Raw genomic sequence first — 40,556 nt, forward strand, 5'->3', positions numbered from 1 at the left:
ATAGCTTCCTTTTTAAAGGATTCAAAATCAAAATCGTATTGTGTTGCCATATTTATGTCGATAGTTTAAAGTTACACTATTGACACAGTTCGTGAAACACCCTCCAATTTTGAGACTTTGAGACATACTCTTTGTAATAAATCCTGAAAACATCCTTATTGAGGAAGATTTTCCGATTCTTTTTTCTCTTTAGTAATTTCTTTTACCAGTATGTAACGTACAGAAGAAGCATCTGCTGGTGGATTCTCGATTTTTTCTTTCTTAATTTCTAAAGCATACTCATAACCCGGCTCATAATTAAAACCCTCAATACCTTGATAAAAGAAAGTCCATTGATCGTCTTTATTTTCTTTTATCAGTAAGCATTTCTGTGGACCAACACCAGTACAATCAACTTCCTTAGAAGCTACATATAAATTGGGTTGTGAAGTTTTACAGGAGCTAAATACCAGTGCTATTATAGTAATAGCAAATAAATGGAGTGTTATTCTTTTCATAGATTTAAAAATTAAATGATTAAACAGTTGTTTAATAAACAAATTTCCTGCCTAAAAGTTCAATATTGCCAGTTTTTATTTTGATTGGCTTTTTATCTGGTGTTTATACAATAAATAAAGCGGAATATTTCAATTGCAGAGAATAAAGCAATTGGAATATTCCGCTTTATATAGTTTTAGCAGACGGTTACTGAACTAAAAACCGTTGTTTTATCTGTAATCAGAAGACATCATAATGTCCAGCATTTTCATAGAAACGGTGTTCATATCTTTGTCTGCATCATAAAGAGGCTCTGTAGATTTTATAGCTAGATTCTCTGGTGAAATTTTTTCGTTACTGATGTTTACAAACTCATACCTGATTAATGGCTGAGTGGTATTAGGTAGAAAAATATCTATCAACGCAATCCCGCTATTTTCTTCGATATAATAAGGATGCAGGAAATTAAGAGATTTAGGTAGCTGTTTGCTGGTCCATACCTCAAGTTTATTTAAAGATAAATCAGATTTATCTTTAGGTGTATAAATAGCTTTAGTACATTCAACACCTGCTACATTTTTAGTCTCTCCGGTGCTTTTTATATCGTATTTTGTGTTGTCTATTTTAGTTTTTAGGTTGTTTACATCAAAACTTGTTTCAGTAAACCTGAAGTTTAGCTTTTGGATATCTTTTGTGCGGTTCTCTACATACATAATCCCGGATTTTGTAGCCAGATCAATACTGTTTTCAAGATGGTAGGTAAGTCCATCACATTTAGCAGTAGCTTTTCCCTGATTAAAAAACAGATCGTTTTTGAGCATAGGTAAAAACATAATGCCTAACGCTCCGGTAGGATTGTTGCTTAGATATGTTTCTATTTTTTTTCTGTCGTTTTCATTCAGTTTCTCGATAGTCTTTTGCATTTGAAGATGGATATCTCCTTTTGAAGGATCTACTGCCGAAAAAACTTTATCCAAAGGCAAGGATGGAAATGAAATCCGGGCTGATATTTTTCCTTCTGTAAGGGGTTTTTGAAAATTTGCAGTTTGTGCAGCAGTTTGTTCCGTTTTTACAGATTCTGTATTCTTTACGGTGTTTGACTGGCAGGATATGCTTATCATCAACATCGAAGACAGGAGGCTAAGCATGTTAAAAACTCTTTTTTTCATGATAAATATTGTTGTTGCCGGCAAAGTTGAAAAAACATTTTAAATGAGAAATAACTAAATCCTTAATTTAAAACGAATTTATCATGAAGTTTATTTAGTAATGAAGCATAAAAGCCGGTATTGCTAGACAATTATTAAATTTCAATTGCTTAAACACCAGCTATTTTAAAATGGAAAAGATAGTTTAATTACTTTCGCTTCTTTCTTCTCTACGACTTGCTTCTGAATCCTGTTCGCTTTGTCCGGCTTTCCAATAAGAGTAAGCATAAATCTGCTCCTTAGGCCAGTTAAGTTGTTTGCGTAAATGCATTCTCAGTTCTTTAATAGTTCTGTATTCAGATGCGGCATAAATGAAAGTGTTTTCCTGAACTTTATCTAAAAAGTTAATCACCATTTTACTTAAAGGACTGCCACTTACAGGATCCTCGTTCACAATCCACTCTATTTGTGCATTGGCTTTAGTGTCTATATGTATTTTATCCTGTTCAGAAGGAACTTCAAAAAAAGCTTTCACCTGTTTGCCTTCAGGTAAAGTTTCTAAAATAACGCTTAGTACAGGTATGGCAGTAATATCTCCAACCAAAATGTAGTTATCACTTTCAGGGTAAAGAGCACCTTTCCCCAGTTTCATAGCTACACCTAGTTTATCACCTTTTTGTGCATTGGCAGCCCAGGCACTTGCCGGTCCTACGTCTCCATGGTAAGCAAAGTCTATAATCATTTCCCTATTTTGTAAATCAAGACCGCGGTGTGTGTAGGTTCTTATATAGGGCTTGTTGTAATCATTAGCAAAGTCCCAACGCTTTTTGTCGTTATCAAAAACAGGAAACTGCACATCTTTATAATCTACTGAAGGAATGAAAAGTTTGTTGTTCTCGCCAAGAGTGGCATGTTCAAATTTTTCAATATCTTCTCCCGTAAGGTAAATTCTTATGAGGTTGGGGCTAACAAACTCCCTTCTTTTTAGCTCAAAAACAGATTGTTGTATAGTCATCTCCAAATCTAGTTATTTGTAATTAATCTAAATAAGGGTGTGTGTGGAAATAATGTCAATTTTCTTTATACCTGATATGTGGTTGGTTTTAAGATGGGGTGGGATTTATAAAAGGTAAATAACCGGATCCAGATTAGGGTATATTTTTAGATGCGTACTGTTTTCTAAAGTTTATTTTTTGTTCCAGTCGGTCTATAATTAACCAGCTAATTTTTTCGGCATCTGTGCGTGTATCAGTGCTATCAGCAAGGCTGGTTTTAACTTTATCTTCTGCAACGTCTATTCTATAGAGAAGCTGTAGCAATTTGCCAAACTCAAAATCAAGCAGGTGCTTTATATAATCCGTTAGCCTTTCCCTAAAAATAGCTTCAGGTGTTTCCAGGTTTACCTCTTCCGGTAAATCAATGTTTGCTAAAGCAAGTGTAATAACATCTCTGTCCATAAAAATAAAATCAAAAGTAAGAGTGTAATTATGTACAGATAGTTACAAAATCATTTGATTAATAACTCATCTTCCGCCTGTCGCTATCTGTAGTTTTTCTAAACTTTGTTTATTTAGGTTGTATATTAATGGTTTTCCAGTTGGTATTTCTCTTTCAACAATTTCCTGGACATTAAGTTCTTCTAAAAACATAATTAATGCCCTAAGGCTGTTACCGTGGGCAACAATCAGTACATTTTTGTTCTGTAGTAGATAAGGTAAAATCTCTTTTTTAAAATAGGGGATTACCCGATTATAAGTATCTTTAAGGCTTTCGCCATCAGGCGGTGCCACATCAAAAGACCTACGCCAGATATGTACCTGTTCTTCTCCAAATTTTTTAGCAGTTTCTGCTTTGTTTAAACCTTCCAAGCTTCCGTAAGACCTTTCGTTTAGCTGCGAGGCAGTTATTACCGGCAGGTTTTGAAGCTTACATTGTGCAATAATAATATCTAAAGTATGCTGTGCCCTAATCAATGTTGACGTAAAAGCAATATCTATGGTTTGTCCGCTTAATTCTTTTCCGGCATGTTCTGCCTCTTTAATCCCTTCTGCTGTAATATCTATATTCTGCCAACCTGTAAAACGGTTTTCCAAGTTCCATAAAGATTGACCGTGTCTTACCAATATTAATGTACTCATCTTAATTTGTAAGTTTTAACCGATATATCGGTTGTGTGAATTTTAATCTGGTTACACAATTAGTTATAAATGAACTAAATGCTTTTTATTGGAAATTGTTTTGCTCCTTATTCAAAATCTTTTGTTTTGCTGCGTTGTTTAAGAATTTTGATTGCCTTTTTTATTTCTGTGATTTTGGACAATTCCGCTGTAACAGCTTTCATATTCTTCTGCATCAGGTTTTCATCATAAATTCTTCTGTTGATACGATTTTTCTCCTGCTCAAGTATGCTGATGATGTAGTCCATAAACTTCTCCTTTTTGTAAAGATATAAAACTTAGATTAGCCTAATAAATGTGTTTTGTTTGTTTTTGGTTTTGAAATCAATATAAATTAGGTTCTGCTAGTGAAACTTTGATTATGAAAAATTAACTTTGTGTCAATGAAGAAATTGTTGGTCATTCTTTCTATAGCAGTATACTTGACATCAACAACTGAAATAAACCAGTTGTTGAAGTTGCCTATATTGGTAGAGCATTATATAGACCACAGCCAGCAAAACCCGAAAATGAGTTTTTGGGACTTTCTGGTTCTTCACTATAATAATCATGAACCCGATGCTGATTATGATACAGATATGAGGTTGCCTTTTATGGCACATCATGAGGTACTTAGCTTACTGGCTTATGTAGATATCAGTCTATATCAATTGAACGCAGATCATACCGTCCCTCAGGATAAAAAAAATCATACTTTTTATAAAGAATTATACCTTAAGTCGAGATACCTCTCTGGAATCTGGCAACCACCTAAAGTTTCCTGATTAACTAGCTTATTTATTAGTTTATGCATTCTCTCTTTTAGAGAGAGGTGTTTTTTAGTGGAAAATTTAACAGGTTAACTTATGTTAAATAAGATTATTGAGTTTTCTGTAAAGAATAAACTCATTATTGGACTATTTACAATAGCGCTGATTGCATTTGGTATTTATGAAAGTACGAAACTACCCATAGATGCACAGCCAGATATTACTAACAATCAGGTACAGGTTATTACAGTAGCACCTTCTTTTGGCGCCGCAGATATCGAGCGTTTGGTTACTTTTCCTATAGAGCAGGCAAACAGCAATATTAACGGGATAGAAGAAATCAGAAGCTTTTCCAGATTTGGACTGTCTTTGGTAACCATCGTATTTGATGATAAAACAGATGTTTATTGGGCAAGACAACAAGTTTCTGAAAGATTACAGCAAATAAAATCAGAGATTCCGGAATCGATAGGGATTCCAGAATTAGGCCCTATAACTACCGGACTTGGAGAAATTTACCAATATGTGGTGCGACCTGAAAAAGGTTACGAAACCAGGTACGATGCTACAGAACTAAGGACTATCCAGGATTGGATTGTCAGAAGGCAACTTTTAGGCGTAAAGGGCGTAGCAGAAGTAAGCAGTTTTGGCGGGAAATTAAAACAGTACGAAATTGCTATAAAGCCCCAGAAACTACAGGCCCTGGGTTTAAGTATTGAGGATGTTTTTAACGCCTTGCAAAATAATAACCAAAACACGGGAGGAGCTTATATAGAAAAAGGTCCAACGGTACTGTTTATCAGGAGTGAAGGTTTAATTGGCAATGAAAATGACATAGAGCAAATTGCCATTCGCCGAAACAGTGATAGTACTCCGGTTTTTATAAGGGATGTGGCCGAAGTAAAAATTGGTTTTGCAACCCGATATGGTGCCATGACCTATAATGATGAGGGAGAGGTTGCCGGAGCGGTTGTGATGATGCTGAAAGGAGCAAATAGCAATGAAGTGATTAAAAATGTAAAAGAGAGAATTGCCGTTATTCAAAAAACCTTACCCAAAGGTGTTATTATAGAGCCATTTTTAGACAGAACTAAAATGGTAAACAATGCCATCCATACGGTTGAGACTAATTTGGTAGAAGGAGCCTTAATTGTAGTTTTTATTCTGGTATTGTTTTTAGGAAACCTAAGAGCAGGATTTTTAGTCGCATCAGTAATTCCGTTATCATTACTTTTTGCCATCATTATGATGAACTTATTTGGGGTAACCGGAAACCTGATGAGTTTAGGTGCATTGGATTTTGGGCTAATAGTTGATGGAGCGGTCATTATTGTAGAAGCGGTAATGCATCAGTTGGGCAGTAGCAAGCGGTTTAGCGGGTTAAGTTACTTAAGTCGTTCGCAAATGGACAAAGAAGTCAGTTCTGCTGCTACAAGAATGGTAAATAGTGCGGTTTTTGGTCAGATTATTATCCTGATTGTTTACCTCCCTATTTTATCATTAAAAGGAATAGAAGGTAAAATGTTTATTCCTATGGCGCAAACGGTAGCTTTTGCACTTATGGGCGCTTTTATATTATCACTAACCTATATCCCTATGATGAGTTCGTTGTTGCTGAGCCGTAAATTACAGCACCAACCTAACTTTTCTGACAGGATTATGGAAAAGCTGGCAATGTTTCATAAAAGAAAACTGGTAAAGGCGCTATCTAATGTTAAAGTAATTTTAATAGGAGTGGTATTATTGTTTGGTACATCGGTTGTTTTATTGATGAATCTGGGGGGCGAGTTTATACCAGCCTTAGAAGAGGGAGATTTTGCAGTAGATACTAAAGTACTAACCGGTAGTAATATTAATACAACTATAGAATATACCCAACAAGCGGCTAAGATATTAAAGTCAGAATATCCAGAGGTAGAAAAAATTGTGACAAAGATAGGCAGTGGCGAAGTACCTACAGACCCTATGCCTATGGAAGCTTCTGATATGATGATTATCCTGAAAGATAAAAAGGAGTGGGTATCTGCAAAAAGCTTTGATGAGCTGGCAGAAAAAATGACCCAGTCTTTGCAGGCCGTTCCGGGGATAACCGTTGGCTTTCAGTTTCCGGTACAAATGCGTTTTAACGAACTGATGACGGGAGCAAGGCAAGACGTAGTTTGTAAGATATTTGGAGAAGATCTGGATTCGCTGGCACTTTATGCATCCAGATTTGGTAAGTTAATTAACCGGGTAGAAGGTACACAAAACCTGTATATAGAACCCGTTACCGGGATGCCCCAAATTGTAATTAGCTATAACAGGGCGGCTATAGCCAGGTATAACCTTAATATAGCAGATATTGATAAAGTGGTGAATACAGCTTTTGCCGGAAAAAGCAGCGGCTATGTATACGAGGGAGAAAAAAAGTTTGATCTGGTAGTTCGGCTGGATGAGGCCGAAAGGAAAAAAATGGAAAATATAGATAATCTGTTAATTCCAACTCCCGGAGGTTTACAGGTTCCGTTAAACGAAGTAGCCCGTGTAGAGATTAAAAATGGTCCTTACCAAATACAGCGTGAAGATGCCAAAAGAAGAATTACAGTTGGTTTTAATGTGAGAGGTAGAGATGTACAAAGTGTGGTGCAGGAGCTACAAGAGCTGGAAAGGGGAAAGTTGAAACTGGGAACAGGTTACTATGTTACTTACGGAGGAGCCTTCGAAAACCTGAATCAGGCAAAGCAAAGGTTAATGGTAGCAGTTCCCGTAGCGCTTATTCTCATATTTATTCTGCTTTATTTTGCTTTCAAATCTATCAGAGAAAGCTTGTTGATTTATACTGCAATTCCGCTTTCGGCAATAGGCGGTATATTTCTGCTGGCTTTACGGGGTATGCCGTTCAGCATAAGTGCAGGAGTTGGTTTTATAGCCTTGTTTGGGGTGGCCGTATTAAACGGCATTGTACTGGTTGCCGAGTTTAACAGGCTAAAAAAATCGGGTATTAAAAACATATACAGAATTGTGGTTTCTGGTACCCAAACCAGACTACGACCGGTGTTAATGACGGCTTTTGTAGCGTCTTTAGGTTTTTTGCCTATGGCATTAAGTAACGGAGCCGGGGCAGAAGTACAAAGGCCGCTGGCAACCGTAGTTATTGGAGGCTTATTATTAGCAACCTTGCTTACCCTGTTTGTGTTACCCATCCTGTTCGTGATTTTTGAATCTTACGGAAAGAAAAAGATGCGCATCCCTAAAACTTTAATGTTATTGATGTTTTTCTTATTTGCCGCAACGGCATCCAGGGCACAGTCTATTGGTTTAGATGCAGCTATAGACTCGGCATTAAAGAATAACAGAGCACAAAAAGACAAAGATTTGCTGGTAAAGTATAACCAATATAAGAAAGCTACAGCCTATAATATTTCCAAAACGGATGTAAATGCCGAGATAGGACAGATGAATAGTAGTGAAATAGATAATAAAATTGGAGTATCGCAATCTTTTAGCTTTCCCACTGTTTATGCCAAACAACAAAAGTATTATCAGGAGCTTTATCATACGGCAGTTTTAGCAAGTGGTTTAAATGCCGCAGAGCTTAAAAAGAATGTTTCTTTGTTATTTTATCATATTCTGGTGCAGCAGAAAAAGATAAATCTGTTAATGAAAACAGATAGCTTGCTGGCACAGTTTGAGAAAAAATCCGAAGAAAGGTTTGCAAAGGGCGCCTCTAATATTATCGAAAAATCGTCAGCAAACTTACAAAGAGAGCAGGTGCTTTACCAGCTTAACGAAGCCAGAAATAGTCTGGAACTGGCAAGGTTGCAATTTCAACTGATCTTAAATTCCAGGATAAACTATATGCCGGATGCTGCAGAAGTAAAAGCAAAATCAGGGAAAGCGGAGATAGCGGCAAAAATGCATCCCCTGGTTCGTTTAGCCGAACAGTATCAAAAAAATGCTACCTCGGCCCTGGCTTTAGAGCGATCTAAATACCTGCCCGATATTCAGGTAGGATATTTTAATCAGAGTATGAAAAACGAAGGGATTAACAATAACTCCAGATTTAACAGTGTGTCTTTTGGATTGGGATTGCCTTTGTTTTTTGGAGCTCAAAGAAGCAATATCAAAGCTGCCCAAACAGAAATAAGGATGGCAGAGAATAACCTGCAGGACCAAAAGGCAAAATATATGCTTGCTTTGGAGGCTGCAAGAATAGAGCATCAAAAAAACGAACAACAGCTAGCCGGTTTCGAGAACGCTCGCTTACCGCATGCCAATGCTATTATACAAGCAGCCTTAAAGCAGCTTAACAGTGGCGAAATCAATTATTTGGAGTGGGTAACTATTTTGCAACAGGCATTTCTGGTGCAGCAGGAGTATTGGGATGTTTTAGACGCTACCAATAACAGTATCATTACATTAAATTATTTACAGGAAAACTAATAAGCGATGAAAAACATAATCGTTGTCACTATAACTTTATTGAGCTTGTTTGCCTGCAAAAGTCAGGTTAAACAACAACAGGAAATAGCAACAGCAAATAATATACTGGAAATTAGCGAGAAGCAAAAACAAGCTATCAGGTTAAGCGTAGACTCTATTTCTAAACAGAATATTGCCGGCACCATTAAAGCTACCGGTAAGGTTGATGTGCCACCGCAAAACCAAATCTCTATAAGTACAGCGTTTGGTGGCTATGTAAAGTTTACCAAATTAATTCCCGGAATGTTTTTTAAGAAAGGGGAGGTTATAGCTATACTGGAAGATAACCAGTACATTCAGTTACAGCAGGATTATCTGGTTACCAAAGCAAATTTAAAAGCTGCGGAAGACGAGTATTTAAGACAAAAAGACCTGAATGCTACTAAGGCTTCCAGTGATAAAAACATGGAGCAGGCATTGGCGGTTTATACCTCGCAAAAAGTAAACTTAAAAGCATTGGAAGAGAAGTTAAAGCTTATCAATATTAATACTGCGCAGTTATCAGATAAAAACATCAGCAGAAATATTAATATCTATGCCCCTTTTGATGGAGTGGTTTCAACCGTAAATGTTAATATCGGGAAATACGTAGCTCCCTCTGATGTGTTGTTTGAGTTGCTTAACCTTGGAGATTTACACCTGAAAGTAAAGGTTTTTGAAAAAGACCTGCCCAATTTGTATACAGGACAAACGCTGTATACTTTTGCTAACGGAAATCCATCAAAAAAATATAAATGCGAAGTTATATTAGTAGGTAAGCATATTGATGATGATGGTACAACAGAAGTACATGCCCACTTTACAGATAGCGATAAAAATTTGTTGCCCGGTATGTATATGAATGTAGAAATTAAAGATGCAGAGCAAAAAAGCTGGTCTGTTAAGAACGAAGCCGTTTTAAATTTTGAAGGTAAAAACTATGTATTTGTGATGTTGGACGACAGAAAGTTTGAGCTAGCAGAAGTAACCCCGGGCGATAGTAAAAATGGCTATACCGAAATCAAAAACAGCGATGTGCTGATAGGAAAAAAACTGATAGTAGATGGTGCTTACCAATTGTTAATGGTGTTGAAGAATACGGAAGAAGAGGAATAGATAAAACAGGCTCTAATGCTGTGTTTTTTTCGGGAAAACCTTTATTTGTAGGCTTGATATATCTATTGTTTAATAACGATTCATTAATGAGGGCTGTTACTGGGAAAAATGTAACTTAAACTAGTTTCATTCAGCTTTGAATAAAAGTCTTCTTCAATTCTGGTAATCGAAGAGGTATATTATAAGAATTTCATCTAGTCTATGATCTGTTATAAACTAGATGAAAATCTTGTATAATCTCTGTGAAAGAAAAATCAGAAAAGAGTAGCGAGGATGTTAATCTAATTGTCAAAAATGACTTTTGTAGGTTTTTTGCATATAGAGGGGGGCGATTTACCTGTTTGTTCGTCTTTAGTCTATAAACATAAACTAAATTATAGCCATTTATGAGATTAACGTTTATTAAACAAGGTAATTTGCCATTATTGGTACTGATGTTTTTATTTTTATGGACTGGTGTTTTATATGCTAAGAAGCCGCTAAAAAATATTAAACAACAAAGTTTTTCTTTCGAACATCCAGGTATATTGCATAATGCTATTGATCTTGAACGAATAAAGAGTCTGGCAAATTCAGAACACCAGCCCTGGAAAAAAGGATATCAACTCCTAAAAAGTAATACAGATATTGCTTATATGCCTTCACCAGCCTATACAGATGTTTATCGTGATCAGGGTATAAATAGTGAATCGGCTAAAGCCATGACAAGAGATGCTCAAATGGCTTATCGTAGTGCGCTTATGTGGGCAATTACTGGAGACATTACTTATGCCAATACGGCAAAAAGTATTCTGAATTCGTGGTCTTCCACTCTGCAAACTTTTAGTGGTGGTGATGCAAAGCTGTGTGCGGCATGGTACGGGTTTGCTATGGTTAATGCTGCAGAAATTCTACGTTATACAAACTCGGGATGGACACAGACAGATATACAGCAGGCAGAGCACATGTTTAGAAATGTTATTTATCCTGTAATAGAAAATTTCCAGAGAGGTTGGGCAGGTAATTGGGATACGGCAATTACTAAGTGTATTATGGGTATAGGCGTTTTTTTGAATGACGAAGTAATTTTTAATAATGGGGTGAACTTTCTAAGCTCCACTACTGACAGTGCCAATGGTACTTTGAAAAACTATATCTATGATACTGGACAATGTTGGGAAAGCGGTCGAGATCAGGAGCATGTACACATGGGGCTAGGAGGTTTGGCAGAAGCATGTGAAATTGGAGAAAAGCAGGGACTTGATTTATATGGTCTTTTAAATAACAGGCTCTTGAAAGGATATGAATATATGGCTAAGTATAACTTAGGTTATAATGATGTGCCTTATACAGCTAATCATTATGGTAGTGCAATATCCAATGATAGAAGAGGCGAGTTTCAGTCAGGATATGAAATGATTTATAACCATTATTTCAATAGGAAAGGTATATCTGCGCATGAAGTGTTTTATACTAAAAAAGTGGTAGACAGGGTAAGATCTCTGGAAGGAGGAGAGTTGGGAGCCTCTATTTTGTTAGGGTATGGTACATTATTATTTAATGAAACAACTTTACCAATGGATGATAATCCCGTAAATTCAGTTTTTAATTACGTGCCGGCAGAAGGAGATTATCGTACGGGGCAGGCAAGTAGTGGTTTTAATTCAGCTAATAACTTTGAAGTCTATCAAGGAGGTGCTTGGGTAACAGCTTCTGCTGCTATTGGATTGGATAGAACTGTTTTAATACGCGATGGCCATGAGGGGTTACTTACCGGTACTTCGCAAAGAAATGTTAAGAAATTGCTTGTAGGAGAAGGGTATGGAGCTATTTTAGCTGCAAATATTAGTAATGGAAGTGTTTCTGTAGTTAATATTATTGAACCTGGCCGTTTAAACAGTATTCCTGTTTTAAATTTTGTAAACGGTATGCAGGCTAATGGCTCGATAAATGCAGAGGCCGTTATTTCAAAGGTAAACGTAACAGGTGCAGATATTAAAAATTCAGGTTCAGGCTATACTTATGCAAATGTTTCTTTTAGTGGAGGTGGAGGGAGTGGTGCATCAGCAACAGTTACAGTAATTGATGGAAAAATAGCTGGTGTTGCGATTACCAATTCTGGGAGTGGCTATACCTCTATACCTACTATGACTATTACAGGAGATGGTATTAATGCCGAAGTAACTGCAAAAGTTGGTATTGTTAGTGTCAATATAATCAATGGAGGAAACGGTTATACAATTGCTCCATCAGTAATAGCTGGTACCAGAGTAACTATAAGGCATGCCGCAACTTTAAATGCTGCTGAAAATGTTTCCTTCCAACATGGAGCTTCTGCTTATACGGGGTATGCAAGTGGTTCGCATACTGGTATTCTTTCTATTGGAACAGAGTTGATAGCAGAGGGAAATATAAATTTCCTAAGTCATACTATAGCAACGGGAGGAAATTATGTTAACTCGTCTATGACGGTGAAGTTTACCAAAACAAATACAACAGCAATTGTAAATGGACCTAGTTTTACATTCAGCCTATTAGAATTAGGAAGTACAACCACACTTAAAATTACTGATGCAACAATAATAAATGTTGCCGAAAACATTGTTCTGAACACTACAGGGAAGATTGATGCAACAGAAGGAGTTATAGGATTTATAAAACCTTTTACAGGTATAAATCCTAGAGTAATAGTGGATAATACATTTAAAAATGGGATTGTAAATAAAATGATTGTCAATTCTGATTTGGGAGTAACGTTAAATCAAACTTTGGTAATCAAAGAATTGGGAATGCAGTCTGGACTGTTGAATATTCCGGCAACTGGACAATTGCAAATTTCAAAAATAAACGGTGGAGGTGTTGCTTCCTATATTAACACCCTATCAGAAGTATCAGGGCAAATAGCTAAAGTCATATTTGTTGGATTAAATACACATACCGATATTCCTTTAGGAAACAGTGAAAATTATTTACCAGTAAGTATAACCCCGCAATCAGTATCAGATTTTGAACTTAGTGTGTTAACTGGGCTTACGGATAATGGTTTACCAGGTGGGAATCCCATTGTAGATAAAAGTAAATTTGTAGATGCGTCCTATCACCTTAGACGTACCGATGGAACAGGAGATTTTGCTATAAAATTAGGGTTCCCTGCAAGTCTGAAAGGGAGCAATTTTAGTAGTCCGTCCGGTGTTTATTTCGGTATAGCAGGTTATGACGGTATTAACTGGGCAGCAGCTACAGGTAGTGGTAATAATACAGGGAATTATGCGACAACTAATCTGAATAGCAATGATGTGGGGGTCTACAGGGTGGAAATAGATAATACGTTACCACTGAAATTTGTGAGTATAGAGGTTAAAGCGATTGATAATAATAAGGCAGAGGTATCTTGGAAAACTTTAAATGAAGTTGCCGTACAGGGGTTTGAAATACAACGATCTGCAGATGGTGAAATTTTTAATACTATTGGTAACATAAAATCGGATGGGCGTCAGTTTTATAAATATGTAGATAAAAATTTATTGTCAGGAACATCTTATTACCGGGTTAAATCTATAGAAATAGATGGATATGAAACCGAATTTAGTCCAATAGCATTTCTTCTTGTAAGTTTTAACCCAAATAAGGTCACTGTATATCCCAATCCAGTTAAAGGAAACAAATTATACATTCAGCTAACAGATGAATTTTTAAAAGATACAGAAGAAGTTGATTTTGTATTAGTTGATATTACGGGAAGGCAGATAAATATCAACAGAATTTCAAACAACGGACAAAAATATGAAATATTGATTCCCGATGTCTTAAAAAATGGTATTTATCAATTGTTTATTCAGAAAAGTGATGAGAGAATAATTAAATCTGTATTGATATATAGATAATTACGGTAAATATTTTATTCTTATAGTATGTACTGCTGTTTGGTAACTTCTTGAAGCTGCCAAACAGCAGTATTTGACTTATATCTACTTATCATTATATATTCGTAAGACGAAATTTTACAGGTAAAGAAACCTCAAAAGAAATCAGTAAAGCCAATTATTAAAAAGTAATCTGTTTAGGTAAAATTAAAGCATAATTTAATCCCATTTATATGGCGCATTCAGGAATAGTACATCATATTAATGAAGAAGATTTACTCTTAGCTGTATCGCAAGGTAGTTATAAGATGTATTCTATATTATATAACCTTTATTTAGATGAAGTTTACAGATATGTTTTTCTGTGTACCAAATCAGAGGAGAAAACCGAAGATATTGTTCAGAATACATTTCTGAAAATTTGGGAAAAAAGGAGCACTTTGGTAAATGTCAGGTCTTTCCGGTCATATGTGTATAAAGTCTCAAAAAATCTGTTAATAGACGAACTCAGAAGAAACCAGACAGAAGCTAAGATTCTCTCTCTGCTGAAACTGGATTCTGAAGAAAGTTTTGAACGTTCTGACAGTAAGATTATCTATGGACAGTACTACCAGATTATACAGGAGGCAATTAACCTGCTTCCCGAAAAAAGAAAGCAGATTGTTATTATGAGGTTAATGGATGATATGAGCTTGGATGAAATAGCGACACATCTATCTATTTCAAAGTCCGTAGTTAAAAAGCAGTTCTATGCGGGCATAGATCTCATAAAAAGACATTTGCGGTTTAACGGAGAATTGCCGCATGCCATAAGTTTTATCATGTTAGTATTGCTAGGAAGAAGTTAGAGGTTTATAGAAAAAATAAAATTGAAAGGGGGCTTTTAAAGAGCTTGTTCGTCTTATAGTTATGAAAAACATGGATATAAATAAATTCTTAAAGAAATATACTGAGAATAAATATACCGAGCAGGAGCATCAGGAATTTATAGACTGGCTTAATGGACAGTCTGTGAATACAGTAAAGAAGGTATTAAAGAACTATTACGATGTAATTAAAAATGATACAAAAATAAGTGATGATATAAAGGGAGCATTAACAGAGGAGAAGAGAGAAGAACTGCTATCTAGAATAGAACAAGTTATTGTTGGTACGAACAGAAAAGAAATGCAGTTGAGGTCTTATGGCTTTCTGAAAAGAGTAGCAGCGGTAGCTGCTATATTAATTGTAGTTATTTCTGTTTTCTCTCATTTTCACGAAGACCATAACATTAGAAAAGAGAAAACAAAAAAACATCAAAAAGAGATAACAAGTTTAATACTGAAAGATGGTGCTGTATTGAATCTGGACAGTATTAGGGAGGGAGAAGAGATTGTACAAGGAGCCGTAAAGATTCAAAGATCAGAAGATGGTCAGTTAATCTACAATATAATAGACAAGTCTGGTGAAAATTTAAAAAACGACTATAATACCATCAATACAGCAATAGGAAAACAATCTTTTGTGAAACTTGCAGATGGAACCAAAGTGTGGTTAAATGCAGCTTCCTCTCTAAGATTTCCGGTAAATTTTACAAAAGAAGAAAGAGTAGTGGAGCTGGAAGGGGAAGCTTATTTTGAAGTCGCTAAAGAAAAAAGAACTTTTAAGATTATTACAAACAGACAGAATGTAGAAGTGTTGGGTACTCATTTCAATGTAAATGCTTACGAAGACAACCAGTATGTTAAAACCACTTTATTGGAAGGTTCTGTAAGACTAAATTCAGCTAAATCGAATCAATCTGTAATTCTTCGCCCCGGAGAACAGGGAATAGGTAGTAAAAATGAATTGTTTGTCAGAGAGATTGATGCACAAGAGGTAATTGGTTGGAAAAAAGGACTATTTATTTTTACGAATGAGCCTATTCACAGTGTGATGAAAGAAATTTCAAGGTGGTATAATGTAGAGATTGTTTACGAAGGACAGATTACTGAAGAAGGCTTTGTGATGAATATTTCCAGATCAGAAAATATTAATGATGTACTCAGGAAATTGGAATTTACGGGACTAGTACATTTTAAATTAATGCCCGGGCATGTTTCAGGAAAAGAAGGGAGGGTAATTGTAATGCCATAAAACAAAGTCGACAATATTGAAGAAAAAGTTAAAGAACCAGAAGCGCTTCGGACACGCTTCTGGAGTAGATTTATAGCTAATACTTGCAATTATATAAAGCCAAATAATCCTAATCAAATGTATAAAAAAAATATTCAAGGGGAATATAACTACCCCTATGCTTTAATCCGAAAGCTTTTATCGGTTATGAAACTTACTTTTTTCATTATTAGCCTCTTTATGCAAACATCTTTTGCGGCTAATGCACAAAAAATATCAATATCAGAGAGAAATACTTCTATAGGACAAATTTTTAAAAAGATAAATCAAAATTTCGGGTATGAATTTGTTTATACAGAAGAAATGCTGAAGGAATCGAAACTTGTGACTATTTCGATAAAAGATGCCAGTATAGAAGAGGTTCTTGAGAAATGCTTTGAGGGACAGCCATTAAGCTATAGAATAACGGAAAATACTATTATAGTACAAAGAAAATCTGCTACAATGCAGCCACAACTACAACCGATTAAGAAAATTAAAATTACTGGTAAAATCTTAGATGAACAGAATATTCCTTTACCTGGGGCTATCGTAAGAATAAAAGGAACAGGAACCAGAGTTATGGCAGATAAAGATGGGCGTTATACTATAGAAACAGAAAGTGGTTCCAAATTAATGTTCTCTTATTTAGGATTTGAAGAAAAAGAAGTTTCAATAGCAGGTAAAACAGTTATTGATGTAATATTGAAAGAGCAGATATCTAAGTTAGAAGAAGTTTATGTTATAGGTTACGGCACAGTAAAAAAAGAAGATGCAACGGGGGCTGTGGGGCAGGTTGATGTTGAAGCCGTAGAAAAGGCACCTGTATATTCAGTTGAACAGGCCTTGGCAGGACGTGTTGCCGGGCTTAGTGTTTCTGCAAGTCAGGGACAGCCGGGTGAAGAAGGAACAAATATTCAAATAAGAGGTGTAGGTTCTATAACGCAAGATACTTCTCCATTATATGTGATTGACGGATTTGCAACAGAAAACTTCAATTTAGGTTCATTAAATCCAGAAGACATAGAATCTATTAATGTTTTAAAAGATGCATCAAGCACTGCTATTTATGGTTCCAGAGGGGCAAACGGTGTTATTGTAATAGAAACAAAAAAAGGCAAAGAAGGTAAACCTATTTTAGCCTATTCAGGTTCTATGGGGATTCAATCCGTTGTTAAAAAAATTGATTTAATGACACCCTATGATTTTGTTAAAGTAGAATTCGAACGAGACCCTGTTAGTGCTGAAAGTGCCTATATAAGGGGAGGTAAAACGATTGAGGATTATAAAGATATCCAGGGGGTAAACTGGCAGAATCAATTTTTTCAAACAGGGAAAACTAACATTCATAATATTTCTTTAAGAGGAGGTAATAAGGATACCAAATACGCTCTATCTGGTTCTGTTTATGGAACAGATGCCGTGGCCTTAAATACAGGGTTAAAGAGACAACAAGGAAGGTTATCTATTGACCAGGTGGTCAATAGAAAAATCAAGGCTGGTTTAAATGTAAATTATACCCATGTGCAATCGTTTGGTCAGATAACATCACGAATAAACGATGGGTATGCTTCCAGTGCATTAATGTTTTCTGTTTGGGGGTATAGGCCTGTTAGTAGAGCTTTTTTAGAAGAAGATTTTGATGTTAGTTCCTTTGAAGAAGATTTGTTTGATGACGAAGTAATCTCAAGCACCGACTACAGGATAAATCCTATACAATCTGCTAAAAACACTTATAGAAACAGAGATAATAACAGTTTGTTATCCAACGCTTTTTTTACTTACAATCTCTTTAAAGATGTTGTTTTTAAAGCAACAGGATCTATTAATTTAAATACCGTACAGTTGGGGCAGTTCTATAATTCGGGGACCTGGCAAGGTAGCCCTCAAAACTTAAGAAATAGTTATGGACAATGGGGCTCTATGGCTTATAGTAAGCAATTTACATGGTCTAATGAAAATACCATTACCTATATCAAAAAATATAGACAAAGTAAAATGACCTTATTAGGGGGGATGACATTACAAAAGGCTTTAAATGAAGGTAACAGCTATACAGCTATAAAAGTACCTAATGAGTCGTTAGGCATTACAGGCTTAGGAAAAGGAACACCTTTGTCTGTTAATTCTTATGGAAGTTATAATACCCTGAATTCCTATTTCGTAAGGGGCGATTTTAATTATAACTCAAAGTACATGATTACGGGAACCTTCAGGGCAGATGGTTCTTCCAAGTTTCCGGAAAATAAATGGGGTTTCTTCCCGTCAGGAGCCTTTGCATGGCGAATGTCTGAAGAGGAATTTATTAAAAACCTTAATGTTGTAAGCGATGCCAAATTACGGATTAGTTATGGCGTTACTGGAAATAATAGAGTGGGAGACTTTTCCGCTTTATCTCCAATATCTGTTGCTAATTCTGTAAGCTATTCCTTTGGTAACGACACTCCAATACCAGTAGCTGTGCCTGGAATTGGTAATCTGGGATTAAAATGGGAAACAACAGCCCAGTTTAATATAGGTTATGATTTGTCTGTATTTAAAAATAGGTTAGAACTTATTGTTGATTATTATGATAAAAGAACCAATAACCTCTTGCTTAATGCAAATATGCCAGCAAGTTCGGGATATACGCAGGCTTATAAGAATGTAGGGAAATTGAGCAATAAAGGGATGGAATTTACTTTAAATACCAAAAATATAATGAAAAAGGATTTTAAGTGGACATCCAACTTTAACATCAGTTTTAACAAAAATACAGTACTTGAGCTAGCTGATGGCCAGGATAAGTTATTAAGCAGAATTGCTCCAAGATGGCAATCTGGTTATGCAGATGCAATCTTATATAGTGCAGCAATAGGACAATCTATAGGGAATTTTGCAGGATTTATTTTTGATGGTCTTTATCAATTAGAAGATTTTGAGCCGGGTTCAAATGGTACTTATATATTAAAGAATAGTGTACCTAGTTATGGCGCTGGCGTAAAACCTGGTTATATTAAATATAAAGATTTGAACCACGATGGTGAAATAACTACAGCAGATCAAACAATAATAGGTAGAGGTCTGCCCATACATGTAGGCGGGTTCTCCAATAATTTCCAATATAAAAATTTCTCTTTGAACCTGTTTTTTCAATGGTCTTATGGGAATGATATATATAATGCTAACCAATTGGTCTTCGAAAGTAATCCGCAAATTATGTTGAACCAATATGCCAGCTTTGCAAATAGATGGTCGCCAACAAATACCAATACAACAATTCCTGTAGTGGGTGGAGTGCCTCAAGGATATTATTCCACAAGAGAGCTTAGTGATGGATCTTATTTACGTTTTAAGACAGTGTTCTTTGCTTACGAGATTCCTAAAAAATTCTCTCGTAGATATGGTTTCTCAAATATCTCACTAACAGCATCCGCTCAAAACTTATTTACCATTACCAATTATTCTGGGGTAGATCCCGAAGTATCTACGTATAATTCGATTTTAACTCCCGGTTTTGATTATTCAGCTTATCCTACGGCAAAAACAATTGTATTCGGACTTAAAGCATCATTATAATAACCAGTTATGAAAAAAAGTATTTTTAATATAGTTACTACAGTAATAACATTATTGACTTTGGTGTCATGTGAAAAGTTTTTAGAAACCAGTCCCATAGATTCTATAACAAGTAAAAATTATTATGAAACAGAGGAACAGCTAAATAAAGCGTTAGGAGGTGTTTATCAAATATTAGCGCGCATATATGCCGATGGTTTTCAAGGTGTAATGGGGTTAGATGCCGATGAAGGGTTTTATAACCGTTCCCAGCAAACAACAGGTATTTCTGTGAATCTGGTTACCACAACAGACACAAAGATTAGTACAACCTGGTCTGCTTTGTACTCCGGTATAGAAAGGGCAAACTTACTGCTTGAGAATTTAAACAAACCTTCTATGAACGAAAAGAATAGAAATGTAATCAGGGGAGAGGCGTTGTTCTTAAGAGCATATTATTATTATTTACTGGTTACTCATTGGGGAGATGTTCCACTGGTGCTAGAATCAAATAAATCTGTTTCTGACGTACATAAGGTACGTGCTTCGAGTGTGGAAATTTATGAACAGATCATTAGAGATATGACAGTTGCTGAAGAGTTGGTAAAACCTGTTACGGAAATGACTAATGCCGGAAAAGTGAATAAATCTGCTGTAAGAGGTATTCTGGCCCGTGTGTGTTTACAAATGGCAGGTGAGCCTTTAAAAGACGAATCTAAATATGAACAGGCTAAGTATTGGGCAGAAAAGGTGGTAGATGATGGGTATCATGCACTTAACCCTGATTATAAACAAGTTTTTGTCAATCTTATTCAGGATAAATACGATTTAAAGGAAAGTATTTGGGAAGTAGAATTTTATGGTAACACTAATGATAGTTATAACGCCAGTGGAAGAGTGGGAATAAACAATGGGATAACTTATTATGGTTCAAATAATGAAGAATGGGGTTATTGCTACGGGTTTGTTGCTGTTAACCCAACACTTTATTATTCTTACGGAAAAGGAGACTTAAGAAGAGACTGGGCAATAGGTAGATATTCCTTATCAAGTGATTATACCCCTGTAGTGACTTATTTTGCAGCATTACCTTCAAAACAGGATGCTAGTTCCCATACTGTTGGTAAATTTAGAAGAGAGTATGAATTGTCCCGAGAGAAAACACAGAATGGAAATTCTACAAACTTTCCTATACTTCGTTTTTCTGATGTATTACTGATGTTTGCAGAAGCAGATGTACAAGCTAGTAAATCAGCCCCATCTGAAAAAGCGATAGAAGCTCTCAATAAAGTAAGAAGAAGGGCTTATGGTAAAATGTTAACTCATAAAGAGTTAGTGGATACACTTATCTTAAACCAAGCCGGAACTGGTTATAAGAGAATTCCCGACATTAGAATTATAGGAGGAGGAGGTAGTCAGGCTAAAGCCGTATTTAGAAGTATGACTTCAGCAGGGGGACTTTCTGATTTTGTAATAGTAAATAAAGGTAGTGCTTATACTTCTGTACCTACGGTAGAAGTTGGTAATTTGTGGAAGGCACAAACTAATTATCAGGTTGGTGATACGGTTGCGTATTTAAAAAATCTTTATGCTGTTAATGTTGCGGGAATCAGTACTAATACCCCACCTACGCATACATCAGGAGGAGTGACAATAGGTGCTAGATTTTTGCGTGTTGGTGATGCAGTAAATATGACAGCTACCATTACAAATTTAAATAATGTAAACGCAGACGCAACTATCAATCAGGTCTTAAGCTATCAGAATTTTATGAAACTGATAAAAGCGGAACGTTCAAGAGAATTGTCTTTTGAAGGTTGCCGAAAAAGAGATTTGGTACGTTGGGGAGATTATTTGGATGCCATGCAGCAATCATATATTGATTTACAGGGCATCTCGAGATCATGGTTAGGACGAGCAGGGCAAAATACAACAGAAAGAGATGTGTTGTGGCCTATTCCCAGCTCCGAAACAACAACCAATATTTTAATGACACAAAATAAAGGGTGGTAATTAATTATAAATAGCATTAATATGAAAAAATATTTAAATATACAGGTATATATCACTTTTTTGTTGCTTTGCGGATGTAGTAAGTATGAGTTAGAAAGTCCTGATTTTGAGGTTTATGCAGATAAAGTGGTAGTTAAGGTAGGTGATGAGATTAATTTTAAATTTGAAGGTAATCCGCCTATATTATATTTTTATTCTGGTCAGTTTTTAAATGATTATGAACAGAAAAATATACTGGAACAAAAAGACGTTCTTTTATCTTTTACCTCAACAATGGGTAATGGTACGCAACAAGATCAGTTAGATGTTTTTATCTCCGATGAGTTTGACGGAGATTATAGTATAGATAATATCAGAAACATGAAGTGGTGGACACGTATTACTGATGATTTTACCTTAGCAAACAGTCTAACCAATACCCCTTCTACAGAAGTAGATCTGTTGAACAGAATAAACCCTAAAAAACCTTTATATGTAGCCTTTAGGTATATCACTAAGGATCAAAGTGTATATGGTGGACAAAATAACTGGAATATTTATAATGTATTGATTAATACTAAACTAGAACAATATGTGCTCCCGGTTTTGAAATACTCTACATCGGTATTTGGTATGTATTCTTATGGAAATAAACAAGCAGGCCGTTCCTCACTATCATCTTCCGGCATTTTATTTAAAGGGAACAGCAGCAGTTCTTTACAAACAGAATATACTGAAGATTGGGCTGTATCTAAGGCAATAAGTTTAGATCCGCAAATGGTTGCTGTCAATAAAAGTATTTCATTGAAACTATTTACCGAAGGAAAAAAAGAAAATTACGTATTTGCTTATAATACACCCGGTACTTATAAAGCCACTTTTATTGGAGAAACACATAATGTATATGGCAATAAGAAGGTTATAAAAACCATAGATATTACTGTAAACCCTTAAGCTATGAACAAAATTCTTATTTTAATATTTTTTCTAGGAATCAACAATCTTGTTGTAGGACAAGATGTTGATTTTGAAAAGGTACGGAAACTCTCTCACCCCAGGTTGTTATTACTGAAAAATGAAGAAAAGAATATTGTAAAATCATTTAAAAGTGATTTACAATTGCTGATGGTCAATAAAAATATTATTGATGCAAGTGATAAAATACTTGACCTACCGTCTTTACAGTATAAAAAAGTAGGAAGACGTTTGCTTGCTACTTCAAGAGAAGCTTTACGCAGAATTTATTTTTTATCATACGCATGGCGTACAACTAAAGACCGAAAATATTTGGAACGGGCAGAAAGTGAATTATTAGCGATTTCTGATTTTCAGGACTGGAACCCTTCACATTTTTTAGATGTTGCAGAAATGACATTAGGAGTATCCATCGGTTATGATTGGTTATATTACAATCTATCAGATAATTCCAGAAAAATAATAGCCACTGCAATCCTGGAAAAAGGACTAAAACCTTCTTTAAATAGCCAGTATAATGGTTTTTTGACGTCCAGTAATAACTGGAATCAGGTATGTAATGCAGGTATGCTGTTTGGCGCTATAGCCATATATGAGAATGATGCCGAAATAACGGAAAGTATTATCAAAAGGGCTATTAGTTCTGTGAAGTTACCTATGAAAGAATACGGACCCGATGGAGCCTATCCCGAAGGTTATGGGTATTGGAGCTATGGTACATCTTTTAATGTGATGCTGATAGATGCGTTAGAAAAAATATTTGGACATGATTTTGAATTAAGTAATGAACCCGGATTTTTACGTACAGCAGAGTATTATATGCATATGGTGGGGAGCTCTACCCAGAATTTCAACTATTCAGATAGTGGTATAGCTGTAGGTTTAGATGCTACCGTGTTTTGGTTTGCCAATAAAACAGGCGACAGGTCTTTATTGTATGCAGAACGGGATAAAATGACTGACTCAAGAAGAATGAGAGGGGAAGGAAACAGATTATTACCAAATCTTATTATATGGAATAAGAACAAGCCATTAAACAATATTGTTGCCCCGGAAAAAAATATGTGGGTAGGTCATGGAAAAACACCGGTAGCCTTAATGCGTAATAAATGGGCAGATGCTAATGCCATATTTGTTGGTTTCAAAGGTGGTTCAGCAAGTACCAGCCATGCTCATATGGACATTGGTTCTTTCGTAGTAGATGCAGACGGGCTAAGATGGGCAATGGATCCCGGAATGCAGGATTATGAATCTTTAGAATCAAAAGGTATGTCCATATTTGGGAGAGCTCAGAATGCTCAACGTTGGAAAGTATTTAGAATGACCAATTACGTACATAATACCTTAACCGTAAACGGACAATTGCAGAATGTAAAAGGGTTTGCTCCACTTGAATTAGTAAGTAACAATAAGGAGAAGAAAATGGCAGTTACAAACCTTACCGAAATTTATCCCGATAATTTTTCATCAGCTATTCGTTTTGCAGGCATTGTAGAAGATAAATATGTAGAAATAAAAGATTCTTTACAGACAAAATCTGCCGGGCGCATTCGCTGGAACATGCTTACTCAGGCAAAAGTAAATATTATTGGGGATGAGGTATTATTGAGCCAAAAAGGGAAAGATATGGTTATGGTAGTAAAAGGAGCTGATGTGAAATGGAAAACCTGGTCTACTCAACCTCCTCAAAGTTATGATGCCCCTATGCCCGGAACTACTTTTGTAGGCTTCGAAATTATTGCGTCTGAAAATACAGATATAAGCTATTCTGTTTATCTGATTCCTGCTTCAAATCTTCCATTTTTCAGAGCCAAAAACAAATTATAACAAATAGAATAAACAAAATATAAAAATGAAATTCTTATTAAGCCTAGTTACTGCTTTAATGGCGGGAGTGTTAGCTTTTGCTCAGCCTAAAATAAACGTTCAGAAAGAAATAGAATTTGCTAAAGCACAATACGAATTGATGCTGAAAGCAAATACAGATATTACCAGGTTTCCCCAATCTATAAAAAAAGACGGAACACTGGATACCCGTAAAGCGCATTGGTGGTGCAGTGGTTTCTTTGGGGGAACTTTATGGTATATCTATGAATATTCTAAAGATAATAAATGGAAAGAAGCTGCAGAAAAATGGACAATGGCAGTAGAAAAAGAAAAAGATAATAATAGAACACACGATTTAGGTTTTATGCTGTACTGTCCGTTTGGTAATGGTTACCGTTTAACCAATAACGAAAAATACAAAGAGGTTATGTTAACCGGAGCAGAATCTTTATCGACACGTTTTGATGAGAAAGTGGGACTAATCAAATCATGGGATGACTGGGGAAGATACAAAGGGATGTACAATTACGTAGTAATTATAGATAACATGATGAATCTGGAATTCTTGTTATGGGCATCCAAAATCTCAGGAAATAAGAAATACTACGATATAAGTATTACGCATGCGGATAATACTATTAAAAACCATTTCAGAAAAGACTACAGTTCATATCATGTCGTGTGTTACGATAAAGATAACGGAAAAGTTGTAGCTAAAAGAACGGCTCAGGGTGCTTCTGATGAATCTGCATGGGCAAGAGGACAAGCGTGGGCATTGTATGGTTATACAATGATGTATAGAGAAACCGGACATGAAAAGTATTTAAAACAGGCAGAAAAAATAGCTAAGTTTATTATCAACCATCCAAATTTACCTTCAGACAAGGTACCTTATTGGGATTTTAATGCACCATATCTTCCCAACGAAGAAAGAGATGCCTCTGCGGCAACAATCATAGCTTCTGCTTTATTAGAACTTTCCAGCATAAAAAACAACAAAAAATATTTCAATCTAGCAGAAGAAATGTTGGTTAGCTTATCAAGTCCGGTTTATAAAAACGGACTAGGCGAAAATCATAATTTTATATTAAAACATTCGGTAGGTTCTAAGCCGGAAGGTACAGAAGTAAACACACCTCTTGTTTATGCTGATTATTATTATCTGGAAGCCTTGTTAAGATATGACAAGTTAGTTAATAAGAGATAACATGATTAAATCATACGAGTTTTATTTTGTTTAAACAGATAAAAATGATGAAATATATAAAGCCGATACTGTTTATTACTTTGCTTATTCCTTATTTGGCTTTTCCTAAAGGTATTGCCATCTATGATTTAAAATGTGAGTACTTTGATAATCCCGAAGCTATTTCTCAATTGAAACCGCGTTTAAGTTGGAAACTTGCTTCATCAAATAGAAATGTTATTCAAACCTATTACGAAATAAGGGTAGCAGCCGAAATTAAAAATCTGGACGATGATAATAAAGCAAGCTGGTATTCAGGGAAAATAAAATCAGATCAATCGATTAATGTCTCTTATAAAGGGGGAATATTGGATTCTGGTAAGAAATATTATTGGAAAGTGCGTATCTGGGATAATAAAGGGAATGCATCTGGTTGGAGTGATGTTAAATACTGGCGAATGGGAATTCTGGATACAACGGAGTGGAAAGCTAAATGGATTACGGTAATAGAAAAAGATAAGCAAAGGCCAAGTCCAATGTTGAGGAAAGAAATTACGCTGACTAAAAAGATAAAATCGGCAATTGCTTATATAACAGCCTTGGGTTTATACGAAGCTTATATAAATGGTGAAAAAATAGGGGATAGTTATTTTACACCCGGCTGGACCAGTTATGGGAAGAGGTTGCAGTATCAGGCATATGACGTGACTTCTCTGTTGAAAGCAGGAGAAAATGCAATAGGTACTATATTAGGTGATGGTTGGTACAGGGGTACTTTAGCCAGAAAAGGGAGGACTGATTTTTATGGAAAAGAGCTTGGCTTTTTTTTTCAGATGGAAATAGAGTATACAGATGGTAGCAAAGACAGAATAATTTCAGACGAAAGCTGGAAATATTCCTTTGGGCCAATACTTTCATCCAGTATTTACCATGGAGAAACCTATGATTCTCGTTTAGAAGAAACAAATTGGAATACAACTGATTTTACAAAAGATGCGGCTTGGAGTCATGTTAATTTGTTACACAGTACTAAATGGAATTTAGTTACTACTTTATCCCCTTCGGTAAGAAAAAAAGAAGAATTTAAGAGTCTTAAAGTAATTACTACACCTAAAGGAGAAAAAGTAATAGATTTTGGACAGAATTTAATAGGTTGGGTAAGAGTTAAAGCAGAAGGGGAAGCAGGTACAAAAATTACAATAAACCATGCAGAAGTATTGGATAAAGAAGGAAATTTTTACACGGCTAATTTAAGATCTGCTAAACAGGAAAATACTTATATCCTGAAGGGGAATGAGATAGAGGAATTTGAACCTCATTTTTCTTTTCAGGGATTCAGGTACATTAAAATAAGCGGATACCCAGGGGAAATAAATCCAGAGAACTTTATTGCTGTTGCTTTATATTCTGACATGCAGGCAACAGGGCAATTCAATACTTCAAATCCACTGATTAATCAATTGCAAAGTAATATCCAATGGGGGCAGAAAGGTAATTTTCTGGATGTACCTACCGATTGTCCGCAAAGGGATGAACGTTTGGGATGGACAGGTGATGCACAAGCATTTTTTAATACGGCAGCTTTTAATATGAATGTTGCCGGTTTTTTTAGAAAATGGCTACAAGATTTAAAAGCTGACCAAAGAAGTGATGGACATGTACCAGAAGTAATTCCAAATTTTTACGGAAATAGTTCATTTAGTGCGGCAGGATGGGGCGATGCTGCAACCATTATTCCGTGGCAATTTTATGTGGCTTATGCAGATACGCTAATATTGCAAGAGCAATACGAGAGTATGAAAGCCTGGGTGGGTTATATCCAGAAAGAAAGTGTAAACAATCTTTGGGTTAAAGTAGAAAGACATTACGGGGATTGGTTGTTTTTTTCTCCGTCAGATGATTTGTTTGGAAAAGCTGCTGTAACAGATAGAGCGTTAATAGCTCAGGCATTTTATGCATATTCTGTTCAGAATATAGTGCATACAGCTCGGGTATTGGGTTATACAGAAGATGAGGTAAAGTATACAGTACTTTTACAAAAAGTAAAAGATGCTTTTGTCAAAGAATACACTACCGAAACAGGAAAACTTACTTCCAATACGCAAACAGCTTATGTTTTGGCTCTTCATTTTAATCTACTTCCAGAACACATAAGACAACAAGCAGCAGAACGATTAGCTGATAACATAAAGACGTATGGACATATAACTACAGGCTTTTTAGGAACACCTTACATCTGTCATGTACTCAGTAGATTTGGTTATACAGATATAGCTTATGAATTGTTAATCAGAGATAAATATCCGTCATGGTTATATCCAATTACCAAGGGAGCAACAACTATATGGGAACGTTGGGATGGTATAAGGCCAGATGGTAGTTTTCAAAATGTTGCTATGAACTCTTTTAATCATTATGCCTATGGTGCCATAGGAGATTGGATGTATCGTAAAATTGCAGGAATTAATTCTGATGTTACACAACCGGGTTATAAGCATATCGTTATTTCTCCAGAAATAGGAGGAGGACTCACTTCTGCAATGGCATCACTGGAAACACTATATGGTACAGTAAAATCGGAATGGAAAATTATTGGTAAAGAAATAGAATTAAATATTCAAATACCGGTAAATACTACTGCTACAGTACATTTACCCTTTTCTCCAAAAAAAGAAGTATTGGAATCTGGTAATTCTTTAAAAAATCATAAATACATTAATGTAGTAGGAGAAAGAAAACTAAGCTTAGGGTCGGGTAATTATATGTTTAAATATTTTATTCAATAATTGTTGAGGAGGGTAGATTAATCGTTCTTTTAACAAGAAAAGTTTAATAAACTATTTTTTCCTGGTTTTTATTATAGGCTTATAGTCTATTTATTTTACCCTTAACTTTAAAAGTAGATACCAATCTGCAAAACAATCAAAAATTTGCAGATTGGTGTTTGTACTACTTTAAGTTTTTTCTGTTTTTGAGCTATTTAGCTCTTAAATATTTGTTTAACCCCACAAACTCTCAGGGTATAAGCCCTGTTCAACTAAAGCCAATAATTTCTTTTGGACAATAGGTTTATCTTCTTTATAAGTTACGCCAAACCAGGTAGAAGAAGTAGGCAACACGCTAAAAGAAACATCGCCCTCTTTAATTAACGCTTCGGCAATAGAAGGCAGGTAAAACTCAGCCGTACCATTCTCTTCATCATTATGTTTAACAAACTCTTTAAAAAGCTCAATACCCTTCTCAAAAACAGCAGGTGTATATCCCCAAAAGTTCATAGAAGCATAAGAATTTTCAGGAATAGGGTGGGTAGCACCATCTTCCTCAAAAACAATCTCGCCATTCTCTCTAAAAACCTTGGTGCGCTCTATAATTTCCTGCATAGTGCCTTGTTCCGTAGTTTGGAAAATACCTCTCGAAACCTTACCGTAATCAGATAAAGTTTTATCCACTTCGTATCCCATCAGGGCAAAGTTTTTATCAGTAACCTTATTTTTTAGAAAATCTATCATTTTCCCGAAAGCCTCGTAACCGTAAAAATCATCGGCATTAATAATGCAGAAAGGCTCGTTAATCTGGTCTTTTGCAGAGATTAAAGCATGGCCGGTACCCCATGGTTTCTGTCTGATAATTTCTTTGTTTATCCCAAATTTTTTAAGGTCAAAGTCCTGAAAAACATAGTCAGTCTCTATTTTACCCGCCAGTTTTTGGTCAAAAATTCTTTTAAACTCGTGGTGGTAATCCTTTTTAACAATGAAAGCAACTTTTTTGAAACCCGCTTTGATAGCATCATATATCGAATAATCGATAATAGTTTCCCCAGAAGGGCCAAAGCTGTCTACTTGTTTCAAGCTTCCGTACCTGCTGGCCATTCCGGCAGCAAGAATCAGTAATGTAGGCTCAGAATTCATGTCTATAATTTTGTGTGTCCGATAACGCAATAATACATAAAATTTGTCATTGCAAAAAATAAAATATTATATGTGTTCGGACACATCAATCATTTTTGTATATTTGAACAAAGAGAAACCGTCTTTTTGGATGCTTTTATTAGGCTATACAAGCAGGTACAGGTAATTTAACAAGAGGAGCGCAATTTTATAAAACAGGTAGCCATTATAGCCCCAAAAGTCTGGTAAATTCTCTAGGGTTTATCTTTATATAGAATGCGTAAGTTTGGAGCTTCTGAAATATTGATTCATTTTTGTTAAAGTAAGCATCAATCCTTTGGATTTTTTAATTTTGAGTTTTAACATTATAAATTCGTTCAAATAACATAAGTAACCTAAAATGACACTAATTAAATCTATCTCTGGTATCCGGGGAACCATTGGAGGAAAGGCGGGCGATGCGCTGACTCCGGTTGATATTGTGAAGTTTACTGCTTCTTTTGGGAAGTGGATTGTTTCTAAAACGGGCAATAATAAAATAGTAGTAGGCAGAGATGCGCGTATTTCGGGCGAAATGGTGCGTAACCTGGTGGTAGGTACTTTACAAAGTATAGGGGTAGACGTGGTTGATTTAGGTTTGTCTACCACACCAACGGTAGAAATTGCCGTTCCGGAAGAAAACGCTGGCGGCGGTATTATATTAACCGCAAGTCATAACCCCAAACAGTGGAACGCCCTAAAATTGTTAAATAATAAAGGCGAGTTCATTAGCGATCAGGACGGGAAAGAGGTATTGGCTTTGGCAGAAGATACTGATATTTCTTTTGCAGATGTAGATGATTTGGGTAACGTGGTTTACGATGAATCGTACTTACAAAAACATATAGATAAGGTATTAGAACTGTCTTTGGTGGATGTAGCCGCTATTAGCGCTGCAAAATTTAAGGTGGCGGTAGATGCTGTAAACTCTACCGGAGGTATATTTGTGCCGGCTTTATTGAAGGCTTTGGGCGTAGAAACGGTGTACGAATTGTACTGCGAGCCTAACGGACATTTTCCGCATAACCCAGAACCATTGCCAGAGCATTTAACCGAAATTTCTAAAGTGGTTAAAGAAAACAAGGCTGATTTAGGGATTGTGGTAGATCCGGATGTAGACCGTTTGTGCTTTGTAAATGAAGACGGAACCATGTTTGGCGAAGAGTATACCTTGGTAGCCGTGGCAGATTATGTGGTAAGGAACACACCGGGAAATACGGTTTCTAACCTGTCGTCTACAAGGGCGTTAAGGGATGTTACCGAACAGGCGGGGCAGCAATACAACGCTGCTGCGGTAGGTGAGGTAAATGTGGTTAATAAAATGAAAGAAACCCATGCGGTTATTGGCGGCGAAGGAAACGGTGGAATTATCTATCCGGAATCTCATTACGGAAGAGATGCCCTGGTTGGTATCGGTTTGTTTTTAACCCATTTGGCAAAATCGGGTAAAAGCATGACGGAAATGCGGGCCAGCTATCCGGCTTATTTTATTTCTAAGAATAAGATTGAGCTGGAAGCAGGTATGGATATTGATGGTTTGTTGGTTAAAATACAAGAAAAGTATAAAGACCAGCCTGTAAATACTATTGACGGGGTAAAGATAGAATTTGGTAAACAATGGGTGCACTTAAGAAAATCTAATACCGAGCCTATTATCAGAATTTATTCTGAATCATCTTCTGAAGCGGAAGCCAATGAGCTGGCAGAGAAAGTGATTGCTGATATTAAAGCCATTTTAGGCTAAACAATATAGGATAGGGCAGAGGAATAACCTGTCCATCAATCCCTCTCTTTCTTTACCGCAAGGTACTTTTGAAAGAGAGGGATTTTTTTGTGCTGCCCATAAACCCTTTTTCTTGAAGTTTAGCAGGGTTTATGCTGTTATCCAAATGGCTAAAACTCATTGTACAATTCTCGAAAGCGTATTAGAAGAAATCTCCTGTCCTTTAGAGCCAATAGCTTTGGTACGGGCATAAACGCGACGTCCGCTGACAATATTTCTGAAAACGTGGTTTCTGGAAGAACTGGCTTCCGATTTCCATACCGTATTTTCAGTCAGTTCATCCTCCGTATATTCATGCACATAAGACAAAGCATTAGTAGCTCCGGTGCAGGTCAGCCTAATCTCTCCGCTATTGGCACCATCTAAAACCTTGAAGTTTTTTGGAGGAGATATTTGCGGAGAACTTCCAGTGTTAGATGAAACATCAAAACCACTGCTAATCAATCGGCTTTTGTCGTTAAAAGCCTGCGATTCTATATTTACTGCCAGTTCTTGCAGCAAATTCAATAAAAGCTTTCTGATGGCATTTTTATTGGCTATCTGCGACCTTTCGCCCGTTTTAGCCTTATTTAATGCAATAGAATAACTATTGCTAAGTGTGGCAAGGTCTTCTACAGGTGGCGTAGTTGTCGGAAAGTTAGCATTGTCCGTAAGGTTTTCTACAATAAGTTTAGCCTTAAAGTCCAGTTGCACATCGTTGTACTTACCATAATTGGTGATAATTCTGTCTTTTCTCATAATATAATCCTTTTAGTTTTTATGAATATAAGGCTGTTATACAGTGTTTTGCAAAATATAGGGAGCCGGACTAAGCCAGATTGAGCCATTTTGTCCCTCGGTGAGCTTCCGTTGTCTAAACTGATCCAAAATGCTCATTATTAGTCTTTTTTATGCTGATTTATCTTTTGAGTTTATGTGATATGAGTTTTGGTTAAGTTGATGGGGTTAAAGACGGAGTTGTAGGGTAGCAACTTCGGGTTGTTAGGTAACAACTTCTAGTTGTAAGGCAACAACTCCGGGTTGTAGGCGGGCAACTTCTAGTTGTAGGGGAGCAATTCTGGGTTGTAAGGTAAAAACTTCTGGTTGTAGAGTGACAATTTCTGGTTGTAAGGTGGTAACTTCTGATTGTTGAGTTACATCTTGGAGTTGAAGGGTGTGGTTTTGATGGTTGATGGTTTATAGTCCATAGTCCATGGTTTGTAATAACGCAAAACCCATTGCTAAGTACGCCCTTTGGCCTCCTAAAATTAGCGTTAAGAAAACCTGCGGAGTAAGCGTTAAAAACAAAATGCTGTTTGAGCGCAGCGAGTTCATTTTGTTTAGCGAACGCAGCTTGGTTTTTAGCTCATTTTGGGTAGCCTTGATTTATTCATTAGTTTTTATTGTTTTTTGGTATTCATGAACTCGCAAGCTCGTTTTTTTGGTACTTTTTGTATCAAGACAAAATGCCTTAGCATTCTTGAGAGCCTTAAACAACAATAAACAATATTCGAAAAAAAGGACTAGGCCAGCCGCCGGCTATGAGGCGGAAGACACTTAAATATATAAGTAAAGCCTAAGTTATTAAGAAAAAAACTATGTAAACCAGTTAGGTTTAATAGTCCATAGTTATCAAAGTTCATCATTAAAAAAAACATCACACCAACAACCCCATCCCTCTTCTATTCCTTTGTATCATATCAATAGTATCTTCTAAAGACATATTGATATAATCCCGTAAATGATACACCGTCAGGTATTGCCCTCGTTTAAGATCAAAAAACTTTTTGATTTTAGAGTAGCGGTATTTCGCTCCGCTTTTATTAACATTAAATATCCCCATCAGATCATAAGGATAGATTACTAAGTGGGTATAGTTTTCTTCCATAATTAGAATGGTTTAAGTTTTTAATTGGTTTTAAAGAGTTAATATATGAGTATTTTTTTTAAACCAAAAAGAAAAACGGGAAAATATTTATCTTTTATGTAGAATAAAGTTGTTTTTAACGATGTTTTTATGTTTGTGTTTACCTCTATTTTAAGTCTGTTCTTATAATCTGTTGCCCGTTTTGGGAACCAAAAAACTATCGTGTTTTCCAATCAAGTTTTAAAATTAATTCATCCATATTGATCTGACCACCCTGGCAGGTTATTATAGACGTTTAATTCAGTGTTTTACGTACACCCATCGTTATTTCTATTGTATCTTAATTGCTGTAATCAAACGTTTGCGTTGGCTTTGTTACCTGTCTGTTATACTGTTTTAGGTAATTTCATCCTTAGGAAAATAAAAGAAATCACAGATGGATAACAACAGGATTTTGGTTACCGGCGGAACCGGATATATAGGTTCGCATACGGTAGTAGAACTTCAGAAAAAAGGATACGAAGTTATTATTGTAGACAATCTTTCCAATTCGGATAAATCAGTACTAGATCGTATAGAAAAAATATCAGGAGTACGTCCCGGTTTTTTAGAGATCGATCTTGCCGATGAAAAAGCAGTTTTAGATCTGGTTAAAAACAAACTGGCCGATGTAGATAAAGTCATTCATTTTGCAGCATATAAAGCAGTAGAAGAGTCGGTAAGAGAACCATTAAAATACTATAGAAACAACTTTTATTCATTAATAAACCTGTTAACCGCTTTTTCTGGCAGAAAAGTAAAGTTTGTCTTTTCTTCGTCCTGTACAGTGTATGGCGAACCTGATGAATTACCAGTGTCTGAACAAGCTCCGGTAAAAAAAGCTACTTCTCCGTATGGAAATACCAAACAGGTTGCCGAAGAAATTTTGGAAGAAACAGCAGCGGCCAAAGACAACTATCGGATTATTTCTTTAAGATATTTTAATCCTGTAGGTGCACATTCATCAGCAATGATTGGCGAGCTACCCAAAGGTGTGCCACAAAACCTGGTTCCGTTTATTACCCAAAGTGCCATTGGAAAACGGGGCGAGATTACCGTTTTTGGTAATGACTACGATACGCCGGACGGCAGCTGTATCAGAGATTTTATCCATGTAGTAGATTTAGCAAAAGCCCATGTGGCAGCCATCGAACGATTGGAAGTGGCAACAACAAAATACGAAGTATTTAATGCAGGCACAGGTACAGGATTTTCTGTATTGCAATTGCTAAAAGCGTTTGAAGAAGCTACCGGAGTAAAACCTCAGTATAAAATAGGAGGCAGAAGGGCTGGCGATATTATTAAGGTTTGGGGAAATGTAAGCAAAGCAGAACAGGAACTAAACTGGAAAACAGAACTTTCTATAGAAGAGATGATGAGATCTGCCTGGGAATGGGAAAAATATATTAAAGAAAACGGGATTTCTTAAGGTGGAGATAAGATAAGTCTCTTTGTTGATTACTCCCTTAAGATGATACTTTTTGAAAAGATAAACCACACATTTTAAGTTAGGCAGACTTATTGTCTGTGCTTCCTAATGTAAGAAATAAGGTATAGCCATAATGGGCAAAACTTTATTTCTTACATTTCTAATAATATATTCTGCAAACGCTATATCAAAAATTAAAACCCAATTGATTTTATACTTAGCATTAGGCTAAAAGTTTGCGGGGGTATAACTACAGGTCGTTTTTAACTACGAAAGTTAATTCCGTTTTATTGGAATAGTTTCCACAATGTAATTTTTAGCCATAACGTTATTCTTTATTGATTTTTAGATGAAAAATAAGAGTCTGTTTAAAAATGAGATAAATAAAATACAGTGGTAAAAGAGACTGCTTCGTTCCTCGCAGTGACGCTCCTATTTTTGTCATCGTAAGTTTGTAGAAAAGGATTTGGATTAGGTTTAACAAGATCCAGTAAAAGAGAGGGAATAAGACTTTAGTCTGTCATTAGTCCTTAAAGACTCTTCGCAATGCTAGTCCCCCTCTCTTATTCTTGTCACGAACTTGGACAGTTCATTAGGCCTTAGGAGCCTGCTTTCACGATTGATAAGTCATTACGAACGGAGTGAAGCAATCTCAACAACTATAATAATTATTGAATGAAATTTAAACAAGCTCTAATAGTACGGGACTGTGCTTTTATATACAAGAGAATAAGCTGACGCTTAGACAAAAGTATTTACCAAACAAAACTGCTATTTGTTTGTTGCCCGTTATATATCATCTATCGTATCTAACGATAAACAAAAACGCTTTAACAAGCAACAAAACAAATATTCACTATGAAAAAACAATTATTTAAAAAACTTTCTACCTTATGCATTGCATTAGTATTAATAACATACTCGGCAATAGCACAGTTATCTCCAGCATTTAATACTATTTACGTAAAAGAAAATGGGACGGGTGATGGTTCTGACTGGAGCAATGCTACCAGTTTAGCTATTGCTTTGAAATGGGCACAGCATAATGAGGGATCACTTTTATGGGATGCTGCTAATCCTTTAAAAATATATGTAGCTAAAGGAGTATATAAACCAAGTGTAAATCCCACAAGTAATACGGAGGATTTGGGAAATCCAGATGTAACCTTCCTATTAGTAAAAGATGTACAGGTGTACGGTGGTTTTCCTGATAATGGAAATCCTACTTTTAGCGATCGTAATTGGGCGACTAACGAAACCATACTCAGTGGTGATTTGTTGGGTAACGATGGACCAAATTTTACCAACGATGAAGATAACGTTTATCATGTAGTAGTTTCTGTAGATGATGTAGGTACTGCTTTACTGGACGGCTTCACCATTACCGGAGGTAAGGAGGAAACTATTGGCTCAATATTGGTTAATGGGAAAAGCGTATATAGGAATGCAGGAGGAGGGATATATAATACATCTTCTTCGCCTGAATTAACAAACCTGGTTATCAAAGGAAATAAGGCCAGAGGTGGCGGTGGAATCAGTAATAATAACTCTTCGCCTATATTGACAAATGTTAGCATTCATGATAATATAGCTTCAGGTGCAGGGGGAGGAATGGGAAATAGTAATTCTTCTCCAGAATTGATTAATGTAAATTTTTATAATAATAGATCAGGTACAAGCGGTGGAGCAATAGGTAATTACAACTCTTCTCCTAAGCTAACCAACGTGATTATTGATAATAATGAGTCTGGGAGCTCTGGCGGAGGGATACATAATAGTAGTAATTCTTCTCCAGAATTGACTAATGTAACTATTAGAGGGAATAAAGCCAGTTATGGTGGTGCCATGTATAACTTAAGCAATTCTTCCCCTATTTTAACCAATGTACTTATTAGTGGTAATTCAGGAAATGTTACCGGGGGAATTATTAATAACACTTCTTCTTCACCCATTTTAACTAACGTAACCATTAGTGGAAATAAAGGCGCAGGGCTCACTAATTATAGCGCTTCTTATCCTATTCTGAAAAATAGTATTATATGGGGAAACGGAACTGTTTCATTTATTGATATTGGCGAAGTTGATCCGGAGGAAGGGGACGCTGACGAAAGAGTTTATACACCTGCTGCATCCAGTAGCAATAACCTGGTTGAAGGTAGTCCACTTGGAAATATAAGCGGTATACCTTCAGGTCTTACAGCTTCTGATATTTTTGTTGCTCCGCAAGGTGTAGGTGTGGTACCTACCACTGCCGGCGATTATACGCTACTAACCACTAGTATAGCCGTAAATGCAGGAGGTAATGCTTTGTATGCTAATTTAGATGAAAACACTAAAGATTTAGCTGGTAACCCACGTGTATATAGATATAATGATGCAGGTATTATAGATTTAGGCGCTTATGAGCTACAGACAGAACCTACCTTGCCAGTATCGTTAATAGATTTTACTGCAAAAACAGAAGGAAAGGCAGTAAATTTGAAATGGTGGACAGCATTAGAAAATAATAACAGAGAGTTTATTATTTACCGAAGTAATGATGGGCAGACCTTTACCGTGTTAAACAGCGTTGCCGGTGCCGGAAACTCTTCTGCTATCCAAAACTATTCTTATGATGATGAAAATCCTCTCCATGGAGTTAACTATTATAAGTTGGTGCAGGTAGACAGAAACGGTAAACCTAAGGAACTGGGCGTAAGAACAGCAAACTTCTCGTTAGACGGTGCTAACTTTTTGTTTTCGCCTAACCCCACAGAAGATATTATAAATATTAGTTTTGATAAAGGGCAATACCGCATGTTAAACCTTACAGATTTAAACGGAAAACTATTGCAGCAAATCCAGATAAATCCGGGTGAGGGTAGTTTGGTAGTCTCTTTAGGGAGTTACCCTACAGGTATTTATCTGTTACATTTAGATGGAGATAAAGGTAAGGTAACCAAAAAAGTAGTTAGAAAGTAAGTTGTTTTTATAGGGCTGTTTCTTGTGTTTTTTAAGGGAATATAAGAAGCAGCCCCATCTTTATAGGGTATATTAAATCCAATCCAAAACTATAATATAACCAGCTTTTTCTCGTGAAATCCTCTCCGGGTACATCATCCTAACTTTATCAGATAAGAATTAATTGTATCAGCAATATTCTTATTTTAGGTGCTGTTTTATAAAATAGTATTGTTCAAAATCCTGTAATCCCTTAAGCAAGAAGTCCACAGATTAGAAAATAACAACCATAATCAAAGAATAACCTTATATTTGACAGCTTACAATTAATAGTTAGTTTAGGATAAACAGTAGACTATCTTGAATAAATTTTTCTTTGTTTTTTATTTTACTATCTCGCTATTATCGTTAAAACTATCTGCACAGGTAAGATTCGAACGATCATGGTATTATACTGCCGTTGATACGGTAGCTCCACAAAATATCAATCAGCAACACTTTAATCCACTAAAAGGGTCTAACGATAACCCACCCTTTCACAATCAGGGAGTCTATTGGTTTAAATTGGATATAGACCATAAACATTCTGCAGACGATTTGATTATAGGTATTAAAAATCCTCATTTAGATTCCGTTTTCTTATATCAGTCTATAAATGGAGAAATTATAGCTACCGATACAGCAGGTAATAATTTCAGAAACAATAAAAGCTATTTACGTTATGTACGATTTAAAATAACAGGAAATACAGCTACCGTGTGGTTGAAAACACATTTAAAAAAAGAAATACTATTTCCAGTAACAATAAATACAGTCCCTGCCTTTTATAAAGCAGAAAGCCTTAGCTTTTTAAAACTAGGAATTTATTATGGTATTGCAACCCTGGTTTTAATCGTAAACCTGGTACTTTATTTTGGGTTTAAAGAACCTAAATTTCTGTATTATAGTATACTTGTTTTTATGGTAGCCCTTTTATATGGCTATGCAGATGGACTTTATGTTCTGATAAGTAACAACCCCGTATGGCTTAATTATGCCAGTTTACCCGTTATGCTGGGGGCAACTATTGCAACAGTTATCTTTTCAATAAAATTTTTAGAACTTGATAATAAATACATTCACCTATTTAGAGTAAGTGCAGCCTTATTAATAATAATGGCGCTCTGCTTTTTAGCTTACCTGATTTTTGATTGGACAGGGGCCTGTATATTAGGGAATATGGTACTCCCCTTACTATTAACCATGTATTGGCTAGTAGCCCTATTTCGATTTAAAAAACATACAGCGGCCCGTTTTTTTGTATTTGCCTCCACATTATCTTTGGTGTTTACACTTAATTTTTTCGTATTCCGGTTTATAGCACCTAATTATCTGAACCTGATGCCGGGCGAGCTGAAAATTGCTAATATCCTGCAAATGCTTATTTTAAGTATAGGGATTTACCACAGGGTAAAAAAACTGCATAAAGAGCATGCCTTTTATAGAGAAGAAATTCAGCGTTATCTAAAAGAGCAACCAACAACAGAATATCCGGCAGAAAAAGATAACGAACAAGTGCATAATGTATTTATCCAATTACAAGACCAATTTGGGTTAAGCGAACGGGAAATAGATGTTCTTAAGTTACTTGTCGAAGGATTGACCAATCAGCAAATTGGAGAAAAATTATACCTTTCAGCTAACACCGTTAAATTTCATATCCGTAATATTTACCTGAAAATGGATATCAATAATCGGGCACAAGCCGTAAACAAAATACACGGAGTAGCAGGTTAATTGTTTAGCCGTTTTTTGTGAATAGACTAGGAACGATAAACAAATTGTTTCATACTTGTCGCTATGCGCTTCAAAAAGAGATCGGGTCGGATAATGTACCTATCAATGAATTGTCTTTTTTTATTGCAAACCATGGACTATTGACTATGAACCAAAAGCTATACACCATATCAAGCCAAAGCAAAAACAACCGTTTACCTAAAATTCGGCCTTGGCCTTTGCGGCAATTACAGGCAAGCCTCTAGCATCAACTTTAATAGCAAAGGGCGTAGCCGAGGGTTTTGGTAACTTTTGCGGAAAAAGTTACTAGGGCTCGGCCCGCCTATGAGGGCCGGAAAGCTATGTGCGCAAATGCCAAAGCATTCAAGTAACCAAACCTAACTGGCAGATTGCAAAGTTTTTTTCTTAATAACTTAGGCTTTGCTTATATATTTAAGTGTCTTCCGCCTCATAGCCGGCGGCTGGCCTAGTTCTTTTTTCGAATATTATTTATTGTTGTTTAAGGCTCTCAAGAATGCTAAGGCATTTTCTCTTGAAAGAAAAGAACCAAAAGTTCAAGGCTACCCAAAATGAGCTAAAAACCAAGCTACGTTCGCTAAACAAAATGAACTCACTTCGCTCAAACAGCATTTTGTTTTTAACGCTTACTCCACAGGTTTTCTTAACGCTAATTTTAGGAGGCCAAAGAGCGTACTTAGCAATGGGTTGTCTTGCGTTATTGCAAACCATGGTCTATGGACTATGGACCAAAAGCTATGCACCATATCAAGCCAAAGCAAAAACAACCGTTTACCTTAAATTCGGCCTTGGCCTTTGCGGCAATTACAGGCAAGCCTCTAGCATAATCTTTAATAGCAAAGGGCGTAGCCGAGAGTTTTTGGATACTTTTTGCGGAAACATGCGAAGCATTCATGAAAGCCTTTAAAAGGCAAATAAAAACTATGAATAAAAGTATCTAGGGTATGGCCCGCCTATGAGGGCCGGAAAGGTATGCGCGTAAATGCCATATATAGGGCGTATATTTAGGCGTCTTCCGTCTCATAGCCGGCGGCTGGCCTAGTCCTTTTTTTCGAATATTGTTTATTGTTGTTTAAGGCTCTCAAGAATGCTAAGTGGAATTGCAACTTAAAAGTGGAGACTTTTTATGCTACTAATTTCTGTTTTTTCCGATAGAACATTTCCATTTCATTAGGCGTTCTATATCCAATTGCAGAATGT

26 protein-coding genes are annotated in these 40,556 nt (G+C 36.0%); 16 read left to right on the plus strand and 10 right to left on the minus strand.

Features of this window, described 5'->3' with window-relative positions; genetic code table 11:
• Positions 1-155: 155 nt before the first annotated feature.
• From ACFSAH_RS14650 to ACFSAH_RS14675, 6 genes are all read right to left on the minus strand, one after another.
• On the minus strand, positions 156-497 hold the full coding sequence (locus ACFSAH_RS14650) for a DUF4377 domain-containing protein (RefSeq protein ID WP_379663481.1): 342 nt from the start codon (positions 495-497) through the stop codon (positions 156-158).
• 210 nt (positions 498-707) lie between these two features.
• A complete protein-coding gene (locus ACFSAH_RS14655) occupies positions 708-1,646 on the minus strand; it encodes a hypothetical protein (RefSeq protein WP_379663482.1) in 939 nt (312 codons plus the stop codon).
• A 184-nt stretch (positions 1,647-1,830) separates the two neighbouring features.
• Entirely contained in the window at positions 1,831-2,640 is an 810-nt protein-coding gene (locus ACFSAH_RS14660; protein WP_379663483.1) for a siderophore-interacting protein, read from the minus strand.
• A 133-nt stretch (positions 2,641-2,773) separates the two neighbouring features.
• The gene (locus ACFSAH_RS14665) at positions 2,774-3,082 is read right to left on the minus strand and encodes a hypothetical protein (protein WP_379663484.1); all 309 of its coding nucleotides are present in this window, start codon (positions 3,080-3,082) and stop codon (positions 2,774-2,776) included.
• 66 nt (positions 3,083-3,148) lie between these two features.
• Positions 3,149-3,763 carry a 2,3-bisphosphoglycerate-dependent phosphoglycerate mutase gene (locus ACFSAH_RS14670; protein WP_379663485.1) on the minus strand — a complete coding sequence of 205 codons (615 nt, stop codon included), beginning with the start codon at positions 3,761-3,763 and terminating at the stop codon, positions 3,149-3,151.
• A gap of 107 nt (positions 3,764-3,870) precedes the next feature.
• Positions 3,871-4,050: a hypothetical protein gene (locus tag ACFSAH_RS14675; RefSeq protein WP_379663486.1), complete on the minus strand. Its 180-nt coding sequence runs from the start codon at positions 4,048-4,050 to the stop codon at positions 3,871-3,873.
• A 135-nt stretch (positions 4,051-4,185) separates the two neighbouring features.
• Here ACFSAH_RS14675 and ACFSAH_RS14680 point away from each other — a divergent pair, with 135 nt between their 5' ends.
• The 12 genes from ACFSAH_RS14680 (at position 4,186) to ACFSAH_RS14735 (ending at position 28,385) form a co-directional block, all read left to right on the plus strand.
• On the plus strand, positions 4,186-4,566 hold the full coding sequence (locus tag ACFSAH_RS14680; protein WP_379663487.1) for a hypothetical protein: 381 nt from the start codon (positions 4,186-4,188) through the stop codon (positions 4,564-4,566).
• Positions 4,567-4,647: 81 nt separating this feature from the next.
• A complete protein-coding gene (locus tag ACFSAH_RS14685; protein WP_379663488.1) occupies positions 4,648-8,973 on the plus strand; it encodes a CusA/CzcA family heavy metal efflux RND transporter in 4,326 nt (1,441 codons plus the stop codon).
• A 6-nt stretch (positions 8,974-8,979) separates the two neighbouring features.
• Positions 8,980-10,107 (plus strand): efflux RND transporter periplasmic adaptor subunit, encoded by a 1,128-nt coding sequence (locus tag ACFSAH_RS14690; RefSeq protein WP_379663489.1) that lies wholly within the window; start codon positions 8,980-8,982, stop codon positions 10,105-10,107.
• Between the two features lie 386 nt (positions 10,108-10,493).
• On the plus strand, positions 10,494-13,970 hold the full coding sequence (locus ACFSAH_RS14695; protein WP_379663490.1) for an alginate lyase family protein: 3,477 nt from the start codon (positions 10,494-10,496) through the stop codon (positions 13,968-13,970).
• 212 nt (positions 13,971-14,182) lie between these two features.
• Positions 14,183-14,797, plus strand: a complete 615-nt coding sequence (locus ACFSAH_RS14700; RefSeq protein WP_379663491.1) for an RNA polymerase sigma factor — start codon at positions 14,183-14,185, stop codon at positions 14,795-14,797.
• Positions 14,798-14,867: 70 nt separating this feature from the next.
• Positions 14,868-16,064: a FecR family protein gene (locus ACFSAH_RS14705; protein WP_379663492.1), complete on the plus strand. Its 1,197-nt coding sequence runs from the start codon at positions 14,868-14,870 to the stop codon at positions 16,062-16,064.
• A gap of 219 nt (positions 16,065-16,283) precedes the next feature.
• Positions 16,284-19,640, plus strand: coding sequence for a TonB-dependent receptor (locus ACFSAH_RS14710; protein WP_379663493.1), 3,357 nt, complete (start codon positions 16,284-16,286; stop codon positions 19,638-19,640).
• 9 nt (positions 19,641-19,649) lie between these two features.
• Positions 19,650-21,632, plus strand: coding sequence for a RagB/SusD family nutrient uptake outer membrane protein (locus ACFSAH_RS14715; protein WP_379663494.1), 1,983 nt, complete (start codon positions 19,650-19,652; stop codon positions 21,630-21,632).
• Positions 21,633-21,653: 21 nt separating this feature from the next.
• Positions 21,654-22,565 carry a DUF5017 domain-containing protein gene (locus ACFSAH_RS14720; protein ID WP_379663495.1) on the plus strand — a complete coding sequence of 304 codons (912 nt, stop codon included), beginning with the start codon at positions 21,654-21,656 and terminating at the stop codon, positions 22,563-22,565.
• A 3-nt stretch (positions 22,566-22,568) separates the two neighbouring features.
• Entirely contained in the window at positions 22,569-24,413 is a 1,845-nt protein-coding gene (locus tag ACFSAH_RS14725; RefSeq protein ID WP_379663496.1) for a heparinase II/III domain-containing protein, read from the plus strand.
• Between the two features lie 25 nt (positions 24,414-24,438).
• Entirely contained in the window at positions 24,439-25,620 is a 1,182-nt protein-coding gene (locus ACFSAH_RS14730) for a glycoside hydrolase family 88 protein (protein ID WP_379663497.1), read from the plus strand.
• Positions 25,621-25,664: 44 nt separating this feature from the next.
• Positions 25,665-28,385 carry a family 78 glycoside hydrolase catalytic domain gene (locus ACFSAH_RS14735; RefSeq protein ID WP_379663498.1) on the plus strand — a complete coding sequence of 907 codons (2,721 nt, stop codon included), beginning with the start codon at positions 25,665-25,667 and terminating at the stop codon, positions 28,383-28,385.
• 213 nt (positions 28,386-28,598) lie between these two features.
• On the opposite strand, the gene ACFSAH_RS14740 is transcribed toward ACFSAH_RS14735, so the two are convergent.
• Complete coding sequence (locus ACFSAH_RS14740; RefSeq protein WP_379663499.1) at positions 28,599-29,507, minus strand: nucleotidyltransferase family protein; 909 nt, start codon at positions 29,505-29,507, stop codon at positions 28,599-28,601.
• A gap of 379 nt (positions 29,508-29,886) precedes the next feature.
• Here ACFSAH_RS14740 and glmM point away from each other — a divergent pair, with 379 nt between their 5' ends.
• The gene (gene glmM / locus ACFSAH_RS14745) at positions 29,887-31,269 is read left to right on the plus strand and encodes a phosphoglucosamine mutase (protein WP_379663500.1); all 1,383 of its coding nucleotides are present in this window, start codon (positions 29,887-29,889) and stop codon (positions 31,267-31,269) included.
• A 156-nt stretch (positions 31,270-31,425) separates the two neighbouring features.
• On the opposite strand, the gene ACFSAH_RS14750 is transcribed toward glmM, so the two are convergent.
• Together ACFSAH_RS14750 and ACFSAH_RS14755 are read right to left on the minus strand one after the other, a co-directional pair.
• On the minus strand, positions 31,426-32,046 hold the full coding sequence (locus ACFSAH_RS14750) for a hypothetical protein (protein WP_379663501.1): 621 nt from the start codon (positions 32,044-32,046) through the stop codon (positions 31,426-31,428).
• A gap of 898 nt (positions 32,047-32,944) precedes the next feature.
• Positions 32,945-33,175, minus strand: coding sequence for a hypothetical protein (locus ACFSAH_RS14755; protein ID WP_379663502.1), 231 nt, complete (start codon positions 33,173-33,175; stop codon positions 32,945-32,947).
• Between the two features lie 415 nt (positions 33,176-33,590).
• Here ACFSAH_RS14755 and galE point away from each other — a divergent pair, with 415 nt between their 5' ends.
• From galE to ACFSAH_RS14770, 3 genes are all read left to right on the plus strand, one after another.
• Positions 33,591-34,622, plus strand: coding sequence for a UDP-glucose 4-epimerase GalE (gene galE, locus ACFSAH_RS14760; protein ID WP_379663503.1), 1,032 nt, complete (start codon positions 33,591-33,593; stop codon positions 34,620-34,622).
• An 858-nt stretch (positions 34,623-35,480) separates the two neighbouring features.
• Positions 35,481-37,583 (plus strand): T9SS type A sorting domain-containing protein, encoded by a 2,103-nt coding sequence (locus ACFSAH_RS14765; RefSeq protein WP_379663504.1) that lies wholly within the window; start codon positions 35,481-35,483, stop codon positions 37,581-37,583.
• A gap of 339 nt (positions 37,584-37,922) precedes the next feature.
• Positions 37,923-39,338: a 7TM diverse intracellular signaling domain-containing protein gene (locus tag ACFSAH_RS14770; protein WP_379663505.1), complete on the plus strand. Its 1,416-nt coding sequence runs from the start codon at positions 37,923-37,925 to the stop codon at positions 39,336-39,338.
• A 739-nt stretch (positions 39,339-40,077) separates the two neighbouring features.
• Here ACFSAH_RS14770 and ACFSAH_RS14775 read toward each other — a convergent pair.
• Positions 40,078-40,251 carry a hypothetical protein gene (locus tag ACFSAH_RS14775; RefSeq protein ID WP_379663506.1) on the minus strand — a complete coding sequence of 58 codons (174 nt, stop codon included), beginning with the start codon at positions 40,249-40,251 and terminating at the stop codon, positions 40,078-40,080.
• Between the last annotated feature and the right edge of the window lie 305 nt (positions 40,252-40,556).

This window comes from Pseudopedobacter beijingensis (genome assembly GCF_042678145.1).
GTDB lineage: Bacteria > Bacteroidota > Bacteroidia > Sphingobacteriales > Sphingobacteriaceae > Pseudopedobacter > Pseudopedobacter beijingensis.

Excerpts from the sequence above, each read along its gene's own strand:
- ACFSAH_RS14765 (WP_379663504.1), top strand. The coding sequence starts at position 35,481 with ATGAAAAAACAATTATTTAAAAAACTTTCTACCTTATGCATTGCATTA.
- ACFSAH_RS14680 (WP_379663487.1), top strand. The coding sequence starts at position 4,186 with ATGAAGAAATTGTTGGTCATTCTTTCTATAGCAGTATACTTGACATCA.
- ACFSAH_RS14725 (WP_379663496.1), top strand. The coding sequence starts at position 22,569 with ATGAACAAAATTCTTATTTTAATATTTTTTCTAGGAATCAACAATCTT.
- ACFSAH_RS14755 (WP_379663502.1), bottom strand. The coding sequence starts at position 33,175 with ATGGAAGAAAACTATACCCACTTAGTAATCTATCCTTATGATCTGATG.
- ACFSAH_RS14775 (WP_379663506.1), bottom strand. The coding sequence starts at position 40,251 with ATGAATGCTTCGCATGTTTCCGCAAAAAGTATCCAAAAACTCTCGGCT.
- glmM (WP_379663500.1), top strand. The coding sequence starts at position 29,887 with ATGACACTAATTAAATCTATCTCTGGTATCCGGGGAACCATTGGAGGA.
- ACFSAH_RS14695 (WP_379663490.1), top strand. The coding sequence starts at position 10,494 with ATGAGATTAACGTTTATTAAACAAGGTAATTTGCCATTATTGGTACTG.
- ACFSAH_RS14750 (WP_379663501.1), bottom strand. The coding sequence starts at position 32,046 with ATGAGAAAAGACAGAATTATCACCAATTATGGTAAGTACAACGATGTG.
- ACFSAH_RS14735 (WP_379663498.1), top strand. The coding sequence starts at position 25,665 with ATGATGAAATATATAAAGCCGATACTGTTTATTACTTTGCTTATTCCT.
- ACFSAH_RS14665 (WP_379663484.1), bottom strand. The coding sequence starts at position 3,082 with ATGGACAGAGATGTTATTACACTTGCTTTAGCAAACATTGATTTACCG.
- ACFSAH_RS14710 (WP_379663493.1), top strand. The coding sequence starts at position 16,284 with ATGCAAACATCTTTTGCGGCTAATGCACAAAAAATATCAATATCAGAG.
- ACFSAH_RS14700 (WP_379663491.1), top strand. The coding sequence starts at position 14,183 with ATGGCGCATTCAGGAATAGTACATCATATTAATGAAGAAGATTTACTC.
- ACFSAH_RS14730 (WP_379663497.1), top strand. The coding sequence starts at position 24,439 with ATGAAATTCTTATTAAGCCTAGTTACTGCTTTAATGGCGGGAGTGTTA.
- ACFSAH_RS14690 (WP_379663489.1), top strand. The coding sequence starts at position 8,980 with ATGAAAAACATAATCGTTGTCACTATAACTTTATTGAGCTTGTTTGCC.
- ACFSAH_RS14660 (WP_379663483.1), bottom strand. The coding sequence starts at position 2,640 with ATGACTATACAACAATCTGTTTTTGAGCTAAAAAGAAGGGAGTTTGTT.
- ACFSAH_RS14675 (WP_379663486.1), bottom strand. The coding sequence starts at position 4,050 with ATGGACTACATCATCAGCATACTTGAGCAGGAGAAAAATCGTATCAAC.
- ACFSAH_RS14705 (WP_379663492.1), top strand. The coding sequence starts at position 14,868 with ATGGATATAAATAAATTCTTAAAGAAATATACTGAGAATAAATATACC.
- ACFSAH_RS14720 (WP_379663495.1), top strand. The coding sequence starts at position 21,654 with ATGAAAAAATATTTAAATATACAGGTATATATCACTTTTTTGTTGCTT.
- ACFSAH_RS14685 (WP_379663488.1), top strand. The coding sequence starts at position 4,648 with ATGTTAAATAAGATTATTGAGTTTTCTGTAAAGAATAAACTCATTATT.
- galE (WP_379663503.1), top strand. The coding sequence starts at position 33,591 with ATGGATAACAACAGGATTTTGGTTACCGGCGGAACCGGATATATAGGT.
- ACFSAH_RS14655 (WP_379663482.1), bottom strand. The coding sequence starts at position 1,646 with ATGAAAAAAAGAGTTTTTAACATGCTTAGCCTCCTGTCTTCGATGTTG.
- ACFSAH_RS14715 (WP_379663494.1), top strand. The coding sequence starts at position 19,650 with ATGAAAAAAAGTATTTTTAATATAGTTACTACAGTAATAACATTATTG.
- ACFSAH_RS14650 (WP_379663481.1), bottom strand. The coding sequence starts at position 497 with ATGAAAAGAATAACACTCCATTTATTTGCTATTACTATAATAGCACTG.
- ACFSAH_RS14740 (WP_379663499.1), bottom strand. The coding sequence starts at position 29,507 with ATGAATTCTGAGCCTACATTACTGATTCTTGCTGCCGGAATGGCCAGC.
- ACFSAH_RS14670 (WP_379663485.1), bottom strand. The coding sequence starts at position 3,763 with ATGAGTACATTAATATTGGTAAGACACGGTCAATCTTTATGGAACTTG.